Source organism: Glutamicibacter ardleyensis, assembly GCF_014644555.1.
In the GTDB taxonomy this organism is placed as follows: Bacteria; Actinomycetota; Actinomycetes; order Actinomycetales; family Micrococcaceae; genus Glutamicibacter; species Glutamicibacter bergerei.
Genome location: NZ_BMKX01000012.1, coordinates 1 through 57,230, shown reverse-complemented (window position 1 = coordinate 57,230; position 57,230 = coordinate 1). Strand labels below are relative to the sequence as shown.

The window sequence follows — 57,230 nt, the reverse complement described above, 5'->3', positions numbered from 1 at the left end:
TACTCGGTTCCATCGTCAGGTTCCTTTCGTGAGCGAAGACACAAGGCCGGTAGTCCCTCACGATAGCCAACTGTCTCTACCGAAGCAACGTTCAAATGCGAAACCTAGTCTTTGCGTTTCACGAAGGTGCGCAGCATATTCTGCACAATATCTTCGGGTAGTTGCGTGTGCCGCACGATAATCTCTGACATCCGTTCTAGATCAGTATCGGCGATAGCATCAAAGAGTGCTTCACGCTCCAGTTCGGGAAGATCTGCTGCGTCGAAGTGCACAGGACCTTCTGGGCCCTGACCTTCAAAACGGAAATCCGCAACGTTTCCGTGCGAACTTTGTCCCGCCATCGGCGAGGTCGAGATCATTCGTTCAAGGTCTTCGACGGGTAGTCCGGTGTGTCCATGAAGGATTTGCGCGGCACCGGAGAAATTCTCGTCGCGCAGCATCGAAAACAGTTGATCGTACTCGTTCGGAGGCAACTGTTCACTGGAGAACTCGTGCGATTCTCCCTCAACTTCAAATGCCATTTTAAAATGTGTGGCATTCTGTTCCTGCTCCGAGCCGAACTGGTTACTCCACTCTTCGGGCACCACCCAGAGGTCATCAGACTTTTCCAGGTCGACGTCCGGCGCTACAGCACCAGAAGTCGCTACCCCTGAGTCGTCGTCAGAATCGGTGATCTGCGCTTCGAGTTTGTCACGAAGCGCCTGAATCTCGGCTTCGTCTACCGGTAGTTCTTTGGCCGGAGCAGTCTGCGGGTAAGCGTCAAGGCTACGCACGGCAATCACACAGTTTTTGACGGTGTCACCGGTGACGGCACGGTAGTTCTGAACAGCACCCATTACGTCGCCTTTAGCGAGGTTGCGGTAAATCGCCTTGCGGGAGGTGTCATCCAACTTCGCATTTGCTTCCTGCGCCGCCTCGCGGTTAATGGCTTGTGAAATCTGTGCCGTATTTTTCTTCCGGACAGACTGAAGCCACACGTATCCGAGGGCAACAACAGCAATAGCAACAACGAGCCAGATGACGATCTCCATATCTCCAGACTACTTTGTTTAACTGTGCGATTATCCTGCTATGCCCAGAGTGAAAGGCAAAACACCCGGTGCCCCAGCAATCCGTACTGCCCGACCGGCCATTGCCAAGGACCAACGCGAGTCAGCCAAATCATCAACGAGCATCACCGGTCCCGGTGCTGTCGCCAGCATTTGATCGATTTGTGCAGGGATTTCAAATGCATCAGCCACCGCGGCAATGCGGAAGGCCGAATTGCCGCCAGGACCACCCTGTGGAGGTGCCCCACGGTACTCAAGCTGGCCCAAATAGCGAAGCTGACCAATCTGGGCCAGCCCCTGCGCTAGCGAAGTAATCAGCTGTGGGCGCTTGGTTGAAGGCATCGCCAAGACTGCTACTGGTCGTTGTTCCCAATTCCATTCGGCCAGCACCCTGGTGCAGGCTTCAAGCATCGCCGGGTCAACTGGATTATCCACCGGGTCAGCGAATAGTTGACGCAGTCTGTTGCCCCACCCCAAATCTGTCAGTCGCGCCAACGCACGTCCGGTGGATAATTGCTCATCTACCGGGATTTTCCCTTTTAGAGAATGTCCCAGGCGTTGTAGGCCAGACGGATAGAGCTTGCGAGGTTCAATTTGGACACCAGCCCGAACCAGAGCTGCTTGGGCGTTGTCTTTTGACTCGTCTGGAATGTGGTCATCGAACCATGTTCCGGCACAATTGTCGCAACGTCCGCAGGGCGCCGACTTTGGGTCATCCAGTGCCTTCGTAAGAAATTCCATGCGACAGCCACGAGTATTCTCATAATCGATCATCAGTGTCTGTTCGTGCACCCGACTCTGTGCCACACGCTTGTAGCGTTCTGCATCGTAGGCCCAAGGCATGTCGGTGCGCATCCAACCTCCGGCTACGCGTTCCAGCGCCCCGTCGACAGCCAGGACTTTCAGCAGCAGTTCTAACGGCGACCTGCGCAGGTTAACGGCACTTTCAAGTGCTGGAACGCTCATTGCTCCGTCGGTTTGCCCTAGAGCTTGCAGTACTTGATTCGCGCGTTGCTGATCGGGCATGGAACTGGTGGCGAAGTACTCCCAGATTTCGGAATCATCTTGTCCTGGTAGCAAGAGGACGTCGGCATCGATACTTCCACGACCTGCACGGCCCACCTGTTGGTAGTAGGCCACCGGTGAACTGGGCGCCCCGACATGGATAACAAATCCTAGGTCTGGCTTATCAAATCCCATTCCCAACGCACTAGTAGCGATCAAGGCTTTTACTTCATTGGCTTTCAGCGCTTGTTCTAGCTTTTCGCGTTCTTCTAGGTCGGTACGTCCGGTATAGGCGGCGACCGGATGACCGGCATCGCGTAGCAACCGTGCAATATCTTCCGCAGCCGAGACGGTCAGCGTGTAAATAATACCCGAACCGTGAAAATCATTGATGTGGCTGAGCAACCAAGCCAATTGCATACGTGGCGAGGGCAGACGCAGTACGCCTAACCGCAACGAGTCACGGGCCAGTGTGCCACGTAAGGTGAAGACTTCCTGAGTTCCGCCGGAGAGCTGCTCTGCGACGTCTTGCACTACGCGTGTGTTCGCAGTTGCGGTGGTAGCGAGCACCGGAAGTCCCTGTGGCAGACGATTTATCAAATCGCGGATGCGTCGGTAATCGGGGCGGAAGTCGTGACCCCAATCGGAGATGCAATGCGCTTCATCGATCACCAGAAGTCCCAGACGCTTCATCAGCATTGGAAGTTGGTGCTCACGGAAAGAGGGATTGTTCAGTCTTTCTGGGGATACCAGCAATACGTCAATTTCATCGCGTTCCAGCTTTGAAAGAATTTCGCGCCATTCAAGCACGTTGGCCGAGTTGATGGCAGCTGCCCGTACTCCGGCACGTTCGGCCGCGGCCACCTGGTCACGCATCAGAGCTAGCAACGGAGACACGATGAGGGTCGGTCCATAGCCTTGCTGACGGAGCAACAACGACGAAATGAAATAGACCGCGGATTTGCCCCAGCCGGTACGTTGCACCACCAGCGCCCGACGGCGTTCTTGGACCAGCGCGCTAATCGCTTCAAACTGGCCGTCGTGAAACTGCGCCTCTGGGTGCTGAACCAGGGCACGCAACTTCTGCAGCGCGAGATTCTTCAGATCGTTGTGCTCGTTGGCTTCCATGGTCATAGTATTTCAGTATCGGCCGACGTTTGGCTTGCCTCACGGCACGCATTGGGGACAACCGCGGGTAAGTGTAAGCCATTTCCCATGTACTAACTGGCCATTCGCCACCATCTCGTAGCAGCAAACCGGTAGTCTGAATGCTGTGAGTGAAGAAATTGACCTGAACCAAAGTTTCAAGGCCTATGACGTGCGTGGCGTAGTTGGCGAAAGCATCAACGCCGAAGCAGTCGAGGCCATTGGCGCCGCTTTTGTCGACGTGTTGTCCCTGGCTGGGAAGGACGTCCTAGTTGGTGGCGATATGCGCCCGACCAGCACGACCTTCGCGCAGGCGTTCGCCCGCGGCGCCACCTACCGTGGCGCGAACGTGGTGATGCTAGGACTAATTTCCACAGACGAACTTTATTTTGCTTCTGGCAAGCACAATGCTGCCGGGGTGGTGTTTACCGCCAGCCACAACCCGGCCCAGTACAACGGCATTAAGATGTCTAAGGCCGGCGCCCGTCCGGTCTCTTCGGACACCGGACTATTTGATATTCGCGATCTGGCTCAGCAGTACCTCGATGAGGGATTGCCGGTGTCGGGCGACGGTGAGCAGGGGCGCATCAGCGAGCGCGACGTCTTGGCAGATTATGCAGCGTACCTGCGTGAATTAGTTGACTTATCGACGATTCGTCCGCTGAAGCTTGTAGTGGATGCGGGCAACGGTATGGGTGGTTTGACCACTCCTGCGGTGCTTGGCGATACTGTTCTACCCGGATTACCGCTGGATATTGTGCCGTTGTATTTTGAACTTGATGGTACTTTCCCGAATCACCCGGCGAATCCGCTGGAACCGGAAAATCTCAAAGATTTGCAGGCCGCGGTGCTGGCTCATGGGGCGGATCTGGGTCTGGCATTTGATGGGGACGCGGATCGTTGCTTCGTGATCGATGAGCGTGGTTTGCCGTTGTCACCAAGTGCGATTACCGCATTGGTTGCGGTGCGTGAAATCGCTCGGGTACAGGCCGAGGGCGAGGAACATCCGGTGATCATTCACAACTTGATCACGTCCAAGGCCGTGCCTGAATTTGTTGAGAAGTCTGGTGGCGTGGCGGTGATGACCCGTGTGGGTCACTCATTTATCAAGGCTGAAATGGCTGCACAGGGTGCGGTGTTCGGTGGTGAGCATTCGGCACACTATTACTTCCGTGATTTTTACAATGCGGATACCGGCATTCTTGCCGCGATGCATGTGCTGGCCGCGCTGGGTGGTCAGGATCTTCCGTTGTCGGAACTGGGCCGAGAATTTGAGCCGTATGTTGCTACCGGTGAGATTAACTCCGAGGTTGAAGATAAGGCTGGGGCTGTTGCCCGCGTTGTCGAGCATTTTGCTGGTCAGCCGGTGGATGTCACGACGCTGGATGGCACCACGTTTACTGCCAAGGATGGTAGCTGGTGGATCAACTTGCGTCCGTCGAATACCGAACCTTTCCTGCGCTTTAACGGCGAAGGTGCCACGGCACAGATTATCGAACCAATTCGCGATACGGTTTTAGCAATCGTGCGTGAAGCACACATCACCAACTAAGGGGTTAGCACCGTGAATCTCGAAGATCTCGACGAGTCCGTTAAGGACGCATTGAACAAAGTTTTGGGCACCGCACTAGGTGTGGCCCGCGAACAGCTTGAGGAACAGGGTGTCTTCCTGCCTTTCGCCATCGCTTTGGAACCTAAGGAAGCCGATGGCGAGCCTGAACTGCGTTTGATCGCCGTTCCGCCCACGGACAATCCTGAAGATCCGGATGCTGACATTGATACCGAGGCGATGGCTGCGGATCTAGTACAGGTACTGAACGAGCAAGGAACTCACTTCGAAGCGATCGCTATCGCCTCGGATGTCTTGCTCGAAGCCGATGACCGCGACGCTATTCATGTGGTCGCTGAGCACAAGGTCGGTGCCGCACTAGCGATCGTCCAGCCATACTCGATGCCAGCCGAGCCTGGTGGCGATTGGACCTTCGAGGAGCCTTCGGCGGAGTCCGCCGAATCTATCTGGGCCAACACACAGCAGTAGACTGGGTTTATGAAACTCAGTGCCTTCGCCGACGTGTGCCTACGAACCGTGATGGTTCTAGGCGCACCCGGTGTCGGCCAATTGACCAGTCGTGAGATTTCCGAACTGGTCGGTGTCCCCTATAACCATGTGGCCAAGGCAGTCGTAGAATTACGTACTTTGGGACTCCTGGAGGTCACTCGCGGTCGCCATGGCGGTGCGCAAATCACCGAACGTGGTTTGGCCTATTCAGTCGGTACACTCTTGCGCTCGCTGGACTGGCGCGAAGATGTGGTCGACTGCACCACCCATGACGCAGTGGGAAATTGTCCGCTCTCGGCAGGGTGCCGTTTACGTTCGGCATTGAAGAGCGCCAGAGAGGCTTTTTACGCTTCACTAGACTCTTTAACGGTCACAGATATTTGTGAGAACTCTCCTGCGATCACGTTGTTGCCCTTCCCCACCGTGCGTCATAACGCGTAATCAACGCCTAAAATCCCGATAGCGGGACCTTCGATTTGCATTCTTCTTCTACGGGGCGTAGAACTTAACTCATAATCTTGCATTTTAAATACAAGATACATTTACCCTCTAAGGAGACAAGATGCTTTCAACCCAGTCCCGCCCAGTCATCGAAGCGACTCTGCCGATCATTGGCGCTCGCATCTCCAGCATTACCCCAAACTTCTATGACCGTCTCTTTGCCGCTCACCCACAGCTGCTCGACGGAATCTTCTCCCGCTCAAACCAGAAAAACGGAACCCAGCAGCAAGCACTGGCCGGCTCCATCGCGGTGTTCGCCACCCACCTGATCAATTCACCAGAAACTCTGCCAGAAACGATGTTGGCACGCATCGCCCACAAGCACACCTCACTGGGTGTCGTCGAAGAGCAGTACCCCATCGTGTACGAGCACCTCTTCGCCGCCATCGCCGAAGACCTAGGCGACGCGCTGACCCAAGAGATCGCAGATGCCTGGAGCGAGGTCTACTGGCTGATGGCTCACGCACTGATCAAGATCGAAAAGGGCCTCTACTCACAGCAGGCAAACGACGTCGTTTACAGCCAGTGGAAGCTCGCCGAGCGTACCGAAGAAGCCAACAACTCCGTCACCTTCAGCTTCGAACCAGCCGACGATATTGTCGCTTCGACCGCCAAGGCAGGACAGTTCGTTTCGGTTCGCATGCCGATGACCGATGGTTTGCGCCAGGTGCGCCAATACACCCTCAGCGGGGATGTCGAGAACACCGCACGCCGCACCGTAACCGTGAAGCTTGATGTGGATGGCGAGTTCACTCCGGTCATGCACAATTCGCTGAAAGTTGGCGACATCGTTGAACTTTCAAACCCCTACGGTGACCTGACCATCGATGAGTCCGGAGCACCACTGGTGATCGCTACCGCAGGTATTGGTTGCACCCCAAGTGCCGCAGCGCTGAGCACCCTGGCAGCACGTGGCTCCACCCGCAAACTCACCGTATTGCACGCCGACCAGGAATACACTGCCTGGCCACTACGTGAGCAAATGATCGAGTCGCTGAGCAAGCTGCCACAGGCCACGCTGAGCACCTGGTTCGAACGCGGCGAACTGCCAGAGCACATCGAAGCCAAGTCCGGTTACATGGATCTCAGCGATAGCTTGACCGCCGACAGCCACGTCTACCTGTGTGGCCCGCTGCCGTTCATGCACGCGGTACGCGGCCAGGCTCTAGCCGCCGGTGTCCCTGCCCAGCACATCCACTATGAGGTCTTCGGCCCAGATGTATGGCTAGCAGCCTAACCATAAACTAGCTAAGCGCGACGCAGATTCGAATTATGGGGGAATCTGCATCGCGCTTAGCTATATTTAAAGGCTATTTATTTTTGTTCGGCTTCGGTATTTCTGGCTTACGCTTGGGAACCGCAGGTTTAGGATCAACCTGGCGCGGCTGACTTTCAGCCGATTCTGGCTGTGCACCTGACAGCTTCGTCGGCTTAGCTGGCTTCTCCTGTTTTGCCGCCTGTGGGTCCACTAAAATCTGATGAATGCTCGCGTCGCTGATCCACCGCCGCACTACCGAGTTGAACAGTAGCGGGTTCTCAATATTCCACTGGTGGTGCATGCCTGGCACGACCCGAGTTACCGCCTGCGGAAGGCCATGGCGTAACGCTTCAAAAGACTTCTGCACATGCTTAGGTTCCTTGCCCCCTGCCAATGCCAGCACCGGCCCACGATAGTTTGCCAGCTTGTCGGGAAGTCCGCCGGGATCCAGATCATCCATGATGGCGCGTAAATTCTCTGACTTCAGCAGCACACCATGTTCTGCGAACAACTCCCGTTCGTCATCCACCATGCCATAGGCGCCGGCCTGGAAACGCCAGTACCATTCACTGCCAATCAGTTTCAGCGCCATCCGGTTCATTGCGCGTGCGGCTGCCGGCACGCCGGTGACCGGGGTACCTGTCAGCAGCAAGGAATCGACCAGTTCTGGATGTCGCGCAGCCACATGCAGGGCAATCACCCCGCCTAAGGAAATACCTACCAGGTGCACCCCACCTTCGGAGACCTCATCGGCGATAAGCGCCGCCACGTCATCGGCGGCCGAGTCTAAACCCTGCCAAGTCTCTTCGCTGCGCGCGCCGAAAGCGGGAAGATGCAAGGTCAGCACATTGAAGTCGCCAAAGGCTAGAACCTGCGGATCCCAGCTCCAATTACCAACATTTCCGCCATGTAAAAAAACCAGCGTTTGGGCGGGTTTATCTCTTCCGGACGCACGACGTGCTGGATGTAGTTCGGGATAGTCGGTTGCGTCCCTGCTGAACTTCTTCTCAGTGGAACCGGCGTCTTTGCCTGGTGTCATGGCAGATGCTCCATTACTGCGTCAAGCCATTCCAGCTCGGCGGCCTGCTGTCGAATTGCATGGTCCAAGGTGGCGGCCATGAGGAAGCTGCGGCGATCCGCCGCCGCTCGCATGTCGATGCCTTCACGTTGGGAGAGATAGTCATCTAAAACGGCCTGAGTTTTGACCCGACGTTCGGTCAGAAGCTGATCAATATCCTCACGGGGTAGCTCGGCCGCGAAAAATACCTGTCCCATGAAGGGGTCCCGCTCAGTGCCCTGGGCCGCTCCGTCGGAAAGCCATCCAACCAGGGCCTGCCGACCGGCATCGGTAATGTGATGCTCTTGGCGGTCAGGATAGTTTGACTGCGCCACAGTGGTCACCGTCGCGTAGCCCTTATCAACTAGCTGAGCCAACGTGCGGTAGATCTGCGCTTTATCTGCGTTCCAAAAGTGATTAATGGAGGAGTCAAAATGTTTCTTGAGCTCATAACCAGTCATCGGTGCCAAACAGAGCAACCCTAGGATCAATCGTGCCAAAACCATGGATTCATCTTTTCATATTTAGTTGATTTTGCACCCACTTACTTGGCCGTAGCCACGAACTGAACCCAGATTGTGACAATTTTCCGCCGTATTCTTGGCTAACTGACCTGCATACTCTTCAATCAGAGAGTTCCCCAAACTCAAAAAGGTCGCCTCACGCCATGAATTCTCAGCCCGCAAAACAAATTGCCAGCCTCCCACCAGCAGGTGGGCGAGCAGCATTATTTGTGCTGGTTGGTTCCATCGGGGTGCAAAGCTCTTCGGCAATCTCGGCTTCCATGTTTGCTTCTCTAGGCTCCCCCGCAGTCAGCTCGTTACGACTAGCTTTGGCTGCCGTAGTCTTATGGCTTTTCTTGCGGCCAACCTTGCGCGGAAGGAACCGCGCAAATTGGTCCGCAATCATTTTCTACGGCGTCGTGATGGCCGCGATGAATCTGCTGCTTTATAAGGCAATCGAACACCTGCCCCTAGGGATTGCCGTGACGCTGGACTTCCTGGGTCCGGCGGTAGTCGCTTTGGTGTTCTCTCGGCGCTTGCGTGAAGCCGCCTGGGCTTTGCTCGCCTTGGCTGGAGTGATTCTCATCGCCGGACCCGGAGGTCACTTTGATGCGGTGGGCTTTGCCTTTGGACTCGGTGCGGGCCTTTGCTTTGCGCTCTACACACTGCTGGCAGAAAAAGTAGGTAAAGCCGACGATTCTTCGGTCAGTTCCTTAGCATTGTCCGTGTCCATTGCCGCCCTCGTTTCACTACCTTTTGGTACCCCTAAAGTGGCCGAAGTTTCCGCGCCTCAATGGGGTTTATTGGCGCTGAGCGGCGTTATAGGTGTAGCAATCCCCTATCTGGTCGATACGTTGGCGGCCCGAATTTCCTCGGCTCGTGTGGTGGGCACCTTATTTGCCATCGATCCGGCGATGGGGACACTCATCGGATGGCTGATTCTTGGCGAACAGCTGGGCTGGTTGTCGTTGCTCGGTATTCTTTGCGTAGCGCTGGCCGGTGCCGGGGTGACCTGGTTTGCGGCCAAACCAGCGGGACCGTTACAAGAGGTGTCCGACGATAATCAGGTGACACCCCCGGAGAGCTAAGAATACTTGTCAGACTCATAGACTAGTTTCATGCCTTCAGCACCCGAACGTTCGCGGCTAACTCCGCCGCTCTTTGCGCTCCTGATCATTCTTGGCACCACCGGCCCGCTAGCCACGGATATGTATCTTCCATCATTTCCAGAAATGACGGCGGAATTCTCCGCCTCTGCCTCCGCCATCCAACTCACGCTGACTTTCTTCTTAGTCGGTATGGGTATGGGACAGTTCTTATGGGGTGCCCTCTCGGATCGTTTAGGTCGGGCTCGGCCTTTGCGATGGGGAACGATATTATTTGTGCTTGCCTCGGTGGCCGCCGCGCTCGCTCCGACGTTGGAAACACTGAGTATTGCACGAGCATTGCAGGGGTTTGGTGGGGCAGCCGGAGTGGTGATTTCTAAGGCGATCGTTGCCGATACGACCAAGGGCGTGCAGACCGCAAGAATCTTCAGCATCCTCATGACCATCGGCGCGGTGGCCCCTGCCGTGGCACCGCTTCTAGGAGCGAATTTGGGCGCACTGGGAGGATTCCGCCTGGTGTTATGGGTGTTGGCCGTCGCAGCACTGCTGATGGTTGTTGGTGCGTTAGTTATCTATCGCGAAACACACGCTATATCGGCGCGCTCCACCGGTAACTTTTTTGCGCCACTGAAGGTAGCTCTGGGTCGCCGTCGTTTTGTCGGTTATTTGGTCCAGTTCGGCTTCACATTTGGTGCCATGATGGCCTACGTTTCCGCTTCGCCTTTCCTTTATCAGACGGTGATGGGGTTGAGCGCCCAAGACTACGCGCTGTGCTTTGGCATCAACGCGGTGGGCCTAATACTCTCCGGGCTGGTCTCCGCACGGCTGGTGGGCCGTGTTCCGTTGCGCCGGACCATTACGGTGGCCTTGAGCGTACTGCTCAGCTCGGCTGTCCTGCTGTTAGTACTGGCGCTGCTACAGGTGAGCAGTCTGCTTCTCGCCGCGGTGATTTTTGTGTTCGTCTCTGCCACCGGTTTCACCATGGGTAATACCACCGGGCTGGCGCTAAATGAGGTCCGCGAAGTTTCTGGCTCTGGCTCTGCCCTGCTAGGCGCCGCGCAGTTTCTCATTGGCGCTTTAGCCACGCCGTTAGTGGGCCTGTCCGGGGCGGATTCGGCGCTAGCCTTTGCACTGACCGCGCTGGTCAGCGCTTTGCTCGCATTTGGCGCACTGATTTACACTTCGGATCGATTCCATCCCGGCAGCACAGCATCTGTTTAGTGCTGAACGACAAAAAGATCCTTTGGGAACCGAAAGTGCGGTTCCCAAAGGATCTTTAGTGAGTCAGACTTAGGCGTTCAGGCGAGCCTTCAAGCCATCAAGCTCTGCACGCAGCGAGACTGGCAGCGCGTCACCGAAGTTTGCGTACCATTCTTCGATGCCTTCGACCTCGGTGGCCCATTCGTCCTTGTTGACCGCTACCGCGGCTTCAACGTCTGCCGGGGTGAAGTTCTCCAGACCACTGATGTCCAGGGCTTCACCGGTCGGCACGTTGCCGATGATGGTTTCCTTGGCATCTGCGGTGCCTTCAATACGCTCGATGGCCCACTTGAGTACGCGCGAGTTATCGCCGAACCCTGGCCATGCGAATCCGCCTTCTGCGTTGCGACGGAACCAGTTGACCAAGAAGATTTTTGGCATTTGCTCTGGGTTGAGCTTCGCCGAAATCTTGTCCCAGTGGTTGAGGTAATCGCCAGCGTTGTAACCGATGAATGGCAACATTGCCATTGGGTCGCGGCGGATCACACCGGTGGCACCGGAGGCAGCAGCGGTGGTCTCCGAGGACAGAGTTGAGCCCATGAAGATACCGTTGGTCCAGCTGCGCGCCTCGGTGACCAATGGAATGGTGGTCTTGCGGCGTCCGCCGAAGAGGATCGCGTCGATCTTCACACCGTTAGGCGAGAAGTAATCCTCGGAGAGCATGTCAACCTGGTCGATTGGAGTGCAGAAGCGCGAGTTAGGGTGCGCTGCCGGACGGCCGGACTCAGGAGTCCAGTCATTGCCCAACCAGTCGATCAGGTGTGCCGGAGTTTCATCGGTCATACCTTCCCACCACACGCCACCTTCGTCGGTCAACGCAACGTTGGTGAAGATTGAGTTGCCCTTGGTGATCGCGCGCATGGCGTTCGGGTTGGTGGACCAACCGGTGCCAGGTGCAACACCGAATAGGCCGTACTCCGGGTTCACACCGCGCAGCTCGCCGTCCTTGCCAATACGCATCCAGTTGATGTCATCGCCCAGGGTTTCGGTCTTCCAGCCTTCAATGGTTGGATCCAGCAGAGCCAGGTTGGTCTTACCGCAAGCCGATGGGAAGGCCGCAGCAATATGGTAGGCCTTATTCTGTGGGCTGATCAGCTTCAAAATGAGCATGTGCTCGGCAAGCCAGCCTTCGTCACGAGCCATCACAGAGGCGATACGTAGCGAGTAGCACTTTTTACCCAGTAGTGCGTTGCCGCCGTAGCCCGAACCGTAGGACATGATGGCGCGCTCTTCAGGGAAGTGTACGATCCACTTGTCTTCGTTGCATGGCCAGGTAACATCTTCCTGCCCTGGCTCAAGCGGTGCACCGACCGAGTGCAATGCTGGAACGAAGAACGCTTCTTCGGCTTCCATCTTGCGCAGCACTTCGTTACCGATCTTGGCCATGATGCGCATCGAGGCGACAACGTAAGCCGAGTCGCTGATTTCGACACCGTAGGCCGGCTCATCGGCGTTCAATGGGCCCATGACGAATGGGATGACGTACATGGTGCGTCCGCGCATCGAACCGTCAAACAGCCCGTTGAGCATCGACTTCATCTTTTCTGGGTCTTCCCAGTTATTAGTGAAGCCTGCGTCTTCTTCCTTCTTCGAGCAGATGAAGGTGCGCTCTTCGACTCGGGCCACATCTTTGGGATCCGAAGCGCCAGCGTAAGAATTTGGGAAGTTCGGGTCGGTCAATTTGACCAGCGTGCCTGCCTCAACCAGTTCGGCGGTCAGACGGTCGTTCTCTTCAACGGACCCGTCGACCCAATAAACACGATCGGGCTTCGTCAGCGCGGCAACTTCTTCAACCCAGGCTGCCAACTTTGCGTGCGTGGTTGGTGCTGCGTTGATAACGTTCTGATCGGAGCTCGTGCTCATTATCCATTCCCTCCATTGGGCTGAATTTGTCAATAAATCAAGGCTAGGGGTTGAGAACCAATCAATTTGTGTGATCCAATCCTCAGCAAGGACTAAATGCTAGAATTGGTAAGATAAATTTCCCGAAATTTCGGGGGTTTTAGTATGAACAATACCCTTTTTCTGTGATCAAGGTCACGTATACCGGTACCCTTTTGAATTCTTCACATAACCTTCTGTTCATCTACCTCCGATAGGTTCCGGTGTCGATTTGTCGGGATTCAAATTCCTCTGTATAGTTATTTGAGGTTCGTGAGAGCGAAACAAACTAACTAAATATGCGCCCATAGCTCAGCTGGATAGAGCGCCTGTCTACGGAACAGGAGGCCGGGGGTTCGAATCCCTCTGGGCGCACAAAAATCAAAGGCTCCACTTCGGTGGGGCCTTTGCTCGTTAACTTTCTCGCTCCTGGGTATGCACTTTGACGGCCTGCACCAATCCACCCAATGATGACTAGCAGTTGACCAAAAGTCACCGCTTCACGTTTCTCCCTTTGCCGGTCAGCCTCCGCCTAAAGGGCCAGCGGGACGTTTTTGTGAATCACCGCACTTTACTATCAAATGGTTTTTTCTGGCAGAAAATCTGGTGTAAAGTTACTGGAGTCGTCAAGGCGACAAGTAATTGAATATGCGCCCATAGCTCAGCTGGATAGAGCGCCTGTCTACGGAACAGGAGGCCGGGGGTTCGAATCCCTCTGGGCGCACCAAAGAAAATTCCCACTCAATCGAGTGGGAATTTTTGTTTAAGTACGTGAACTTATTTAGACACCGTGGGATCCACGCAAAATAAGTTTCGTGGGCATGATAATTCGCTCGGGCACAGATTCCCCATTGATTCGTTGGACAACTACCTCTGCCATTTTCGCTCCCTGCTCCTCTGCATTCTGCGCCACGGTGGTCAGTGCAGGCGAAGCATTTCGCGCAAATGAGTCATCATCGATGGTGGCAATAGCAATGTCACTCGGCACCATCAGCCCGGCATCAGCGATCACTTTCATCGCACCAAAGGCCATCTGCGCGCTGGCAGCAAATAGCGAATCGATTTTTGCTCCGCTTGCCAACAATTCGCGCATGGCACTTTCTCCACTATCGGGGGTGAAATCACCGACTGCTACTGGGCCAGCAGGCAAACCCGCTTCATGAACCGCTTGCTCAAAACCTCGTTGGCGATCAATGGCGGCGCCCATATTTTGTGGTCCGGAAATCGTAACTGGATGTTTGCGCCCGGTTTTTAACATCGCCTCGGTTGCCTTGCGGGCAGCTGCAGCATTATCCACGTCCACAACGAAGACGTTTCCATTTTCGTTACTCATCGGGCGGCCACCAAAAACCAGCGGCAATGAGCCGGCCAATTCGCTATAGGAACTATCGTCGGCATGATGCGAAAGTATCAACGCACCATCAACATTTCCGCCACGCAAATACCGGCTGGTTTTTGTCGGATCTGACTCCGTGGCAATGAGCAAAGAAAGCGTGAATTCTGTAGTGCTCAGGTACATTGCAGCACCTTGGATCACCGAGGCGAAATATGGGTCTGCGAAAAATTTGGCTGTGCTCTCCGGGATCACCAAAGCAATGGAATTAGTCCGTCCCTGTGCCAAAGAACGAGCCGCCCTGTTGGGAACGTAGTTTAGTTCCGCGATGGCTTTCTCTACGGCGCGCACGACATCTGCTTTGACCTTGTCAGAACCGTTGACCACGCGTGAAACGGTTGCTCGTGAAACTCCTGCGCGTTCTGCGACGAGTTCCAGCGTTGGCTGTTGTTTACGTGGTTCGGGCATCGTGACTTCTTCGCGGTAGCTGGGTTATTCCTTATTACTTGTGTGTGGCGCGTGGCGCTTGAGTAAACGCCACGCACCGATGCTATGCCATTGTACGGTTGGCTGCGATCAGTCCTGCGTAGGCCCGACCACTGTCCTTAATAATGCGCTCCTGCGTTTCATAATCCACATAGATAATGCCAAATCTCTTCTGATATCCCCAAGCCCATTCGAAGTTATCTAACAAGGACCATACGAAATACCCACGAACGCTCACGCCGTCTTCGATAGCACCAGCGACGGCGTCGAGATGGTCAAAGATGTACTCGCTGCGTTCCGTGTCTGCCACTGTTCCATCCGGCGACAACTCATCGGTGTAAGAAGCTCCGTTTTCGGTGATATATAGCGCTGGAAGATCCGAATAATCTGCCTTCAACCGGTTCAGCAGCACCCGCAGGCCCTGCGGGTTTACCTCCCAGCCCATAGCTGTACGCGGTAAGTCCCGGCTCGGGAACGTGACGTATTCACTGCCAACAAAGGGTGAGGATTTAGGAGCGTCGGTGGGCACGACAGCTTCAGGTCCATCGCCTGCCAATGGATGTCCCGAGACATTGTCATCGTGATAGTGGTTCACACCCAAAAAATCGATGGGCTGGTGGATGATTTCCAAGTCACCTGGCTGAATAACTTCGGCCAGTCCCAGCCCGGAGACATCTTGTAAAAGATCCTCAGGATATGAACCACGGAGCAACGGATCTAAGAACATCCGATTCCATAGTGCGTCAATCCGACGTGCCGCTTCTAAATCCACGGGATCAGTAGGATCGTTGGGCACCGCGTTGGTGAGGTTCAAGGTGATACCAAGTTCTTGAGCACCAAGTTCACGCAATCGCTGCGTCGCTAGCCCATGGCCCAGATGCTGATGATGCACCGCTGCCAGGGCCGCCGCCGGTTCTTGGCGTCCAGGTGCGTGCTCGCCTGCAGCGTATCCAATGAGCGAAGAACATAAAGGTTCATTAAACGTCGTCCAGTGGTTCACCCGGTCACCGAGCTTTGCATAGATCGCTTCCGCATACTCGACAAACTTATAGGCGGTATCTCGGTTGGTCCAACCACCTTGGTCTTCAAGTGCTTGTGGCATATCCCAGTGGTAAAGGGTCAGCCACGGCAGGATCCCGTTCTCCAACAGTTCGTCTACTAACCTTGAATAGAAATCGAGACCTTCCCTGTTAACGCTTCGCCCTCCTGGAACGACTCGGGCCCAGCTGGTAGAGAATCGGTAGGAGTCTAGACCGAGTTCACGCATCAGCCCCACGTCTTCTTGATACCGGTGGTAATGATCCACTGCTACTTTGAGATTGTCCCCTCCTGCGATCACCCCTTCTTTACGTGCGAATGCATCCCAGACGGAGTCTTCCTTACCGTAGCTGTGACTCGCTCCCTCAATTTGCGCGGCCGCGGTGGCCGAGCCCCAAAGAAATTCTTTAGGCCAAGCAAAGTTTTCAGATAGATGTTTCGTCATTAGCCCTTTACAGCTCCTGCCATAATTCCAGATACAAGTTGTTTGCCCGCCACTACGAATAGCAATAACAGCGGGATGGTGGCCATCAAGGCCCCGGACATCACAATCGTGTAGTCCACATACTTTGCGGATTGCAGTTGGCTCAGTGCCACCTGCAAGGTGGGGTTTTGCGGTGCTACAAGCATTGGCCAGAGATAGTCGGTCCATGCGGTCATGAAAGTGAAGAGAGCCAGAATAGCCATTGCTGGGCGCGCTGCCGGCACGCCTACATGCCAGAAGGTTCCGATCATGCTCGCCCCATCAATACGGGCAGCCTCGATCAATTCATCGGGCACTACATCCACCAAATATTGGCGCATGAAGAACACTCCGAAAGCGGTAACCAAGGTGGGCACCATGACTGCCCCCAGGGAGCCGGTCCAACCGAATTCCTTCATGACCATGAACAGCGGAATAATACCCAGCTGCGTTGGTACAGCCAGAGTCGCGATCACGAAGACTAGTAGTCCCTGACGCCCACGGAAGCGTAGCTTAGCGAACGCGTATCCGGCCAAGGTGGAAAACGTGACCACCGAAAGCGTGATGACCGAGGAAACGAGGACGCTATTTGCTAGAGCACCCCAGAAATCAATGGTGTTAAAAACCTCGGCAACATTCGTCCAGAAAGCGCCGCCAGGTAGTAGCGGTGGGTAGGTGGAGGCGAACACCGCTCCTGTATTTGAACCGATCAACAGCGAATACCACAACGGGTAGGTGCTGCCCAGGAAAAATGCGATCAATAATCCATAAGTAAGAAATCCAGGACGGCGATCCATCGAGAAATTTTTACCTTTGGCACCAGATTTTTTAGCTGCCGTAGTTTTAGCTAACGTTGCGCTACTCATGGGATTCTCCGCCCTTTTCGCCGGCCGTTACATTCGAGCCGGACATACGGTTTGAAGCAATCTTTGACTGAGCCATTTGCACCGCATGTTTGTGCGCTCTGCGTTGCTGGCGACGGTTTTTACGACTTCCCCCTTCGGAAGATGAAGCAATTGAACCCGACAGGAAGAAGTTGATCAGTCCGATCAGGATGATGATCAAGAACAACATCCACGCGACCGCAGAGGCACGGCCAAAGTCGCCACGGTTGAATGCCAGATCCCACAGGTAGAGCACCGTGGTCTGGTATTCGCGTTCGGGGCCACCAGGCACCGAACTACTGGGGTTGAATAGTTTTGGTTCGGTAAAAATTTGTAGTCCACCGATGGTTGCGGTGATGACGACAAAGATCATTGTGGGTCTGATACTTGGCAAAGTAATTGCAAAGAATCTGCGCAGTGAACCGGCCCCGTCGATAGCTGCCGATTCGTGCAGTTCGCGGGGAACTGCCTGCATGGCTGCCAAAAGAATCAGAGCGTTATAGCCGGTCCAACGCCAGTTCACCATGGTCGCGATGGCTAGATGGGAGGGAATTACTTCACTTTTCCAGGCCACCGGATCAATATTGATGGTTTGGAGCAGGTTGTTGATTAGCCCGTATTTCTCATCAAAAGCAGAGGAGAAGATGAGCGTGACTGCAACAGGGGTGACCACGTAGGGAATCAGCACGCTCATTCGCCAGAATGTTTTCGCCCGGATGTTCTGGTCCAGAATGGCCGCGATGAAGGTTGCTACGAGCAACTGCGGAATCGCCGAGAGCAGGAAGATGCTGAACGTATTGAACAGCGAGTTCCAAAAGAGCGGAGAGCTGATTTCGGCCACGTAGTTATCTAGGCCCACCCATTCGCCGGCTCCTCCGAGCAGATCCCAGTCATTGATGGAAACTACGAAGGTGTAGATCAGCGGAAAGAGTCCGACCAGTGCGAACAGAATAAAGAACGGCGAGACATAGAGATAAGGCGAGTATTTGAAATCAAACTGTCCCCAGCGGTGCCGGCGACGCATTTTCTTCTCCTGCACCGGATCACCGGCGCGATAAGTCGCGTCTGGGGTTGGCTCCCCCGGTGGCACAGTATCTCCTGTGGCATCCGAAGCATTGTTGGTCATGATGCTCATTATCGATTTCTCTTTCCCAGAAGGCCGGCCGATGATTCAGCCGGCCTACCGGCGGTGATTACTTGATGTCCAAGTTCTTCATGGTCGACATAGCTTCATCCCATGCGGCTTGTCCATCCTTGCCACCATCCAAAGCGATCGTCGCTGGACCAAAAACCTGCTCTTGGATGACCGAATCATCGGCCCCCTTGAACTGTGCTTTCACACCTTCTGCACGTTCTGCCAGTAGTTGACCAATCGGAGCATCGTTGAAAAATTTGGTCAGTTCGTTGCTTCCAAGGACCTGTTCGGAGCTCTGCGCTTCAAGGTTGCTTGGGAAAGTTCCGGCTGCTTCGAATGCTGCCGCCTGAGACTGTGCGTTGGTCAGCCACGTAGCGAGTTTGGCTGCTTCGACTGGATTCTTCGAGGTTGTTGGAATGGTGAGGAAGGTTCCTCCCCAGTTCGCTGGTCCACCAGGGAAGACCCCGGCGAAGTCCCAACCCGATGTTGCGTCGCCGCCTGCACCTTCAACTTGACCCTTGACGTTACCTAGCATCCACCCCGGGCAAGGCATGGTAGCGAAAGAACCATCCAAGAAGGCTTGCCCTTTACCCCAGTCCCATTGAGTCTGTCCGGACGACAACCCTGCTTCAGTAGCATCTGCCAACATCTTCCAGCGGTTGCTAAGTTCGGCGTTGCCGTCAATATTCAACGATCCGTCCTTTTTGTAATACCCTTCGTCGAGTTGGTTGACCATGGCGTTCCAGACAAAACCGGACTGATCAAACCAAGCCTTTCCGGTTTTTTCCTCGTATTTTTTACCAGCGGCGAAGTAGTCTTCCCAAGTGGAATCCTGTCCACCGATGAATTCAGCAAATTCGCTACGCTCTGAAGGCATACCGGCTTTTTCAAGGAGCTTCGAGTTAAAGCAAATTCCTTCCGGGCCAATATCGGTACCGTAGCCAATGATGCGTCCGTCTTTGTCAGTTGCCTGCTCAACTTTCCAGTCGACCCACTGGGACTTGAGATCTTCTATTCCGTAGTCACGCAGATCGCTAAAGGAATCAGAGACGGCCATAACCTGTCCTAGCCAACCCTCTTCGACTGCCTGGATGTCAGGAAGACCTGCGCCTGAAGCCTGCTTGGTTTTCCAATCGACCAGCGCATTGCCACCGGTGTCGATGTTGGTTGCCTCAATAGTGACGCCCGGATTTTCCTTTTCATACTTTTCGTACAAGTCATCTAGACCCATGGCGCCGAAAGTCGTGACCGTCAGGGTGACCGGATTGTCTGCGGAGGCCGGGTCCGCCTTCGCGGCATCGTCCGCGTTGCTGCAACCTGTCGCTAGCAAGGCAAGAGTGCCTAGCAGTGCGACCGATTGCGCGAGCTTTGTTTTGCTCGAGGTTTTCATCTTGTCTCCAGTGTGAGTGCGGGTATGAGAGGTCGAGAGGCTCCGTCACATCCAAAATGAGAGCGCTCTCAGGGTAGAACAGGTATCCACCTTTCGGGTTTCTACCGGACTATGAAGCATAAAAGCGCCTAAAATAAACACCGTGTGAGCGCTCTCACAAATCATCTTTCCCATATTCTGCCCGATCACAAACCGTTGTCAAGGCCGAGCCCCAGAACGATGCGCAAACGAATACTTTTTGGAGATTCTTTATTTTCAGCTAACGACTAAAAGAAGACAGGTCAAATTGTTCATTCAATCTCGGTCTTCGAATGTTGTCGGTAAACTTTTTTCTCCAAAGAGAATCCGGCGAATCAACTTCGATCCGCCGGATTCACCACGTCTACTTCTTGTTCAGCTGAAGCCCAACAAGCACCGGATCATGATCCGAGGAGCGGAACTGGTCAGGGGAGAACAGCTGAGCCACGTTGTTGTTGTAACGGCTGTACTCATAAGCGACGGACTCCGTCGCGTTGATATTCCAGATTGTTTCACCGGTCACCGTCGATGCAATTTCCGCCGATCCAAGTACATGATCCAGCGACCCGGTTCGACCTCCAAAGAGGTAGCTGTGAGTACTCGCCTCGGCACCCAAATCAACATAACCAGCCCGAGTCATCACCTTGATAGGATCCTCTGCCGAATAGGAATTGAAGTCACCGGCCAATAGCACCTTATTAGTGTTTCGTTTCTTCTTCAGTCCTTCGGCGAAATCTACTAAGGCTTCGGCTTGTTCGACGCGTGCGGCGTTCCATGCCCCTGCGCCATCACCCTGATCTGCGTTCTCGGAGCCATCTTTAGGGTCAGAGCCTTTGGACTTGAAGTGATTAGCCACCACAAGGAAACGAGTCTTAGAGTTGCCACCTACGCGTTGGAACGCCTGTGCTAGCGGGTCACGCGCATTATCAAAGGCAGCGTCATCAAGCACTACCGATTCATCAATGAGCTTCACCGCATCACGCTGGTAAATCATGGCAGTACGAATGACATCTTCGTCAGCCGGAATTTCCTCTGGGCTCGGGGCGAAGCTCCAGCGCTTTTCGCCAGCAGCCTTGTTCAACGCATCCACTAAGATTTGCAGGGCTGCGTCTCGGTCTTGACCGAGACGAGCCGAATTTTCAATTTCTTCAAGAACCACCACGTCTGCATCAAATTTGTTCAATGCCGTAACGATCTTGGACTGCTGACGCGCGAGGTTGTCGGCATTTGCAGCACCACGAGCATCACAACCACTGCGTACCGAAATCGGGTTGCCTTCACGATCGGTGTAGTAGGTGCAACCCTGAAGCTGGTCTCCGGTGGTGGTGAAGAAATTCAGCACGTTGAAGCTACCCACACTTACGTTTCCGCCAACTTCAGCCGGGGCTTCGTTCATGACTTGCTCAAAGCTCACCGGAATGTCGGAATCCTGAGCACCTACTACCTGCCCCTGTGGCTGCAGTCGCCACAGGTCGTAGCGGTAATCCATGATGACCGGAGCGGTAAAGGTAGCCCTTTTGCCTACTGTGACATGCTCGGACGCCGAAATATACGGTACTTCAACGAGCTTGTTCGCCGCGGCACCCAAGAAATTCAAAGTGGCACCGTCATCTAGAACCAGTGCGCGAGATTCGTTTTCGGCCTCCAAGGCCTTGGCTTCATCGCTTCCAGGCGTGAAAACGTCGGTGGCCTGGCGCAGGGTGCGCTCTTCGTCGAGTATCGAGCTGGTGCCTTCAGCCAAGGTAATTTCGCCGTACTGATTCAAACTGTAGTTATCAGCAACGGTCCATTGCCCCTGTGGGTCAATCAGCATTCCTTCAAATCGTTCACGTGCAGCATCAGTGTCAGGAATATCGATAGCCAGCGGCTTGATCGCTTCCGCCGGCTCAGTGAGCACTTCAACACCCTTTGCCGTAGCGCTAATTTGAGTCATTCCGTAGTATTCATCAACTTCACCAGAGACCTGAACATGATCACCTACCGCCACCTTTGCGACACCAGCCGAATACACAAAAATCGCTGAGCTGCCGGTCGGAGAGATCTCGCTTCCCGAACCAGCCGTCTGGACGTAGAAACCTCGGATTCCACCTTCTGCGTATGCCCCGGTGACTATTCCTCGAACACTTACCTGTGTGCCGGCCATTTCTGTGGCGCTTCCGGTGCCCTGAATTTCTTCGATCTCGGTCAGCTCATTCCCGGTTCCGGCCGCTGAGGCGGGCGCCATCATTCCAGCAACCAATGCGGTTCCTAGACAGGTAGCCGCAAAGGCTGTCGTGGTGCGTTTCTTCATGGAAAGTCCTAGTTCGTTGTCAGTACCGCAGCGCGGTAGCGCTCGGTTGGCCCGCAATCGATTCAATCAGCCAATAATGAATTCATGATGAATCATCAGATGGTTTCCGGTTGTTGGTCCATGAACCATCCAAGACCATGACGCACGTCACGTCTACTGGTGAGTAAATAAACTTCCGCACTAATTGAACTGACCGGTCAGTTCAATTAGTGTTAAGGGGTGTTAATTGCTAATTCATTGAGCTTCAAAGGGCGCCACGGCCAACTCGTCGACGAGACCTCTCTGGCAGTCGAGCGCGGAGCGCTATTGCTTGTAGTTGCCGATGCGCAGCTTGAGCGCACCGCTCTCGCCCTGATGCTTTCTGGGCGCATGAGCCCCAGCTCGGGGACGGTCCATTGGTCTACAGCGCCTGGCATTAAAACGCTACGCACACACAGCGCGATCGTTGACTCTCCGCAAGTCAATGAACCCGAGGCTCACCTGAAGGTTCGAGACGTAGTCAGCGAGGACCTATCTCTTATACCCGGGCCTTTCTGGCGCCGACCGCAAAGTAAAAAATGGTTAGCCAGACATGGTTTTGACCACCTCGCCGGAGACTGGATCGACACTATCGACCCACAGATCCGTCTAGACCTTCTCACTCGGCTTGCCTTGGAAAACCACGACACCGATTGCCTAGTTTTTGATTCTCCGGATCGCCACGGCATCGATGAACCAACATGGCTGGAATTGTTGGAAGAACTAACCCATACCCGTCGCCAGCTCACCGTCATCGCCGTCGTTTCTAGAGTCCCCGATAGCTGGGAGGGGCCGGTCGTCTTCGCAGGACAAACAGTCACCACCGAAGATTCGGCACCACGGACCGAGGCCGTCCCGCAGATCGAAAACGGTCCGGATGCCCTCGAAGTCGATGTCGAGAACGAGCCAGCCCAGGAACTGCCGGCGAACGAACCCACTAACACCGAGATCGTAGAAACACCTAGCTCAGCGGAGTCTGTGGCGGTGGAAGCTTATACCCCTCCAACGGATACCACCTCTGAAATCGCGAAAGAACCCGAGCCGCCCAATCCTGCCGAGCTCGTGGAACCGTCATCGATCCACCACGAAGCACCTGAAGCTCCCGAACTACCTGAAGCTCCCGAACTACCTGAACCTCCTGCGCAAGACGAAGCCGAGCTTGCAGCAAAATCATCCACCCCAAAGGACTAACTCATGACGACTCTGGGCCTTGCTCTCTCCGAGCTCAAGCGCATGACCCGTGGAACCTTGCCCAAATTGGCACTGATCGCCGTAACCTGTGTACCGCTGCTCTACGGGGCTCTTTACCTCTATGGCAACTGGGATCCGCAATCAAACCTCAGTGGCATCAAAACCGCGTTGGTGAACCTCGATGACGGGGCCGAACGAGACGGGAAAGCCACGAAGGTTGGTGACGAGGTAGTCGATTCCCTCTTGGAAGACTCAACTTTCGATTGGGAAATAGTTGACTCACAGCAAGCTGCCGCTGAGGGTGTTGCCCATGGCGATTATGCCTTCGCCATGACCATCCCCCAAGATTTCTCTGCGTCCCTCACTTCCCCCGCCGAGATGAAAAAAGCCAATGCAGCAAACCTCGAGCTGACCACAAATGATGCCAATAATTTCATGGCCAGTAACTTCGCCAAGACTCTGGCCACCGAGGTGCGAGATTCGGTGTCAAAAGAAGTTGGCACAGAAACTGCCGAAGGCATGATTGCGGGATTTGTCGACATCCACAAATCAATGGGTGAAGCTGCCGATGGGGCCAAGAAACTCTACGACGGCACCATTACACTCTCCGATGGTGTGGTCACAGTACAAGATGGCACCGCGCAATTAGTCACCGGCGGAGCCAAACTTGAAGATGGCGCACGCGCACTCCATGAAGGTACCGGCAGCCTGTCCAGTGGCTTAGGAAAGTTGACCGACGGACAAGACAAGCTTGTCGATGGAACCCAGGAGCTGTCCAAGGGCAGCACCGAGCTAAATTCGGGAGCCCAGACACTGAGCAAGGGTCTAAACACCTTGGAATCAAAAACATCTACCCTACCCAGCTCGGTATCCAAGCTTAACGACGGAACCCAGAAGGCAGCCTCCTCGGCTGACCAATTAGCCACAGGCTCACGGCAGGTAGCCGACGGGAACGCGAAGCTCAGCGCCACCGCAAACGACGCTATAAGCGTGATCCAAGATTTGCAGACCGATGCCGAAACACGACTGGATCAAGTAGAAAAAGACACCGCTGATTTCCTGAATGCTCAAGTCACAGCCGGCACCCTGACTCAAGAACAGGCAGATCAGATCTCCGCGAAGCTGAAATCCACCGTAAAAAATTCTACGGTTACCCAGCAGCTTGATAGCAAGGTCAAGGATGTCAACGCAAAACTTAGCTCCACACAAGAGGACCTGAACCAGCTCGCCGAGGGGTCCGAGAAAGTTGCCGACGGCAATAAACAGTTAGCAAGCGGATTACACACCCTCGCGCAGGGCACCAAAAAATTGGATGGCTCCGTGCCAGCTCTTGTAGACGGAATCTCCTCCGCAGCAAGCGGTGGTAGCCAGCTTGCCGATGGCTCGCAAAAACTAGCCGCTGGAACCTCGACCCTAGAAGAAGGGCAAAAATCCGCTCTGTCTGGAACCAAAGAAGCCGCAAAAGGTAGCAATAAACTTGATGCAGGTGCCCAGGAACTCGCGACGGGAACAGGTACCTTGCATGACTCGTTGATCAGCCTTGATGAAGGTGTTGGCAAGCTCGGCGACGGCGCTCACGAGCTTACGGATGGCTCCGGCGACCTGTCCAAGGGACTAGACAGCGGCGTGGACCAGGTACCAAATCCTGATTCGACTGCTTCTGATCAATTAGCAAACGTGATTGGCGACCCGCTTCGGGTGAACTCGAACGCCCAGACCAAAGCAGGAGCATACGGCGCAGGGCTGGCACCGTTCTTCATGACCCTAGCCACCTGGATTGGCACATTCATCCTCACCCAGGTCATGCGCCCGGTCAATAATCGTGCGTTGGCATCTAATGGTAAAAGTTGGAAAATCGCCCTCGGGGCGTGGCTTCCCTTTGCTTTCATCTCCCTCATTCAGTGCACAGCCTTGTATGCGGTGGTAGTTTTCGCTGTCGGTTTGGATCCGGTACACCCGTGGCTGACATGGGCTCTGCTGCTGCTAGCTTCGCTTTGCTTCAGTGCATTGATTCAAGGCATCTGCGCCCTATTAGGTGCAGCAGGTAAATTTGTGGTGCTGCTGCTGATGGTTCTCCAGTTGGTGACTGCCGGAGGCACGTTCCCGTGGGAAACACTTCCGACCCCCTTGCAGTTCTTGCACCAGATCCTGCCGATGAGCAATGTGGTGACGGCGTTAAGGCATGTGATCTACGGTGCTGATCTGAGCATGCTTGTTAGTACTATCCTCCCGGTGATCGGATACATGGTTCTGGGGCTATTGTTGAGTTTCTTGGCAGTGCGCAAGCACAAGACCTGGACGCTGAAGACGCTACAACCGGAGCTGACGGTATGACCACCTCACCTAACTCGCGCCCCCGTACCCGGGCTACTGCTTCCAAGAAGCGACTATTTGCGGCATCAATGCAGCTACTCGGGGCACGCGGCCCCAACGCAGTTTCGGTAGACGAGATCGCACAAATTGCTGGTGTCTCCAAGGGAACCGTGTATTACAACTTTGGCTCCAAAGACAAGATGATTGGTCAAGTTTTGGAGTTCGGTGCTGACATGCTGGTTGCCGAGCTAGTCGAGGCATCCACGCTCTCCGAGCCTCGGGATGCCTTACGCACCATGGCAAGCATTGCCATTGATTTTGTCGAGAAATATCCTTCATTTGCACAAATCTGGATCAGTGAACAGCTACGCCCCGAAAGCGACTGGGGAGATCAAATCACCCCGGTCTATACCCGGGTGACCTCAACAATTATTGAAGTTATAGACCGGATAGTTGTTTTGGCCCAAGAAGAAAAACAACCGGTGGCTACCGCAATATTTGGTGCGGCGCTATTCTCAGCGCGGCTACGTGCCGCCTCGGCCAACCCAGAGAACCGCGAAACTATCTTGAACTCCGTACTGTTCATTGTTGACGGGCTGATAGCCACTCACGAACCGGTGACGGATCACTAGCCAGCCTTTGAATTGTTCTCATCGGTTCTACTCTTCGTCAACCCCGGCCGACTCCAATACTGCGACGTCTGCTGCCGCTGTTGGCTCCCACGTGCGGGTGGCTTTGATCCCGGTCATTTCACCGTGGAAAATTATCACGCCGGGGTAATCGTTGAGCCGCGCAGCCAATCTGCTTTGGGCTTCGTGCGGTAACCGGTTAATGAGCGAATCGACAATGAGAACTGCTGGTTGCCGCAACAGGGCACGCGCCATGATCAACGAGGCTCGCTGAGCGGAGTCCAAAGGTTCTCCTCCACGACGCAACATGGTGCTCTCGCCCTCCGGAAGACTAGTCACCTCAAGACCGCACTCATTGGCCATACGTAGCGCCCGTTTGGCCGAGGAGCCGGGGTGTCGATAAGTCAGTGCGCGAAGTACTGTGCCGCGTTCTAGGACCATCGTGTTCAAGGCCGCGCCTAACAGTTTGCGCCGTTCGGTAGCCGGCAAATCCTCGCTTCGACCTTCAGCAATCCATAGCCCACCTAACCGCTGAATATCAGTTCCGACCCGGCCGGTCGCTAACGCCTCAAGCAGGGCATGAGCTTGTGCCCCAGTGCCCAGAACCTGAATTCGCGCTCCTCCCTGTGCCCGCAGGGAGGGCCAGTTTTCTAGACCTTCGGCCGTGGGGCGAATCCGCACCGCCAACGTCTCGAGGTTCAAATCTTTGGCCACTCGGGTAGAGGTTAGTTGCTGTTCGGCTTCACGCCAAGATTTTTCCTGCTCAAGCAGTGGGGCAATAATCCGCCGGCCAGCTCGATAGTTTTGCCGATATTCAACAATCCGGCCCCACTCCCCCATAGTTCCAGCACAGATCCCCATCAGCGTTAATGCGCTGGCTAAGAGACCCGGACCTAATCCTGCCCATGAGCCAGCGGCTACGACAAGTGCGGTGCCCACCAGCGGTACAGTCAATGCGCCGGCTCGCAGCGCTCCGGCATATTTTGCCCGGTGCACTGAGGCATGCACAACCTTTTGCGCGCTCTGATCCACACGTTGCACCTCGCGGTGTACCCCGCCGGCCGCGCTAATGGTGGTGGACGCTGACACCGTGTCTGCGATGCGCGCCGCAAGATTGCCCCGGTGCCGACGTAGTACTCGTGCGGTGCGCAAGGCGCCTCGGGCCAGGCCGGCGAGCAAACTTATCTCCAACAGCACTGGAATCACTAGGGCTACGGCCAAGAGCGGAGATAAGAGCCCCAACCCGAAGGCACCAAAAATAATCAGCGGGATTCCCGCAATTAATGGCACGATTCCCTGAGTGACCCAGTTCCGGATGGAGGACAAGTCATTGCTGGAGCGAGCTACGGTAATTCCTACCGATGGTCCCCGGCTCGTCTTAAGCGCGTGGGATATCAAGGACACCCGTAGCTGAGCCACATAGTGCTGACCGAGTTTTTCTGCCTGCACCCGCTCGGCAAATTTTCCACCGAAAAAAACCGCCGACAACACGATCACCCAAAGCAGCGACCCCAGTGAGAAAGCTGCCGCGAGTTGCCCTACCTGCCATGCAATGATCACCGAGAGCACACCGACGGCCAAGGCCAGTAGCAATAGCGTCGCTAGCAGCATGCGCCGCCCGGGTGCTATCAGCGCTGGTAGCGCGGGTTCACGCTCCACTTGGTGTTCGGAATACGTGCCGGACATGGATGCTCCTAACGAGTTGGCAACAGTGCGCTAGCCACCTGGGGGTCACACAGGTCGAAGGTGTCGATGATTTCGCTCTCCATATGTGCACGAGCTTCCGCGGCAGCCAACGGGGATGCTGTGAGCACACCGGAAACTGCGGCGAGGTCAAGGCCTGCGTCAAGAAGAATTTTCTCTCCTGCTTTGGCGCCTAGCGCGTCTTGAGCGCTGAATAGTACCCGGTCAACGTGTTCCTTGAAGATTGGGTCGCATAAGAGACGTGAGGTTTCACCTTGGAAAAGTCCATCGGCGATCTCGATGATTACCGCGTCGGCACCGGTGGCACTTTGCTCTTGGATCATGCTGACTAGTAGCTCGCGCACCGTGTCATAGTCCAGTCGATAGGTGGTTGGGTAACCGAAGTCGGTGAAGTCGCAGACGCTGAAGGCTCCGGCATCGGTGAACAGGTTTGGGTCGTTCCCGGCTCCGGTACCGGTGGCTTTACCGGCAGCAACACGCAGCCCCGCGTTACTCAGACCATTAACCAGGCAGCCTAGAGTCGTTGATTTTCCGGAGTTCATGGAGGTTCCGAGGACCGCGATCACCGGTACACGATGCCCCTGGACTTGGGCGCTGGCATTGACCGAGGGATTGTCTATGCTCAGTGGGGCAAAGTCACTGAGGGTCACGACTTTGCCTCCGCGCATTAGCAGTCCAACTGGCTCCAGCTCGGTGGCCCGATCGATGGACGCGTGCTGCTGCTCGACCAGCGAGGCGACGCCGCCGCCGGCCACCAACTGGCATGGCCCGAGGTTCGCTGGAACGTGTGCCAGGAACTGATCCGGGGCATACCGATCCCCGTACGCGACCATGACTTCTTGACCAACGAAAAGCTTCTGACGCCGCGAGTGTGGTGACTGTAACGCCGTGTGCTTGCCGATTTCGGTGACCTTCGCGATGACCACGTCACCGGCGCGGGGAGCCATGGTTGAGCTGGCCACGATATTGAAGTCCTGGGGGTTGCGGTTTAGCTCGGCCGAAACAAAGCGAGTGGTGTAGGCCGCCTTGATGGTTGTGGCACGCAAAGAGTCGAGAGTCAGCCGGGTATCGCCGACGGTGTAGCTCTCGGTGTTTTCATTAGAGATGATCTGTGTGTCAATGCCCATGGTCTTAACCTTTCTCGCAACGGTTCCCCCGAGAGGAAACTGTGATCTTCATTCGGCCCTGTGCCGCGATGAATCTCAGTCAAGCGAGTGAAGATGAACCAAAGATGAACCGTTCCTAAGCCAATGAGGAGAATTTGATGAGGAGACTCTCATCAACAATTCATAAGGCCAGACCATCGTGGATTATCCACTTGACTTGGATCTTTGAAAATACTTGATGAGAATGTTCTCATGCTTAGCGCGGGACATTAAAATGTGTGACCCGCGCATCACGTGCGTCCAAATGCGAGTAAGAATTCTCGGTCTCTAACACCGTGGTACCCAAGGTGGGATAGTTCATGGCCAATTCATACACTGCTTCCTCGTCGGATTGCGCCGAAGCTAAACGCAGGGCAAGTTCTTGCAAAATTGGTTGATGCCCAATGACTAGCAATGTCGAGACGGTATCTGGCACCTCGTTGACGATGGAACATAGCGCCGACACTCCAGCTCCATAAACTCGTGAGTCGACATATGGGGTGGGCCCCTTTTCCCCCAGCTCCGACAGCACCCAGGCGCAGGTCGAGCGGGCACGCAAGGCGTCTGAACAAATAATGTAATCAGGAATCAGGTCGTTTTCCACCAACCAGGCTCCAGCCAACGGTGCTTCCCGGTGACCGCGAGCCGCCAGCGGTCGGTCATGATCACTGATACCTAAAGGGTAATCAGACTTTCCGTGACGCATGAGTATCAGTCGACGCCGTTGCACAGTATTCATAGCTCAAGCTTAGACGTGTTGCGGTTAAACGACCGAGGCGAGTAAACCTTGCGGTTCACTCGCCTCGGCGATAAAAGATCTACTTAGATGGAGTATTCCGGGGCTGCCCAGACGACAACCTCTGGGTGCTCGTAGAAACGGTAACCCTGGCCGCGTACGGTGCGCACGGTGTTAGCCAGACGGCCCAACTTCGAACGCAGACGGCGGATGTGCACGTCAATGGTTCGCTCGTTTGGGATCTCCTCGGCATTGCGCCACAGGTTTTCCAGCAGTTCTTCACGTCCCACGGTGCGGGTCCCGTTTTCCACCAAGAAGTTCAGTAGTTCAAATTCCTTGAAGGTCAGGTTCAGCGTTTCACCGTCAAGGTAAACCTCGCGACGGGACAGGTCGATCAGTACGCCAGATGGACGAGGTGCGCTTGGGCGCGCTTCGGCACGAGGGCGGCGCGACAAAGTCGGATCACCCAGTGCTTGACGAACTACGTCAATTGGCTCACCCTGTGCACTGGTCGGTGCCAGCGCTACTGCCGCATGGGTCTGCGCCTGTGGAGACAGGGTAGCTAAGAATGCGCGAACCTGAGTTGCGAGCTTGCCTAGTGAAGTACCCTGTGCCTGAGCTGCAGCCTCGTCTAGTCCGACGTAAAGGACAAAGCCGCGAGCGCTGGTGTCTACGCTTGGCGTACCCGCGGTCTGCACTGGCGCACTGGAGGCCTGATGCATCGGTTCACGTGTCTCATGAACGTTGTTGACCGCGCGCAGTGGACGGTAGCCCGCAGGGGCATAGCTTCCGCTACCGGCGGCTGCGCGTTGCGCCGCCGCAGCTCGATTCTGAGCGTTGCGAATTGAAACGTGTACGTATCCGGATCCAGCCGACATGATGACTTCCTTTTTGTGCGAAGGCCAAGTGATTTGGCGTTAATGCTTCGGGTTTTGCTTGCGCCGCCCATGACCTTCATTCACGAACAGCAGTTGGGTTTCCCGTCGATGCCTCTGAGTTAGACAGCTTTTTTTCTTTAGCTTTCCCACTCAACTTCACCGACGCCGAGCATTCGACAACAGCACGCAAGCGTACCGTCAGGGCCTTGACTCTGACTGCTGTTGTTGATCTGCGCCGTACTCACACAACAAGTATTCCCCGTAACATTCGAAACTTGCAAGTAACAAAGGTCGCCGCTGTTCACTATGTGAGACGAATGTGTCCAAAAGTGACGGAGCGCACTTTAGTCATTTCTCGGAAATCTAAGCGCTTAACTAAGCGTATTGATCAACTCCAACACAGGAAGTTGGCAGTTTGACTATGTCATTCATGGCTGTGAATAATCATTCAGCCGGTACGGCGGTCCACGGTTCAAACATTCGCAGAAGTTGCCCCTTGACCAAATTATCCGTTTACTGAATGGGTTTTTCCTGCATAAACTCGACTTGGAAGCATAGGATTTGCACAGCTAAAACATAAAGAAGCCCTATGGCAATAGGAGAAGCTGGTTAACATGAACGATTCACGATTTTCTCCCGCCCAACTACCTCGACTCACCCACCCAGATGGCACTCCCATCAAAGTCCTCGTGGTGGACGATGAACCGTCATTGGCGGAACTAGTTGCTATGGGAACCCGCATGCTCGGCTGGGAAGCAACGATGGCGCATGATGGCCCCGAAGCTGTGGCTACCGCGCGTTCGCTATCCCCCGACGTGTTGGTCTTAGACTGGATGCTCCCGGGCTACGACGGACCGGAGGTGCTGCGTAAGGTACGCACCTATCTCCCCGAGGTTCCAGTCTTATTCCTTACCGCCAAAGATGCTGTAGAAGATCGCATTGAAGGCCTTGGCGCCGGTGCCGACGACTACGTGGCTAAACCCTTCAGCCTCGAAGAAGTTCTGATCCGTCTTCACCGTCTGGTGGAGCGCTCTGGCGCTTCGACCGCTGACTCTGCAGAACTGGTAGTAGGAGATCTGGTGCTAAACCTTGACTCACACGATGTCTCGCGCGCCGGGCGTTCCATCTCGCTCACCGCCACGGAGTTTGATCTACTGAGCTACCTCATGAATAACGCTCGCCGAGTCGTTTCCAAGTCGCAGATTTTAGATAATGTCTGGCATTACGATTTTGACGGCCAAGCAAATATCGTCGAGCTGTACATCTCCTACCTGCGCAAGAAGATCGATGTTGATGCCGAATCGATGATCCACACGGTGCGTGGCGTGGGCTACGTCCTCAAGCCTGCTGCATGAGTTCGTTTCACACCGGCCTAAGGCCCAGCTCACCCCACGCATTACAGCGAAAGCTGCTGATTATTCTGCTCGGTTCGCTGACTGCCGTCTGCGTGCTACTCGGCTTGCTCTACAACGCCGGCATGCGCCAAACGCTCATGGACCAGCTGCATGAACAACTCAACGCCTCCGTCGAACGCGCCAGCAGCTACTCGGTCGGCCTAGCTCGGCCCGATCAACGCCTGTATGCCCCCGGCCAAGCCGCGGGTACGCTCACCGCCCGATTTGTGGACCGCTATGTTTTCTCCGGCGATGTGCTCGATCAACACGGCGAACGAGTGATGCTCACCCAGGATGATGCGATCCATCTCGTGACCATCGACGTGAACTCTGAGCCCGTGCGACGTTCCTTGTCCGTGGGAGACTATCTACTCTCGGCTGTTCCCGATCCTGGTTCCGGCGGCGTGCTCATCGTTGGCCTACCACTGGACTCCACCGATCGCACTCTGCTTGAAATGGCCTGGCTGACGTTGTTCATCGCGATTAGCTTAGTGCTTGGTACAGGCTTGGTAGGAACCTGGCTAATTAGCCGCTCCTTGGCACCATTAAAACGTGTAGCCGCGGTAGCGTCCTCCGTGGCCGCCGAAGAACTTGATTCAGGCAAAGTGGAGCTGACTCAGCGTGTGGCCATAGCCGATGCGGTGCCAGGCACCGAGGTCGGGAATGTGGGACGTGCGCTCAATGCCATGCTCGACAACGTGTCGACCGCACTGACCGCACGCGAAAAATCCCAAGATCAAATGCGCCAATTTGTGGCCGATGCATCCCACGAGCTGCGTACCCCCCTGTCAGCAATTCGTGGATACACCGAGTTGCTCTCCGCCACCGAACATTTCTCGCCGGACGGTCGTCGCTCCGTGGACCGGGTACTGCAACAAAGCCACCGCATGGGTTCCTTAGTGGAAAACCTATTGCTGTTGGCCCGTTTAGATGAAGAAAACTCGTTCACTATGAAACGTTTAGATCTCTGCGTACTGACTGCGGACATCACCGAGGACTTTAAAGCCACCTCGGATGATCATCAATGGGAATTTGAGTGCCAGGCGCCGGGAACGTTTGTTGACGCCGACTCGTCGTCGCTACGTAGGGTGATTACAAACCTGCTGGCCAACGCCCGCAAACACACTTCGGCGGGTAACAGTGTGACCGTTAGTGTGGGTCAAGACCCGGAAAATAACGAAGCTGTCTTGCAAGTACATGACACCGGTGAGGGGATCTCTGAAGACTTCTTACCCAAGGTGTTTGAACGGTTTACCCGCGCAGATAAGGCGCGTTCGGGCTCCGACGGCACCACCGGTCTGGGTTTGCCGATTGCTAAAAGTATTGTCGAAGCGCACCACGGCACCATTACGGTGACTTCTCAGCCCGGTAATACGCTCTTCGAGGTGCGGTTGCCGCTGGCCGACGAAATGCCAGCCAGCGACAAACCAGAAACCCTCGGATAAGTGGATTTAGCTTAGGCGATGGGTGCGGTGACACCGTAGAGGCGGTCACCAGCATCTCCCAGACCCGGGATGATGTAAGACTTCTCGTCGAGCTTCTCGTCCATGGCTGCCAGCACGATGTGAACGCGATCGTCGCCGCCGTGGATTTCCTTCAGACGTTCAACGCCTTCCGGAGCTGCGATCAGGCAGATGCAGGTCACCGATTCGGCGCCTCGGGCGAAGATGAACTTAATTGCCTCGGCCAGGGTGCCGCCGGTGGCCAGCATCGGATCCAGCACAAAGACCTGACGACCGGTCAGGTCATTCGGGACGCGGTCTGCGTAGGTGATGATATCCAGGGTTTCTTCGTTACGGGCCATGCCCAAGAAACCAACCTCGGCGGTAGGTACCAAACGGGTCATGCCTTCGAGCATGCCCAAACCCGCACGCAGGATTGGAACCACCAATGGGGTGGGCTTAGCAAAAGTAATACCCGTAGTGGTGGCTACCGGGGTGACGACCTGAACTTCCTCGGTCTTCACCTCACGGGTTGCTTCATAGGCCAGCAGGGTGACCAGTTCGTCGGTCAGCTGACGAAAAATCGGGGACGGAGTGTTTTTGTCTCGAAGAACTGAAACCTTGTGTGCCACCAATGGGTGGTCGACTACCTGTACGCGCATAGGTAGAAATCTATCAGCCCACCGGGCCCGCAAACGAGAGAAAAGCCCGAAATTCCGGCGGAAAAACTCGTTGATGTGCCCAAGTAAACAGGAATCAGCGAATATTTGCTTGCTGGAACTACTCTGCCGGCACATTTTCTTCGTCGCGATCTAGCGAAGTGGTTCCTGCTCCGGCCAGATCACGTAAAGTAAAAGCACTATGGAGCACGTACATAACAGTTGGATGGATCTGGCCTTGGCGGAGGCACGAGCCGCATTAAAGACCGACGATGTCCCTATCGGCGCGATCATCATCTCCCCCGAAGGCAAGCTGCTCTCCACCGGCCGCAACGAACGCGAAGCCGGCTCAGATCCCACGGCGCATGCCGAGGTCCTGGCCATCCGAAATGCGGTAAAGGCGCTACAGGCAGAAGGCAACGCTGACGGGTGGCGACTGGAAGACTGCACCCTCGTAGTCACTTTAGAACCCTGTGCCATGTGTGCCGGGGCAATTGTGCTCGCACGCATCCCGCGTTTGGTCTTCGGAGCCTGGGATGCGAAAGCCGGGGCATGCGGTTCCGTCTTTGACATCGTGAGAGAACCACGACTGAACCACTGGGTTGAGGTCTATCCCCAGGTGAAAGAAGAAGAATGCGCACAACTATTGCGCGATTTTTTCCTTTCCAAACGCACCTAATCCCAACCTACAATGTGTTTCGAACCACTAACTGCGCATTGGACCCCTTTCGTTTTGGTGTTCTCTAAAGGTTCGTTATAGAGTTATCAGGTCTGGTGACGTGTCCGAGCGGCCGAAGGTGCAACACTCGAAATGTTGTGTACGGTAACCCCGTACCGTGGGTTCAAATCCCACCGTCACCGCCACTAAGAAATACCCCGGTTCCCCTTAGAAATAAAAGGAACCGGGGTTTTTTCGTTCAAAACCACTCAGTGAATTCGCCGGAGGACTTAGAGGCTGGAGGCGCGTTTCGCTGCCCGGAGCAGGCACCGAAACGGAACGCTCCACCGGTACTTAGCCGATCTGGTGCTGGTGAATCTCAGTCTCAAGATTCGTGTCGTTGATTTCAAGATAGATCTGCCCTTCGGTGACCGAGACTGACATGGTATTGCGCCGAGTCAGCTCCTTGGCAGCAGAGTCAATGAAGCGCGGGTCAAAGGAGCGAACCACAATGTCCTGCGCTTGGTAGATCGTCTTTCCTTTCCACGAGGCCAACAACTTTGCTGGTTCGCGGTGGGTATATACGGCGGTCCGGTCGGCTTTTTTACTTCCTAAATGCAGACGAGCGGCATCCGGTGCACCGACCTCAATCCAGGCCAAAATGTCTCCGGTTAGATCCTTAATCATCACCGCTGGTTCTTCGCCGGTAGAGACTCCACCTGCGGAGAAGATGATGCCCTCTTCAAACTCCAGCGCGTAGGCCAGAACACGGGTGATCAGATAGGCGTCGGTTTCCGAGGGGTGCTGTGCCACCCGCAATGAAAGATCCTCGTAAACACCGCGATCCACATCAGCCAGTTGGACTTCAAAAGTTTGTATTGTCGCGCCGATAGCCATAGTTCACGAGTTTACCGTGAACGGGTTGGGCCTCCTGACCCCTAGTTGCTCGCACAAGCCTTGGCTGCGCGGCGGATACCAACAGCGAAAATCAACCCGCCGATGCCCAAGTAGATGCCGGCGACGATCAGCAGCGCGAAACTTCCAAGGCTTCCGGCGAGCGCCACCAGCAATACCGCCGGCACCGTAGCCAGGAGCATTACGGTGAACATCCTCCGAGCACCGAACCTGTCGGTCAGTGCACCGGTGAAGATACGCCCGATGGCGCCCACCAGCACCGCAGTGGCCAGCATCAAGGAGACTTGCCCCTCGCTGAGGTCCATTCCTTCGGCGTGAAAACGCTGAATTGGGGAAATAAGCATCCATGCCCAGAAACCCACGGCGCTGGCAAGGGTGGGCCCCACTAATTGGAACAATCCCCCGCGAAGGTCAAATGCCTGCATGTCAGTCGCTGCTGTGGTTCTTGTACTCATTGAAACCCTCCATGGCCAATCGACCTTTCAAATCGCAGTCCATTCCTCTCCCCGGTAGAAATGGAAGTGACTTGGCAGTAGGTTATGGCTCTGATTTTTCAAAAACGGTCACCAGCCAGTCAGATCTTGTAATCAAACACCCGTGAACCGATATGCGCTTCAAACGCCGCAACCGTAGAATCAAAAACATCACGCTGCACATTACTGATCGCGTTCTTCGCATCATTCCACACATGCTCAATCGGGTTATGATCCGGAGCATAGGGCGGGAAATTGATCAAATGAACATCCTGCAAACTCTGCCCCGAGGCCAGTTCTGCCTGGATCAACTTGTTCTTATGCCACGAAGCGTTATCCCACACAATGACGATTTTCTTCCCCGGATTCAGGCCCACCAGCATTTGCACCGCTTCTAGGATGGTGGTGCTGTTCTGCCAATCTAAACGCAGGGTGGTGCAGTCACCGGTGTTCTGATTCAGGAACCCGATAAACGACTGGGAAGCCGTCTTCCGGTCCACTTTAAACACAGTTTTAGTGTTCTTCTTGTACCAGGCCTTGCGCACCACTGCTTCCTGATCGATACGCACCTCATCCGCCGCGAACACCAGCGTGTTCTCTTCAGCCAACGGACCAGTGAGTTCTTCGCGGATTTCTTTCACCCGAAGGTCAATAGCTTTTTCGTCGGCACGCCGCCGGTCAAACTTCTCCGGCTTGTGAAACGAGAGTCCAGCCATGCGCAGCAGGAAATGGTACGAGGAATTGGAGGCGTACTCGATGTTGAACGTGGTCGATAACCAGTGATCCAGTTTCGGAACATCCCAGAACTGCGCCGGAAGATACTCGTCTCCTGGCGGTTGGGAGAGGACCACTGTGACAGCTTCTCGTTGGCCTTCGGTGAGGAAGCTGCGGTTCAGGTTTCCGGCGTGTCCTGTATAGAGGGAAGCCATGCGTTGCTGGTGCCAATCTATCACCCAGTCATGCAAAGTTGAGGGTTCTCGGTCCACGAATTCAGCAACGATTTCTGGGGCAACGTCCCGAGAAAGCAAGAGTAACGCTTCGGCCTTTTTCACTACGAGTTTGTGCGGTGCATTGGCTTTGTAGTCTTTGAGTAGCCGGCGTTCTTCGTCTGTGAGTTGTGGGGTGCGCATGCTTCCAAAATTAACATTCTGGCAGTGCTGGCACGGGTTTAACGCGCCGGGGTCAATGCTTTTTCAGAACCGTTTTTGAACTGTGACCGCCATATCTACGTTGTGACTGGGAAAGATATTAAGAATAATTTTGAGAAACAGTCTTGAAACCTGCGACCCAAAGGACGAAGCTTGGAAGACTAACCACTGTTAGAAAGAGCCAGCAATGAGCGATCGGCCCAACCACACACAACCGGCAACCGACGGACCGCTAGCTGATTCACTGCTCGCGATGGGAAAGTTCCTTCGCCGCGGTGAAACCAGTGAAGATTTGCGAGCAATGTTTCTCTCCGGCGGACGCACGGGCGATGTCTTCTATCGCGACCGGTGGTCGCACGACAAGGTGGTGCGTTCAACTCACGGGGTGAACTGCACCGGCTCTTGCTCGTGGAAGGTCTACGTCAAAGACGGCATCATCACCTGGGAAACCCAGCAGACCGATTATCCTTCCGTGGGACCTGACTCTCCGGAATACGAACCGCGCGGCTGCCCGCGCGGAGCGGCGTTCAGCTGGTACACCTACTCCCCAACGCGCGTGCGTTTCCCCTACATCCGCGACGTGCTGGCTGACCTGTACCGCACAGCCAAGAAAGAGCATCCGGATCCCGTAGATGCCTGGGCATCGATCGTCGAGGATCCATCCAAGGCCAAGCGCTACAAGAAAGCCCGCGGCAAGGGTGGGCTGATCCGCACCACCTGGGACGAAGCACTGGAAATATCCACGGCAGCCCAGGTCTACTCGGTGAAGAAGTACGGTCCGGACCGCATTGCCGGGTTCTCCCCGATCCCTGCCATGTCTATGGTTTCGCACGGCGCGGGTTCGCGATACATGAATCTCATCGGTGGCACCATGCTCTCCTTCTACGACTGGTATGCCGACCTGCCGGTGGCCAGCCCGCAGGTCTTCGGCGACCAGACCGACGTGCCCGAATCCGCTGACTGGTGGAACTCGCAGTACCTGATCATGTGGGGCTCCAACGTCCCGGTCACACGCACCCCTGACACGCACTTCATGGCCGAGGCGCGCTACAAGGGCACCAAGGTCGTCACGGTCTCCCCCGATTACACCGATAACACCAAATTCGCCGACGAGTGGGTGGCTTTGCAGCCAGGCACCGATGCGGCCCTGGGCCTGTCCATGGGGCATGTGATCCTCAAGGAACACTACGTCGACAAGCGCACCAAGCCTTTCGAGGACTACATGCGCAGCTATACCGACTCCCCCTTCCTGGTGGAGATCGATACGGCTACCGGCACCCTGGTGCCCGGCAAGTTCCTCACCGCGGAAGATCTGGGGCTGTCGGCCGAAGACAATGCCGATTTCAAGCCCGCCTTACTGGACATCAGTGGCACCGCCCGCGTCCCCCGCGGCACCCTGGGACACCGTTACTCTGAGAAGGACAAGGGCCAATGGAACCTTGATCTGGGAGACATCACCCCTGCCTTATCTGTCATGGATCTGGAAAACTGGGACGGCGCAGCAGCCGAAATCAGCCTTCCACGCTTCGATTTAACTCCCGAGCCGGGCCAGGAGCACGCCGGCGGCTCGGGCGTGGTGCAGCGCGGAGTGCCGGTAGTGCAGCTCGCCGGCAAGACGCTGACCACGGTCTTCGACCTGATGCTCGCCCAATACGGCGTGGGCCGCGAGCCTCTGCCCGGCCAGTGGCCGGCGGACTTCATGGATGCCAGCACCCCGGGCACCCCGGGCTGGCAGGAAGAGCACACCGGTGTCCCTCCGGAGCAGGCCATCCGTATTGCCCGCGAATTCGCCGACACAGCGGAGAAATCCGGCGGCCGCTCGATGATCCTGATGGGGGCCGGCACCAACCACTGGTTCCACTCCGACACCATCTACCGCACCTTTCTGGCGCTGACCATGATGACCGGTTGCCAAGGCGTGAATGGCGGGGGCTGGGCCCACTATGTGGGTCAGGAAAAGGTCCGTCCGCTCACCGGCTACCAGCAATATGCCTCGGCCGGTGACTGGAACCGTCCGCCACGCCACACCATCGGCACCGCCTTCTGGTACCTGTCCACCGATCAGTGGCGCTACGACGGGCTGCCGGCCAACCAGCTGGCATCCCCGCTGGCCAAGGGTCAATTCGACGGGCGTACCACCGCGGACTGCCTGGTTGATTCGATCAAGCGCGGATGGATGCCGGACTACCCGACATTCAACCGTAACCCGCTGGATCTGGTGGACGAGGCCGAGGCGACCGGCAAGGACCCGGTGCAGCATGTGGTGGATTCGCTGAAAGACAAGACGCTGGCCTACGCCTGCGAGGACCCGGATTCACCGGAGAACTTCCCACGCGTGGCGCTGATCTGGCGCGCGAACATCCTCGGTTCCTCCGGCAAGGGCAATGAGTACTTCCTCAAGCACCTTTTGGGCACCGACGCGTCGGTGCGCGCCCCGGAAGCCGCCGAAGGCCACCGCCCGGTGGACATGGTCTGGCATGATGAAGCCCCGGAAGGAAAGCTGGACTTGCTGGCCACCGCGGATTTCCGCATGACCAGCACCACCTTGTTCTCCGACCTGGTCTTCCCGGCCGCCACCTGGTATGAGAAGTACGATTTATCCTCCACGGACATGCACCCGTTCATCAACTCTTTCAACCCTGCCATCGCCCCGCCGTGGCAGACCAAGACCGACTTCGAGCTGTTCGGGCAGATGGCCAAGCGCTTCGGGCAGTACGCCGCCAAGCATTTGGGCAAGCGCAAGGACATGGTCGCTACCCCGCTTCAGCATGACACCCCCGATGCCATGGCCACCGTCAAGGGCCAGGTTGCCAGCGGCGCACCATTGGTGCCGGGGCTGACCATGGCCAAGCTGAAGGTCGTGGAGCGCGACTATCCGAACCTCTATGCGCAGTGGAGCACTCTGGGTCCCTTGACCGAAAAGCTGGGCATGGTCACCAAGGGCATCAACTACCAGGTGGCCCCGGAGATCGAAACGCTCAAGCATGTCAACGGCGTCTCTTCCACCGGCGCGGTGCTGCTGGATACCGACAAGAAGGCCTGCGAGATGATCCTTGCCTTCTCGGGCACCTCCAATGGGCGTTTGGCGACCGCTGGCTTCCGCCAGCTCGAAGAGCACACCGGGCAGAAGATGGCTTTCCTCTCCGAGGAGCATGAGGGTTCGCGGATCTCCTTCCATGATGTGCAGGTTCAGCCGCGCAGCGTAATCACCTCCCCGGAGTGGTCCGGCTCCGAGCACGGCGGGCGGCGCTATACCGCGTTCGCCATCAACGTGGAGCATCTGAAGCCATTCCACACGCTGACCGGGCGCATGCACTTCTACCTGGATCATGACTGGATGTTGGAGCTGGGTGAGAACCTGCCGATCTACCGTCCGCCGCTGGATATGCACCGGTTGTTCAACGACGCGAAGCTGGGCACCACCAGCATGCACGAGTCTGGCAATGCCGAAGTGGCGGTGCGCTATCTGACCCCGCACTCCAAGTGGTCCATCCACTCCGAGTACCAGGACAACCTGTTCATGCTCTCGCTTTCCCGTGGCGGCCCCACCATCTGGATGTCGCCGCAGGACGCGGAGAAGATTGGGGTGCGCGATAACGAGTGGATCGAGTCCTACAACCGCAACGGCGTAGTGGTAGCCCGCGCCATCGTCTCGCACCGCATGCCCGAGGGCACGGTGTACATGTACCACGCCAAGGACCGTACCGTGGACGTGCCGCTGGCCGAAACCAGCGGCAAGCGCGGCGGCATCCACAACTCGCTCACGCGCATCCTGATGAAACCAAGCCATCTGATCGGAGGCTACGGCCAGCTGGCCTGGGCCTTCAATTACCTCGGCCCCACCGGAAACCAGCGCGATGAGGTCACCACGATCCGCCGCCGCAACCAGGAGGTACAGTACCGATGAAGGTCATGGCCCAGATGTCCATGGTGATGAACCTGGACAAGTGCATCGGCTGCCACACCTGCTCGGTGACGTGCAAGCAGGCGTGGACCAACCGCACCGGCGTGGAATACGTGTGGTTCAACAATGTCGAAACCCGTCCCGGGGTCGGCTACCCGCGCACCTACGAAGACCAGGAGAAGTGGCGCGGCGGCTGGACGCTGAACAAGCGCGGGCGGCTGAAGCTGCGCGATGGCGGCCGCTTCAAGAAGCTCAGCCGCATCTTCTCCAACCCGAAGCTGCCCGAGATCCACGACTACTACGAGCCGTGGACCTACGACTACGACATGCTGCTGAACTCGCCCTCTGGCGAGCACACCCCGGTGGCAACCCCGAAGTCGCTGCTCACCGGCAAGGACATGAAGATCGGCTGGTCCGCCAACTGGGATGACAACCTGGGCGGTTCGCTGGAGACCATGGACCAGGATCCGTTGCTGGCCAAGATGAGCGAAGAGGTGAAGGCCGAGTACGAGAAAGCCTTCATGTTCTACCTGCCGCGCATCTGCGAGCACTGCCTGAACCCTTCCTGCGTGGCTTCCTGCCCTTCGGGTGCAATGTACAAGCGCGCCGAGGACGGTATCGTGCTGGTGGACCAGGATGCCTGCCGCGGCTGGCGCATGTGCGTTTCGGGCTGCCCCTACAAGAAGGTGTACTTCAACCACCGCACGGGCAAGGCCGAGAAGTGTACGTTCTGCTACCCGCGCATCGAGGTGGGGCTGCCCACGGTCTGCGCCGAAACCTGCGTGGGACGCCTGCGCTACCTCGGCCTGGTGCTCTACGATGCCGACGCGGTGGCCGCGGCTGCCAGCGTCGAAGACGAGCACGATCTGCTCGACGCCCAGCGCGGCGTGCTGCTTGACCCGCACGACCCTGCGGTGATTGAGGCTGCACGGGCCGGCGGCATTCCCGAGGACTGGATCGAGTCGGCCCAGGCCAGCCCCATCTGGAAGCTGATCCGCGACTACGAGATCGCATTGCCGCTGCACCCCGAGTACCGCACCATGCCGATGGTCTGGTACATCCCGCCGCTATCCCCTGTGGTGGACGTGGTCACCAATACCGGAAATGACGGCGAAGATGCGGATAACCTCTTTGCCGCCATCGACAAGCTACGCATCCCGATTGGTTACTTAGCCGAGCTGTTCTCCGCAGGAGACCCCGCCCCGGTGGATCTTTCGCTGCGCAAGCTGGCCGCCATGCGCTCCTACATGCGCGGGGTGTCCATGTCCGATCACCGCGACGAGTCGATCACCGAAGCGGTGGGCATGAGCGGGCCGCAGATGGAAGAGATGTACCGGTTGCTGGCCATCGCCAAGTACGAGGAACGCTATGTTATTCCGCCGGCCCACGCCGAGCAGGCACACGACCTTGAGGAAATGGGCTGCTCACTGGACTTCGAGGGCGGTCCTGGCATGGGCGGGGCCGGTCCGTTCGGCTCCTCCTCGGGCGAGTCGGTTCCGGTGGCGGTGGAGAACTTCCATTCGCTGAAGAACCGCCAGACCTCGGACCGTCCGTCCAGCCCGGGCCGGGTCAACCTGCTGAACTGGGATGGCAATGGCACCCCTGAAGGCCTGTTCCCACCAGAGGATGGCAAATGATCCCGCGATTGTTCAACCGTGCCACCCCGCGCCGCAGGCTTGCCGGCACCCTGGAGCCGGTGGCCATGAAGCGCGCCGAGCGTGCCCGGGTGCACATGCTCGTCTCGCTGCTGCTCGATTATCCCGACCAGCAGTGGTTCGCGCGGCTCGATGAACTCGAAACCCACCTGGGCAGTGTTCCGGCGCCTATTGCGCAGCTGCTGGGCGACTTCATCGAAGCAGCCCGGTCGCTGGGATCCACCGAGGTGCAGCGCCTGTACGTGCAGACCTTCGACTTGAAGCGCAAGTGCAGCCTGTACCTGAGCTACTTCGCCACCGGTGACACTCGAAAGCGCGGCACGGCCTTGGTCACCTTCTTGGAGGCCTACCGGGCCACCGGTTGGGAATTCAATGCCGATGAATTGCCGGACTACTTGCCGGCGGTGCTGGAGTTCTCGGCGCGCTGCGATGACCCGATTGCCGAGGCTCTGCTGTCTTCTCATATCGAGGGCATCGAGGTGCTGCGCACGGCCCTTGAATCCATGGGCAGCCACTGGGCTGGATTGATCCGCAGCATCACGCTGTCGCTGCCGCAAGTGGACCTGGAAACCCAGGAGCGGGTACTGGCCTTGGTCAGCGAGGGGCCGCCCACTGAAACGGTCGGTTTGTCATTCCTGGGAAATCTTCCGCCATTCAGCCCGAGGGGGAACGGATGAGTACTTCAGCGATTCTGCTGTGGGTGGTGCTTCCATATGCGGCGGCGGCGGTGTTCATTGTCGGACATATCTTGCGCTACCGCTACGACAAGTTCGGCTGGACCACCCGGTCGAGCCAGACCTATGAGAACCGCCTGCTGCGCTGGGGGTCGCCGATGTTCCACTTCGGCATCCTGATGGTGATTGCCGGACATGTGGTGGGCCTGCTGATTCCCCGCCAATGGTTGTATGCCATTGGCATCAATGAGCACATCTACCACCTCGGGGCTACGTGGATGGGCACGGCAGCGGCGATTCTGACCGTAGCGGGCTTGATCATCCTGATCTACCGCCGCCGTACCGTCGGCCCCGTCTTCTTGGCCACGACGGCCATGGACAAGGTCATGTACGTCTTCCTCGGAGCCACCTTGGGCTTCGGCACGCTGGCCACGCTGGTCTACCAGGTCTTCGGGCCGGGCTATTCCTACCGCGAATCCATTTCGCCGTGGATCCGCCAGATGATCATCTTCCAGCCCCATCCGGAAATGATGGTGGAGGTCCCGCTGTTCTTCCAGCTGCATGTGGCTACCGCGTGTGCGCTGTTTGCCTTGTGGCCCTTCACCCGCCTGGTCCACGTGTTCTCCGCGCCGATCCCGTACTTCTTCCGCCCGTATATCGTCTACCGCTCGCGTGATGAATCGCGCGGCGCCGGCTCGCGTCCGGTGCGCCGCGGCTGGGATCCGGTTGCCGCTCCGCAGCCGCGAGGCAAGCGCGGCTCCAACCGCTAATGCGCCTGAAGAAAGCGGCACTGCGGTGCACAAGGGCCTCGGCTCATATCCGTGGTTTTGGAATAGGCCTTGCCTGGTTGCCTGCAGCGGCAATGCTGGCGCCGGGGCTATAGGCCTATTCCAGGTTTGCCGGGAAACAGGCCCATGGCGAAAGCTTGGCGTTGCGGCACCAATTAGATGGTGCGCGAACTGGCTATGGCGATGCCAACTAGTTTTTCAGCGGCCCCGGTCAGCTGCCGAGGTCCGGTCCATACCGCTCTGAGCCGGCGTTGGAGCTGAACCCCGTCAATGGGCAGCTCGACAAGCGTGCCTGCTGCCACCGCATCGCTTACCGCAAAGCGGCTTAGCACAGCCGGACCGGCTCCCGAAAGCACGGCAACTCGCACCGCGGCATTGCTTTCCAACACAATGCGCGGGACAACCGGTGCCTTCAGCGCCTCGTCCAGGACTTTCCGGGTCCCCGAGCCTGATTCCCTGGCAATGAGGCAGGAATCCATGATTTCTTTAGGCTGGACCGAGTCCCTGTCCGCCCACGGATGCGAGGAAGCCACCACGAGCACCAGCCGGTCTTCTCCCACAAATGCCGAATGCGTTGATTCTTTGGCAACCGGGCCTTCGACAAATCCGAGACCGCATACGCCTGTGTGCAATTCGTTCAGGACATCGGTTGTGTTGCTTATCCGCAAACTGATCTGAGTATTCGGCAGGGCAACACGCAATGATGAAAGCCACCGTGGCAGCAAATGCTCGGCAATGGTCTGGCTGGCAGAAATTTTCAACTCGCCAAAGTTGTCATTGCCCAAAGCCCGCGCGTTGCGCATCAGCGAGTCCGCAGAGCTAAGCAATTCACGCGCCCACTCGACAAATTGCAAACCCTCAGGCGTCAAGCGCGAGCCCGTAGTCGAGCGACGCAGCAATGCCAGGTTCAGCCGCCGTTCAAGACGTGAGATGGAACGGCTGACATTGGGTTGCTCCATGTGCAGCTCGCGCGCAGCAGCGGACAAGCTTCCATGCTCAGCAACTGCCACTAGCACTTCAAGGGAACTGAGCTCAGGCCAATCCGACATATCCACAGCATATGCCATCCTGCAAGATTGGCGTCTACCGGGATGTTATTGGCCGGAGAATACTGGGAAACATGAACCCCACGATAGAAGAAACAAAGCTCATTGTTCCCACAACCAACCCTTCGCCACGCTTCCCTTTGGGACCTGCCTGGTGGGGAGCGGTCATGGGCACGGGAATTGCCAGCACGCTAACCCAGCTGCATGCCGGCCAAACAACTCTCGGCGCCGATCTGGCCCGTTTTTTTCTCGTGGCAGGCTGGGCGTTTGCGGTAATTTTCACGATCGGCTTCGCCATCCGCTGCTTGCGCACCACCGGCGCATGGGCAGCTTCGATGCATGGTGTGGGAGCTTCCGCGTGGGGCATGGTTTCGATGGGCATCCTCTCCATTGGATCCGCCACCGCCACGGTGCTTGCTGACTGGGCACCACAGTTCACCACCGTCTCATGGGGAGTCGACGGCGCGCTTTGGGTTATCGGTACGGCCCTTGGCCTAATCACCACCTTCGGTTTCAGCTTGGCGCTGATACGGCGCCGGAATGCTGAGCCGCGCCCGGCGTGGGGCCTGGCAGTTGTTCCGCTCATGGTCTCGGCTACCTGTGGCGCACCGTTTATTGCAAAGCTCGACTCGCCGGTTCTCGCAGCAACTCTGCTGGCCGTCCTGATCTTCTGCTTCGTAACTTCCCTGATGCTCGGGATCATCATTTTCGCCGCGGCCTACTGCCACCATGCACGCGTGGATCGCATTCCCGCCGCGTTGTCAGCGTCTTCTTGGATTCCGCTGGGAGTAGTCGGCCAGTCCACCGCAGCAGCGCAAGCAATTAGCTCGCAGATGCACCGATTCATCCTGCCAGAAGCAATGCCTGGCATCCAGGCAGTCGCCAACGTCTACGGCATCGTGATGCTCTGCGCAGCGATCCCAGTAGTAATCTTCGCCGTCTCCACAACAACTTTCGGGATAGCCAACAAGATGTCGTTCTCCCCTGGATGGTGGGCTCTTACCTTCCCAGTGGGAACCTTGTCCCTTGGCGCGCTGAACCTCGGACACAGCCTGCAGAGCAACGGATACTCGGCAGTAGGAATTGGAGCCTGGATTCTGCTGCTCTCAACTTGGACCGTCTGCGCCATCGCCTCGTTGCGCCACCCATTCCTTGCGAAATCACCAGCACCGGCTAACTGAATCCCCTGCTGGCACTAGCGCTGATCCGGAGCCAAGGCTCCGGATGCGTGGTCCCGGCAAAGACCGGGTTCCTGGCAGGGCCATTTCATATGAAAATCCTGTACGGGAAAAGCCCGTTCCGCCGCGATCCACCGCCGAGGCCAGTTCCACTGAGACCTCATGTAAAACACATAGAACCAACATATACAATGATCGTCAACTGGGCATTAAGTTCTATGAAAACGCCCATCACCAATAGCTATTAAATGTGCAATCAAGACCAATTGCCGGTTCAAAGAAGATTGCGGCAGGCGCAGGCTCCGCAGAGTCTGGACACCAGGGAGAACACATGGAGAACAGCAGCACAGCGAAGCCGAAACGGCGTTGGATCGGCTTGGCCATGGCCTTGGCGGCCATCGCCGCACTGGTATTTGTTGCCTTGAACCTGGGCGATATCAACTCCGATGGGCCGGCCACGCCGAAGGACCAGCCAATCAGCCAGCAGACTGAAACCCCGGCGGACGCTACGGAGCAAGCCCCTGATCTTTCTCAGTTCGAGCTGCGCTCACCCGATGATTTGCTGGCCGCCGGTCCGGTTGATGCACCAGTGGGAGTCGTGGTCTTCTCTGACTACCAGTGCAAGTTCTGCGCAAAGTGGTCTAGCGAAACCCTGCCACTGATTCTTGACTACGCCAAAGAAGGCAAGGTCCGAGTAGAATGGCGCGATGTGAACATCTTCGGCGATGATTCGGAGCGGGCCGCGCTGGCTTCCTACGCGGCGGCAAAGCAAGGCAAGTTCTGGGAATACCATGACGAGCTCTTTGCCGACGGCAAAAGCCGCAAGGGTTCGGGCTTGAGCGAAAAATCGCTGGCCAAGCTCGCTGCCGATCTCGGTTTGGATACCAAGCAGTTCACCACCGACGTGAAGTCCGAGGAAGCCGCAAAGATGATCGATTCCAATGCGCAGCTCGGCCTGCAGCTGGGAGTCTATTCGACCCCGGCATTCCTGGTTGATGGCGAACCTGTGATGGGCGCCCAGCCCAAGAGCGTATTCATCGACAAGATCGAGGCCGCCTTGGCTGCCAAGGACGCAAGCTAATGGATATCGGCCTGCTCTCAGCGTTCCTCGGAGGCATGCTGGCGCTGCTCAGCCCGTGCAGTGCGCTGCTGCTGCCGGCATTCTTCGCCTCCACTGTGGGAAGTGGGCCCCGCCTGTATCTCCACGGGCTGGTTTTCTACCTCGGCCTCGCCCTGGTCCTGGTGCCGGCAGGCTTGGGCGTGGGAGCAGTGGGGCTGTTCCTTGCTACCGAGCGGGAGCTGATCGTCTTGATCGCTTCGCTGATGCTCATTGCCATGGGCATCATATACTTCGCTGGATTCGGATTCGACCTTTCGCGTTGGATTCCCGGATTCTCCAAGCTGCAACATCGCGCCAGCGGAGGCAAGGGCCTGCTCAAGACCTTGGCTTTGGGTGCTGTCGGCGGCGTCTCGGGCTTCTGTGCTGGACCGATCCTCGGCGCAATGCTCACCTTGGCCGCTGTCCAGGGCGACGCGGTGTCCGGGGGCGTGCTGCTGGCTGTATACGGCGCTGGCATGGTGGTGCCGATGTTCGTCCTGGCGCGCATCTGGAATCGACTCGGCGCGAACGGCCGCAGCAACCTGCGCGGCCGCACCACGAAGGTTTTCGGCCGCGAGCTGCACGTCGTTTCAATACTCACCGGCAGCTTGCTCATCGTGGTTGGCGTGATCTTCTGGCTGACCAACGGCCTGATTTCAGCACCGCAGCTGGTGCCAATTGGAGTGCAGGATTGGCTGCAGCGAAACAGCGCTGCGCTATCGAGCCCCATGGTTGATGTTGCAGCGCTTGTAGTTCTCGCCGTGATCGTGTTCTGGGGCTGGATGCGGCGCGGCAGAAAATCCGCGCAAAAGCCAACCATGCCCGAAGAATTGGCCCCTGGCCAGGCTCAGTCCAAGGACGAAGACCGCCAGGAATCCTAGCCGGGAATGCGGCCGCTATCGCGCCGGCATCGTTGCAACCAGTTGCAGACAGCTTTCAAAGCTGCACTTGGATAACCTGGAGCGTGACTTAGGCAATGCCTTCAGGATGCTCGTCCGCCCAGCGGTGGGCTCGCGAGACCAGCTGCTGCGAGAGCCCGTCCAGGTCGCCCTTGCCGTTGCCCATGGCCAGCCCAAGCAGGAAGGTGCTTAACGGCGCAGCAGGGCGGGCAACCTCATGGGCTACATGTTTAGCAACATCCAGCACGGTGGCGATATCTACGCCACCGGCATCTAGGCCCAGTTCTTTGGCTGCGGCTTCCAGCCATTCGTTCAATGCTTCGGGTGGCAGGTGCTGTGCCATGCGCGTCCTTTCGTTGCGGCGGGCACTTTCCAGCGCCTGCGGGGTATCAATATCACTGCTGGTTTCATCATCCACCGGAACTTGTGCCAGGTGAAGCTGGTTCAATGCGCGCCGTACCGGCGCGTCGACGAGGTTCTCGCCGAGTGCTTCGCATGCCAAAGCCAAAGCCGCGGTTCGGTAGATGCCAGCCAACCATTGGGTATGGCCTTGGGCGTCAACCAGTAGCAGGCCGTCAGTGTCCCGCTGCTCGAAGTTCTTCGTCAATGCGGTGGCGACCGCGACCGGGCGTTGCAAATCGCAGGCCAGGACCATGGTCCATTCGCTCGCGGTTTCACCGCTTAGTTCCTTCAACCCCGCGGCAATGCCTGCCAAGGGGCCGGCAAACGGCGGGTCTTCACGCACCACCGCATCGGCCTTGGTCCCGGCAGTGTCTGGACCAACAACGACTACTCGGGCGACTCCGGCCTTGCGGGTCGCTGCCACCACACGGTCAACCAGACGCTGGCCATGCAATGGCAGTTCTGCCTTGCCCGCACCGCCCAACCGGGAGCCTCGGCCCCCGGCAAGAATCAGGGCGTTGAAGCCGATCACTTTCGAAGTACTCATGGAACCATCCTCAGGACTTCAACCTCATCGCCGGGATTGACCTGGGTAATTCCAGCCGGAACCAGGGCGTAGCCCTGGGCCGCGCCGAAACCGCCTACCGAGTGGGAAATACTCTGCGCTTGGACCGCGGGGGCACACCGCAACTGCGCACCATGCTCGAAAACGACCGGGATGACCTGAACGCGTCCTGCGGCGGCGCGCCAACCTACCGCGGCAACCGCACGCAGGGTGGGTCGCAGCACTTCGCGGTGGCCCTGCATGGAACGCAGGCACGGACGGACGAACAGTTCGAAACTCACCGCGGCGCTGACCGGGTTGCCCGGCAGGGCGAAGACCATTGCCCCGGCTGCCAGCCGTCCGGCGCACTGCGGCTGGCCCGGACGGATCTTCACCCGCACCGCCTGCACTTCGGGTTCTGATTCCAGCGCTTGACGCATCACGTCGTAAGCTCCCGGCCCCACGCCCCCGGTACTCAGCACGGCATCGTGGGTCGCGCCAAGGATCGCCAGCTGCTCGCGCACAGCTTCAATATCATCGACACAGTGCACCACGGTAGCTGCCTGGATTCCTGACTCTGCCAGCAGCCCCGCCATCAGTAAGGAGTTGGTTTCCGGGACCTGCCCGCGGGACAGCGGTAGCCCGGGGGTACGCAATTCCGCTCCCGTGATCAGCACCGCCACCTTGGGCATAGCGCGCACCTCCAGCGTGCTGGATCCGGCTGCTGCCAACGCTGAAAGCCGGGCCGCGGTCAGTTCCTCGCCGGCATAGGCCATCGGTTCCCCAGCTTTCTTGTCTTCCCCGCTGCGGCGGATATTCCTGCCGGCAGACACCTGCACATTGACCTGCACGGTCTTCACATCCCAGCCTTCAACCGCGGCCGAGGTATCTTCGATGCGCACCACGGCATCAGCATCCGATGGGATCGGGGCGCCGGTCATGATCTTCACGCACTGGCCTGGACCCAGTACCGGGTCCCATCCGCTTCCGGCCGGCACCTCACCGATAACGTCCAGCGTTACCGGCGCAGCGGCGACATCTGCCGAACGCACCGCATAGCCATCCATGGCCGAGTTATCCCACAACGGCAGCGGGTGCGCGGAAGCAACATCCCGGGCCAGCACCGCCCCATGCAATGCGGTGAAACCGCCAGCCACCGCAATACGCTGCGGGGTCACCGGCACCACCTGCGAGAGTAGCCGCGTACGGTGTACTTCGAGTTCTAAGGGTTCATTGGCGGTGCTCATGGTTGCTCTTCCTGAATGCTTATCGGGTGCGCGGGCAGCGTAGCCACCACAGCGCGTACAAAGCGGTTGGCCGGGTCGGCAAAGACCTCGGCCACGGTGCCCCGCTGGATGATCTTGCCTCGTTCAAGCACCAGCAGATCATCGGCGAGCGCCAAGGTGTCGGCAGCCGAATGCGAGACCACGATGGCGCTGGTGGCGGTCCGAGCCAGCTCTTCGCGCACCAAAGAGCGCATGTCCATAGCCGCCTCAACATCTAGTGAAGCGAAGGGCTCGTCGATGAGCAGGATCTTCGGTCTGGCGGCCAGTGCGCGGGCCAGTGCGATGCGTTGGCGTTGACCGCCGGAAAGAGCTTCGGGGCGGTGTGTGGCAATTTCTTGAAGTCCCAGCCGTTCAATCCACTCGCTGGCGGCGACCTTGGCCACGGACTTATCCATTCCCCCGGCCCAGGCACCAAAAGCAATGTTCTTCAAGGCGTCCAAGTGCGGGAACAGGTGTGGGTCCTGTCCCAGCAGGCCAACTTCGCGCAGGTGCGGTGGACGGTGCGCCACGGCATCGGCTAGGACATTTCCGGAGAGTTCAATTCTCCCGGCGGTAATTTCCTGGATCCCTGCAATGGCATGGACAATCGTAGATTTACCTGATCCGCTCGGGCCAATAATCGCCAGCGTGCGGCCGGCGGGAACCTCGAATTTAACGTCCACGTCGAATCCGGTGCGCGGCACGCGCAGCTGGACCTTGAGCGTCATTTCAGCGCCCCCGGACGCCAAGCACGCACCAGCAGCAGTACCACCACTGCGGTAGCCAGCAAGAGCAGAGACAGTGCGACAGCCGAGTCGCGCCCGGTGCCGGCACCATTAAACGCGGTGTAGATGGCCAGCGGCATCGTTTGGGTGACACCGGGCGCATTGCCGGCAAACAGTGCGGTCGCACCGAACTCGCCAATGGCCCGGGCGAAGCACAAGATGATACCGGCGACCAAGCCCGGTGCGGCCAGCGGCAAGGTGATCTTGGTGAGCACCATCCAGCGTCCGGCGCCCAGGGTGGCGGCGGCCTGCTCATAGCCGTTGCCAGCTGCGCGTAGCGAGCCTTCCACGGAGAGCACGAGAAATGGCAGTGCAACAAAGCTTTGGGCAATGACCACCGCGGCGGTAGAGAAGGGCAGGGTGATTCCCCACAGCGAATCGATCACTTGGCCGATAGGGCTGGTGCGCCCAAATAAGAAGAGCAGCGCAACACCGCCAACCATCGGCGGAAGCACCAACGGCACTGCAATCAGCGCGCGGAGCAGCTGAGCCACCCGGGCTGAACTGCGGGCCATTAGCACCGCCAGCGGCACACCGAGCAATACGCACAGCGCGGTAGCAGCCACCCCGGTGCGCAAGCTCAGCCAGAGTGCGGAAAGCGCTACCTCGCTGGTGGCATCGGCGATGAGTGTGGACCAGCTGGCGCGTCCCACCAAAGCCAGCAGCGGCAGTACCAAGAGAGCCACACCTAACAGTGCCGGGGCGATAGCAAACCCGGGAACTCGCACGCCGGTATCGCTAGCCATGTGCCTGACCGGTGCCGAAGCCGTGTTCGGCCATAATCGCTTGGCCGCGCTCGCCGACCACGAAGTCGACGAATGTCTGCGCCTCGGGGTTGTCCCCCAGCGTAGTAATTGGGTAGCTATTGACGATGTCCTCTGCCCCCTGCGGCACTATCGCTGCGACTCTTTGATCTTGCCCCACGTCGGTGGCGTAGACCAGTCCGGCATCTGCCTCACCCGCTGCTACCTTCTGCAGCACCGCAGTGACATTCTGTTCTTGGCTGGCCGGGGTGAGATCCACGCCGCTGGCCTTGAGCAATCGTTGCGAAGCCGCTCCGCATGGTACCTGTGGTGCGCAAAGCACGGTGGTGGCGTTGGCAAGGTCAGCGAGGGATTCAATGTTCCCCGGATTCTCTTGTGGCACCGCGATTACCAGGGTGTTGCTGGCGAAGATGACCGGATCTTTGCCGAGGCCGGCCTTCGTCACCTCGGACATATTTCGTTCGTCAGCCGAGGCAAAGACATCCACATTGGCGCCTTCAAGAATTTGTGTGGCCAGCGTCGAGGAACCGTCGTAGTTGATGCTGGTGATCTGCACTTCCGGGTGTACTGCAGCGAATTCTTCGGAGATCTGCTCGAAGGCACCCTGCAGAGAGGCCGCTGCGGCAATGGTGATGGAATCTCCGGCTGCCTTATTGCTCGCCGAACAGCCGGTCAGGGCCAGCGAGGTCGCGGTGACGAGCACCGTGCATCGGAGGGCCAACGGCCAACGTACGCGCATGAATTCTCCAGAAATTGTGCTTTGAGCCCATGCTACAACCGTCCACCGTGCTCCCGGCTAATTTTACTTGCTGATTTGCACTTTCAGACGACTGCCTATCGTTTAAGACCCTAACCGGGTTAAGCTGTGAAGTATGAAATCTCTATTAGCAGGGGACATCCTCGATGCCCGTTCACGCCCCCTGCATGACTTGCGGATTTCGGTTACGGATCGTTGCAATTTCCGGTGCGTGTACTGCATGCCCAAGGAAATTTTCGGCCGTGACTTCCAATTCCGTGAGCGCTCGGAGCTGCTGAGCTTCGAAGAGATTGAACGTCTGGCTCGCATTTCGGTTTCCCTTGGCGTGACCAAGCTGCGCCTGACCGGTGGAGAGCCATTGCTGCGCCGTGGCATCGTGGATCTGGTGGCAATGCTCTCCAAGCTGCGCACCCCGGAGGGTCAGAGCGTTGATCTAGCGATGACTACCAATGGCTCAGCTTTGCCGGTGCTCGCACCTGCTCTGAAAGAGGCCGGGCTCGACCGTGTCACCATCTCCTTGGACTCGCTGGATGATGAAAAGTTCAAGGCCATTAATGATGTGAACTTCCCCGTCTCCAAGGTGCTGGAAGCTATCGAGGTGGCTCGCGATGTCGGTCTGGGACCGGTAAAGATCAACACCGTCATCAAGCGCGGCGTCAATGATAGCGAGATCCTTTCCCTCGCCGAGCATTTCCGTGGCACCGGGAACATCCTGCGCTTCATTGAATTCATGGATGTGGGCACCACCAATGGCTGGAAGCTTGACGAGGTGCTCCCCTCTGCTGAAGTGGTCTCCATGATCAACAAGCGGTGGGCGTTGGAACCAGTCACCAAAACCGAACCGGGCGAGACAGCCAACCGTTGGCGCTATGCCGACGGAGCCGGTGAAATCGGGGTAATTTCCAGTGTCACCAATGCCTTCTGCGGCAATTGCTCGCGGGCCCGAGTCTCGGCCGAAGGTCAGCTGTACACCTGCCTGTTCGCCGGCTCAGGCTATGATTTGCGCCAGCTGATGCGTGACGGGATCAGCGATGAGGACTTGGCCAAGGCGTTGACCGGCCACTGGCGCAAACGCGATGACAATTACTCGGAGCTGCGCGCGGCGCTGACCCCGGGCAATCGCAAGCGTATCGAAATGTCCTACATCGGCGGTTAGAAGTTTTTGCTGGCCTTGAAACGTCGCGCTGCACTTAGGGCTTCTGCTGCGACGATCTCGTAATTGGCCCGTCCCTGGGATAGAGGGATCGAATCTTCTCCGTACTTTTCGTAGGCGAGGTCGAGTATTTCGCTTGGGTCGTTGAGTCCCAAAGCGTTGACTAAATGTCCTAAGTCAAGAATGTCTTTGTCACGTTCAGCTGCCAGCTTCATGGCGGTCAATGTTGGTAAATCTGCCAACTTGACGTGGGCAAGAACCGAATCTGGAGCAGCTGTCCAGCCGGCATTGTCGGGGATAAACGCAGCTGCACTCGAGTTCAGCCATTTCTTAGGCAGCCCGAACTCCTTAGCCATTGCTCCGATGATTTCTTCCACTTCGGCTTGGTGCGAATAGTAGGCGTCGATATCTTCCGTAGCACGATCAATTAGACCGTGAAGAAGCAGTGCTGAGCCCCCGACGACTCTAATACTCAAAGTGAGTTCACGTTCATTCATGCGCTTGTCGAGTTCTACAAGCAACTCAACGACTTGGAATCTTCTTATCCCTGCTCCACTCATGTTGTTCCTAAGCTTCGTTCGCGTATCCAAACGTTCAGCTCTTGAAGTTCTCTAGGAGTTTCAGCGCGGATAACCTCCTTCATCTTTTCCCCTACTGGATACAACTTTTCCAATAGGAAAACAGGCTCCGCTGGACGCGTGATGTCTGCGGCCCACTGCGGGATTGGAGTCCGAGTTTTATTCGCAATCCACTGAGTTAGTGCTGCCAGCGTCACCTGGTACTGAGCGTCTTCCAAGGCCGGCGACTTGTCCAAAAGTGGATGGCCTTGTTCTATGGACTCCGCGCAATACTCACTCACAAGACGTAGCGCATATTCGTAGTCCTGTGCATGGAGAGTCTGCTGGAAGTCGCGCGCTATTTCAGCACCCCGGTCGCGTATCAAGCGCAGTCCGGGCTCCTCGAAACCAAGCGTCTCCAGGACTTTGAGAACCAGCCCCAGAGCCACCGTCTCTTTTCCAGATTCCAGGTCAACGATGAACTTGCGCGAAACACCCACCGAACTGGCCAATGCAGCTTGAGTCAGGCCGAGAGCACCGCGCTGGGTGCGGATCTTGTCTGCCAAGCTGGCGGCTGTGAACGATGGGCTTTTCATATTCAAATCATGTCACCGTACGGTGACATTGTCGATAGGTCGAGGTGAGGTGGTATCCCGTGCTAGCCCATCGTTTTCTGCCCGTCCAATGATTCGCGGATGATGTCCGCATGCCCACAATGCTGGGTGGTTTCGGAGATGATGTGCAGCAAGGTGCGGCGTACCGACCAGTGGGTGTCGACGAACCACGGAGCCGACGGAAGCTCATGCACGGTGTCCAGGTCTACCTGAGCAAGCAGTGCATCGGTGCGGTCGGCAATCTGCGCATAGTTTTCCAGCAGCGCATCCAAGGTTTCACCGGACTGCATGTGGAATTCGTTGTGGAAGGCTTCGAATGCTTCTGGTGGCATCTGGCTGAAATCCGCTCCGTCCCAGGCCATGGCGGCTCGGCCCTTGACGATGAATTTCTGCCACTGCTCTTCCACGGCATTCACATGCTTGATCAATCCGCCAAGGGTCAGCTCGCTGGCCGTAGTGCGCTGCACAGCTTGCTCGTCGGTCAAACCTTGGACAGTGAACCGCAGGAAATGCCGGGCATTGGCCAGGGCCTGGAACAGGTCGGCGCGCTCGCCGCTCAGGGTGGTGCTGGTGATGGCCATGGTGCTCATAATTGCCTCCTGGCATAAGCTGCAGCCGGTATTTCCAGCTGGTAATACCCAGAATATGAGTGATAAGTGCCAGTTTTTGTCCTAAATCAAGGCAGACTTACTGCATGAGTACCAGCACCAGATTTTTGCGTTTGCTCTCCTTGCTGCAGACCCATCGTTATTGGTCCGGAGACGAGCTCGCCGAACGCCTGGGTGTCAGTTTGCGCACCGTTCGCCGGGACATTGGCCGGCTGCGCGAACTGGGATATCCGGTGCAGGCTGATCGTGGCGTCGGCGGTGGCTACCAGTTGGTTTCCGGCACCGCGCTTCCACCGTTGGTGCTTGACGACGAGGAAGCCGTGGCACTGGTAGTCGCGCTGCAGTCCACCGTTCATGCAGGATCTTCCACGCTAGCCGAGGCCGCGTTGCGGGCAATGGGAAAAATCGTGCCGGTACTTCCAGCCAGGTTGCGGCAGCGGGCGCAGGCACTGACCACGAGCACCGTCCCGCTCAATTCCCAATCCTCCGCACCGGATCCGGTGGATCCGGCGGTACTGGTGGCTTTGGCCCAGGCCTGCCGCGATCATGAGCGAATCGCATTCGACTACAAGGATGCCAAGGGAGCAGCAAGTTCACGCCGAGTAGAACCGGCCCAGCTGGTGAACGTGGGCAACCGCTACTACCTGGTGGCCTTTGATCTGGATCGCGATGATTGGCGCAGCTTTCGAGTGGACCGTGCGCAGAACCCCTCACCAAGGGCGTTGCGGTTTACGCCCAAACAAGTGCCCGGTGGTGATGCGGCTGGTTTTGTACGAGCTGGACTGCGCCGGAGCGGCCATCCCGGGGTTAGCGCTCGGATTCACGCCAGCGTCGAAAAACTGGAGCCATTGATCGGCCGCTGGTTTCAGATCCAGCAGACCGACGCGGACAGTTGCCTCGTGAGCACCGAGAATATGGATCTGCGCTGGGCTGCGTTCGGACTGGCGATGAGTGAGTCGAGGGTCAGCGAGGTTCAGCCAAAGGAACTCCGAAAACTGCTCGATTCGTGGTCAAAGAATTTGGTACAGGGCTCCGAAGAGTAACGGTGGATTGCAATGCTCAAAGTTGTTGAAGATGAGCAAATCCGCCATTCGCGGATCAACAAGCCCTCGCCCTGTTGCGTCTAGCGATTTCGGTGCGCAACTACGTTCACCCCTCGTAGATTGAGAGCCGATATTTTTGATTATGTCAAGTAGAAAAGGCCTTATTTGCTTCCACCGCACATAACGAACTTTCGGGTAATGCCCCGCTTTGATCCTCCGACTCCCTGTCAGTCAGGCTGGCACCTAGTTAAACGAGAGGAACCCCTAGCGTTTGAACTGCTCCCCAAATGTTGGACTGAGAAATCAGTAACCACATCTGGGGAGCTTTTC

50 protein-coding genes and 3 tRNA genes (1 of these 53 running past the window's edge) are annotated in these 57,230 nt (G+C 57.1%); 24 read left to right on the top strand and 29 right to left on the bottom strand.

The genetic code is table 11. The features are described from left to right. From IEX04_RS17155 to IEX04_RS17145, 3 genes are all read right to left on the bottom strand, one after another. Positions 1–13: the start of a hypothetical protein gene (locus IEX04_RS17155; protein ID WP_188687321.1), read on the bottom strand. The gene continues 146 nt to the left of window position 1, outside the view; 13 of the gene's 159 nt are visible here — the first part of the coding sequence; its start codon is at positions 11–13; its stop codon lies off the left edge, out of view. Between the two features lie 91 nt (positions 14–104). Next, complete coding sequence (locus IEX04_RS17150) at positions 105–1,031, bottom strand: hypothetical protein (protein ID WP_096256209.1); 927 nt, start codon at positions 1,029–1,031, stop codon at positions 105–107. A gap of 30 nt (positions 1,032–1,061) precedes the next feature. Continuing rightward, positions 1,062–3,182, bottom strand: a complete 2,121-nt coding sequence (locus IEX04_RS17145; protein WP_188687346.1) for a RecQ family ATP-dependent DNA helicase — start codon at positions 3,180–3,182, stop codon at positions 1,062–1,064. A 145-nt stretch (positions 3,183–3,327) separates the two neighbouring features. Here IEX04_RS17145 and IEX04_RS17140 point away from each other — a divergent pair, with 145 nt between their 5' ends. The 4 genes from IEX04_RS17140 to IEX04_RS17125 all read left to right on the top strand — a co-directional run bounded on the left by IEX04_RS17140 (position 3,328) and on the right by IEX04_RS17125 (position 6,997). Next, the gene (locus tag IEX04_RS17140) at positions 3,328–4,752 is read left to right on the top strand and encodes a phosphomannomutase/phosphoglucomutase (protein ID WP_188687320.1); all 1,425 of its coding nucleotides are present in this window, start codon (positions 3,328–3,330) and stop codon (positions 4,750–4,752) included. Positions 4,753–4,764: 12 nt separating this feature from the next. After that, complete coding sequence (locus IEX04_RS17135) at positions 4,765–5,238, top strand: hypothetical protein (protein ID WP_096256211.1); 474 nt, start codon at positions 4,765–4,767, stop codon at positions 5,236–5,238. A 9-nt stretch (positions 5,239–5,247) separates the two neighbouring features. Continuing rightward, entirely contained in the window at positions 5,248–5,700 is a 453-nt protein-coding gene (locus IEX04_RS17130; protein ID WP_096256212.1) for an RrF2 family transcriptional regulator, read from the top strand. A gap of 121 nt (positions 5,701–5,821) precedes the next feature. After that, entirely contained in the window at positions 5,822–6,997 is a 1,176-nt protein-coding gene (locus IEX04_RS17125) for a globin domain-containing protein (RefSeq protein ID WP_188687319.1), read from the top strand. A 73-nt stretch (positions 6,998–7,070) separates the two neighbouring features. Here IEX04_RS17125 and IEX04_RS17120 read toward each other — a convergent pair whose 3' ends face one another. Then, positions 7,071–8,057, bottom strand: coding sequence for an alpha/beta fold hydrolase (locus IEX04_RS17120; protein ID WP_096256214.1), 987 nt, complete (start codon positions 8,055–8,057; stop codon positions 7,071–7,073). Beyond that, positions 8,054–8,581: a PadR family transcriptional regulator gene (locus tag IEX04_RS17115; protein WP_096256215.1), complete on the bottom strand. Its 528-nt coding sequence runs from the start codon at positions 8,579–8,581 to the stop codon at positions 8,054–8,056. The genes IEX04_RS17120 and IEX04_RS17115 overlap by 4 nt, the downstream gene beginning before the upstream one ends. A 161-nt stretch (positions 8,582–8,742) precedes the next feature. On the opposite strand from IEX04_RS17115, the gene IEX04_RS17110 reads away from it, so the two are divergent. Beyond that, a complete protein-coding gene (locus tag IEX04_RS17110) occupies positions 8,743–9,666 on the top strand; it encodes an EamA family transporter (RefSeq protein ID WP_188687318.1) in 924 nt (307 codons plus the stop codon). A gap of 30 nt (positions 9,667–9,696) precedes the next feature. After that, the gene (locus IEX04_RS17105; protein WP_188687317.1) at positions 9,697–10,905 is read left to right on the top strand and encodes a multidrug effflux MFS transporter; all 1,209 of its coding nucleotides are present in this window, start codon (positions 9,697–9,699) and stop codon (positions 10,903–10,905) included. Positions 10,906–10,974: 69 nt separating this feature from the next. Here IEX04_RS17105 and IEX04_RS17100 read toward each other — a convergent pair whose 3' ends face one another. Then, positions 10,975–12,807, bottom strand: coding sequence for a phosphoenolpyruvate carboxykinase (GTP) (locus IEX04_RS17100; RefSeq protein ID WP_096254175.1), 1,833 nt, complete (start codon positions 12,805–12,807; stop codon positions 10,975–10,977). A 319-nt stretch (positions 12,808–13,126) separates the two neighbouring features. On the opposite strand from IEX04_RS17100, the gene IEX04_RS17095 reads away from it, so the two are divergent. Both IEX04_RS17095 and IEX04_RS17090 read left to right on the top strand, forming a co-directional pair. After that, positions 13,127–13,200: transfer RNA gene (locus IEX04_RS17095), tRNA-Arg, on the top strand. A 275-nt stretch (positions 13,201–13,475) separates the two neighbouring features. Then, positions 13,476–13,552, top strand: a tRNA-Arg gene (locus IEX04_RS17090). A 54-nt stretch (positions 13,553–13,606) separates the two neighbouring features. Here IEX04_RS17090 and IEX04_RS17085 read toward each other — a convergent pair. The 6 genes from IEX04_RS17085 to IEX04_RS17060 form a co-directional block, all read right to left on the bottom strand. Further along, on the bottom strand, positions 13,607–14,626 hold the full coding sequence (locus IEX04_RS17085) for a LacI family DNA-binding transcriptional regulator (protein WP_096254173.1): 1,020 nt from the start codon (positions 14,624–14,626) through the stop codon (positions 13,607–13,609). An 82-nt stretch (positions 14,627–14,708) separates the two neighbouring features. Continuing rightward, positions 14,709–16,127 carry a GH1 family beta-glucosidase gene (locus IEX04_RS17080; RefSeq protein ID WP_188687316.1) on the bottom strand — a complete coding sequence of 473 codons (1,419 nt, stop codon included), beginning with the start codon at positions 16,125–16,127 and terminating at the stop codon, positions 14,709–14,711. Beyond that, on the bottom strand, positions 16,127–16,942 hold the full coding sequence (locus IEX04_RS17075; RefSeq protein ID WP_229677221.1) for a carbohydrate ABC transporter permease: 816 nt from the start codon (positions 16,940–16,942) through the stop codon (positions 16,127–16,129). The genes IEX04_RS17080 and IEX04_RS17075 overlap by 1 nt, the downstream gene beginning before the upstream one ends. Before the next feature lie 61 nt (positions 16,943–17,003). Continuing rightward, positions 17,004–18,053, bottom strand: coding sequence for a carbohydrate ABC transporter permease (locus IEX04_RS17070; protein ID WP_096254184.1), 1,050 nt, complete (start codon positions 18,051–18,053; stop codon positions 17,004–17,006). Between the two features lie 169 nt (positions 18,054–18,222). Then, positions 18,223–19,554, bottom strand: coding sequence for an ABC transporter substrate-binding protein (locus tag IEX04_RS17065; protein ID WP_096254167.1), 1,332 nt, complete (start codon positions 19,552–19,554; stop codon positions 18,223–18,225). Positions 19,555–19,936: 382 nt separating this feature from the next. Then, positions 19,937–21,862: an ExeM/NucH family extracellular endonuclease gene (locus tag IEX04_RS17060; RefSeq protein ID WP_188687315.1), complete on the bottom strand. Its 1,926-nt coding sequence runs from the start codon at positions 21,860–21,862 to the stop codon at positions 19,937–19,939. 219 nt (positions 21,863–22,081) lie between these two features. On the opposite strand from IEX04_RS17060, the gene IEX04_RS17055 reads away from it, so the two are divergent. From IEX04_RS17055 to IEX04_RS17045, 3 genes are read left to right on the top strand one after another with little or no spacing between them, the layout of a single operon-like run. Further along, positions 22,082–23,071: an ABC transporter ATP-binding protein gene (locus IEX04_RS17055; protein WP_194446478.1), complete on the top strand. Its 990-nt coding sequence runs from the start codon at positions 22,082–22,084 to the stop codon at positions 23,069–23,071. Between the two features lie 3 nt (positions 23,072–23,074). Then, positions 23,075–25,405, top strand: a complete 2,331-nt coding sequence (locus IEX04_RS17050; protein WP_188687313.1) for a YhgE/Pip domain-containing protein — start codon at positions 23,075–23,077, stop codon at positions 25,403–25,405. Then, positions 25,402–26,016, top strand: coding sequence for a TetR/AcrR family transcriptional regulator (locus IEX04_RS17045; protein WP_188687312.1), 615 nt, complete (start codon positions 25,402–25,404; stop codon positions 26,014–26,016). Before IEX04_RS17050 ends, IEX04_RS17045 begins: the two co-directional genes overlap by 4 nt. A 27-nt stretch (positions 26,017–26,043) precedes the next feature. Here IEX04_RS17045 and IEX04_RS17040 read toward each other — a convergent pair whose 3' ends face one another. The 4 genes from IEX04_RS17040 to IEX04_RS17025 form a co-directional block, all read right to left on the bottom strand. After that, a complete protein-coding gene (locus IEX04_RS17040) occupies positions 26,044–27,699 on the bottom strand; it encodes an ABC transporter transmembrane domain-containing protein (protein ID WP_188687311.1) in 1,656 nt (551 codons plus the stop codon). Positions 27,700–27,707: 8 nt separating this feature from the next. Then, positions 27,708–28,844 (bottom strand): P-loop NTPase family protein, encoded by a 1,137-nt coding sequence (locus IEX04_RS17035; protein WP_229677218.1) that lies wholly within the window; start codon positions 28,842–28,844, stop codon positions 27,708–27,710. Between the two features lie 235 nt (positions 28,845–29,079). Then, on the bottom strand, positions 29,080–29,601 hold the full coding sequence (locus IEX04_RS17030; protein WP_096254157.1) for a SixA phosphatase family protein: 522 nt from the start codon (positions 29,599–29,601) through the stop codon (positions 29,080–29,082). Between the two features lie 83 nt (positions 29,602–29,684). Beyond that, on the bottom strand, positions 29,685–30,476 hold the full coding sequence (locus IEX04_RS17025; RefSeq protein ID WP_096254155.1) for a winged helix-turn-helix domain-containing protein: 792 nt from the start codon (positions 30,474–30,476) through the stop codon (positions 29,685–29,687). 614 nt (positions 30,477–31,090) lie between these two features. Between IEX04_RS17025 and IEX04_RS17020 the strand changes: the two genes are divergently transcribed. Next, positions 31,091–31,831: a response regulator transcription factor gene (locus tag IEX04_RS17020; protein WP_096254153.1), complete on the top strand. Its 741-nt coding sequence runs from the start codon at positions 31,091–31,093 to the stop codon at positions 31,829–31,831. After that, entirely contained in the window at positions 31,828–33,315 is a 1,488-nt protein-coding gene (locus IEX04_RS17015; RefSeq protein ID WP_188687310.1) for a sensor histidine kinase, read from the top strand. The genes IEX04_RS17020 and IEX04_RS17015 overlap by 4 nt, the downstream gene beginning before the upstream one ends. An 11-nt stretch (positions 33,316–33,326) precedes the next feature. Here IEX04_RS17015 and upp read toward each other — a convergent pair whose 3' ends face one another. After that, positions 33,327–33,974, bottom strand: coding sequence for a uracil phosphoribosyltransferase (gene upp, locus IEX04_RS17010; protein ID WP_096254149.1), 648 nt, complete (start codon positions 33,972–33,974; stop codon positions 33,327–33,329). Positions 33,975–34,173: 199 nt separating this feature from the next. Between upp and IEX04_RS17005 the strand changes: the two genes are divergently transcribed. Continuing rightward, entirely contained in the window at positions 34,174–34,650 is a 477-nt protein-coding gene (locus tag IEX04_RS17005) for a nucleoside deaminase (protein ID WP_096254147.1), read from the top strand. 94 nt (positions 34,651–34,744) lie between these two features. Further along, a tRNA-Ser gene (locus IEX04_RS17000) sits at positions 34,745–34,835 on the top strand. A 148-nt stretch (positions 34,836–34,983) separates the two neighbouring features. Here the strand turns inward: IEX04_RS17000 and IEX04_RS16995 are convergent. The 3 genes from IEX04_RS16995 to IEX04_RS16985 all read right to left on the bottom strand — a co-directional run bounded on the left by IEX04_RS16995 (position 34,984) and on the right by IEX04_RS16985 (position 37,147). Continuing rightward, the gene (locus tag IEX04_RS16995) at positions 34,984–35,526 is read right to left on the bottom strand and encodes a YaeQ family protein (RefSeq protein ID WP_188687309.1); all 543 of its coding nucleotides are present in this window, start codon (positions 35,524–35,526) and stop codon (positions 34,984–34,986) included. Between the two features lie 41 nt (positions 35,527–35,567). Then, positions 35,568–35,999 carry an MFS transporter gene (locus IEX04_RS16990; protein WP_188687308.1) on the bottom strand — a complete coding sequence of 144 codons (432 nt, stop codon included), beginning with the start codon at positions 35,997–35,999 and terminating at the stop codon, positions 35,568–35,570. A 119-nt stretch (positions 36,000–36,118) separates the two neighbouring features. Next, positions 36,119–37,147 carry an IS630 family transposase gene (locus IEX04_RS16985; protein WP_188687307.1) on the bottom strand — a complete coding sequence of 343 codons (1,029 nt, stop codon included), beginning with the start codon at positions 37,145–37,147 and terminating at the stop codon, positions 36,119–36,121. A gap of 205 nt (positions 37,148–37,352) precedes the next feature. Between IEX04_RS16985 and IEX04_RS16980 the strand changes: the two genes are divergently transcribed. The 4 genes from IEX04_RS16980 to narI are packed head-to-tail and all read left to right on the top strand — an operon-like array spanning position 37,353 to position 44,168. After that, complete coding sequence (locus tag IEX04_RS16980; protein ID WP_188687306.1) at positions 37,353–41,072, top strand: nitrate reductase subunit alpha; 3,720 nt, start codon at positions 37,353–37,355, stop codon at positions 41,070–41,072. Beyond that, entirely contained in the window at positions 41,069–42,706 is a 1,638-nt protein-coding gene (gene narH / locus IEX04_RS16975) for a nitrate reductase subunit beta (protein WP_188687305.1), read from the top strand. The genes IEX04_RS16980 and narH overlap by 4 nt, the downstream gene beginning before the upstream one ends. Next, positions 42,703–43,401 (top strand): nitrate reductase molybdenum cofactor assembly chaperone, encoded by a 699-nt coding sequence (gene narJ / locus IEX04_RS16970; RefSeq protein ID WP_188687304.1) that lies wholly within the window; start codon positions 42,703–42,705, stop codon positions 43,399–43,401. The genes narH and narJ overlap by 4 nt, the downstream gene beginning before the upstream one ends. Then, the gene (gene narI / locus IEX04_RS16965) at positions 43,398–44,168 is read left to right on the top strand and encodes a respiratory nitrate reductase subunit gamma (RefSeq protein WP_188687303.1); all 771 of its coding nucleotides are present in this window, start codon (positions 43,398–43,400) and stop codon (positions 44,166–44,168) included. Before narJ ends, narI begins: the two co-directional genes overlap by 4 nt. Positions 44,169–44,341: 173 nt before the next feature. On the opposite strand, the gene IEX04_RS16960 is transcribed toward narI, so the two are convergent. Then, complete coding sequence (locus IEX04_RS16960) at positions 44,342–45,235, bottom strand: LysR substrate-binding domain-containing protein (protein WP_188687302.1); 894 nt, start codon at positions 45,233–45,235, stop codon at positions 44,342–44,344. Between the two features lie 71 nt (positions 45,236–45,306). On the opposite strand from IEX04_RS16960, the gene IEX04_RS16955 reads away from it, so the two are divergent. From IEX04_RS16955 to IEX04_RS16945, 3 genes are all read left to right on the top strand, one after another. Continuing rightward, positions 45,307–46,413, top strand: coding sequence for a TDT family transporter (locus IEX04_RS16955; RefSeq protein WP_188687301.1), 1,107 nt, complete (start codon positions 45,307–45,309; stop codon positions 46,411–46,413). A 328-nt stretch (positions 46,414–46,741) separates the two neighbouring features. Next, positions 46,742–47,491, top strand: a complete 750-nt coding sequence (locus tag IEX04_RS16950) for a DsbA family protein (protein WP_013347854.1) — start codon at positions 46,742–46,744, stop codon at positions 47,489–47,491. Continuing rightward, complete coding sequence (locus IEX04_RS16945; RefSeq protein WP_013347853.1) at positions 47,491–48,390, top strand: cytochrome c biogenesis CcdA family protein; 900 nt, start codon at positions 47,491–47,493, stop codon at positions 48,388–48,390. Before IEX04_RS16950 ends, IEX04_RS16945 begins: the two co-directional genes overlap by 1 nt. Positions 48,391–48,478: 88 nt before the next feature. Here the strand turns inward: IEX04_RS16945 and IEX04_RS16940 are convergent, their stop codons facing one another. From IEX04_RS16940 to modA, 5 genes are read right to left on the bottom strand one after another with little or no spacing between them, the layout of a single operon-like run. Next, complete coding sequence (locus tag IEX04_RS16940; RefSeq protein ID WP_188687300.1) at positions 48,479–49,357, bottom strand: NTP transferase domain-containing protein; 879 nt, start codon at positions 49,355–49,357, stop codon at positions 48,479–48,481. Next, complete coding sequence (locus tag IEX04_RS16935; RefSeq protein ID WP_188687299.1) at positions 49,354–50,601, bottom strand: molybdopterin molybdotransferase MoeA; 1,248 nt, start codon at positions 50,599–50,601, stop codon at positions 49,354–49,356. Before IEX04_RS16935 ends, IEX04_RS16940 begins: the two co-directional genes overlap by 4 nt. Beyond that, positions 50,598–51,347, bottom strand: coding sequence for an ATP-binding cassette domain-containing protein (locus IEX04_RS16930; RefSeq protein ID WP_188687298.1), 750 nt, complete (start codon positions 51,345–51,347; stop codon positions 50,598–50,600). The genes IEX04_RS16935 and IEX04_RS16930 overlap by 4 nt, the downstream gene beginning before the upstream one ends. Further along, positions 51,344–52,150, bottom strand: coding sequence for an ABC transporter permease (locus tag IEX04_RS16925; protein WP_105677926.1), 807 nt, complete (start codon positions 52,148–52,150; stop codon positions 51,344–51,346). Before IEX04_RS16925 ends, IEX04_RS16930 begins: the two co-directional genes overlap by 4 nt. Next, positions 52,143–52,907 (bottom strand): molybdate ABC transporter substrate-binding protein, encoded by a 765-nt coding sequence (gene modA / locus IEX04_RS16920; protein ID WP_188687297.1) that lies wholly within the window; start codon positions 52,905–52,907, stop codon positions 52,143–52,145. The genes IEX04_RS16925 and modA overlap by 8 nt, the downstream gene beginning before the upstream one ends. A gap of 133 nt (positions 52,908–53,040) precedes the next feature. Between modA and moaA the strand changes: the two genes are divergently transcribed. Then, complete coding sequence (gene moaA / locus IEX04_RS16915) at positions 53,041–54,081, top strand: GTP 3',8-cyclase MoaA (protein ID WP_188687296.1); 1,041 nt, start codon at positions 53,041–53,043, stop codon at positions 54,079–54,081. Here moaA and IEX04_RS16910 read toward each other — a convergent pair. The 3 genes from IEX04_RS16910 to IEX04_RS16900 all read right to left on the bottom strand — a co-directional run bounded on the left by IEX04_RS16910 (position 54,078) and on the right by IEX04_RS16900 (position 55,839). Further along, positions 54,078–54,638 (bottom strand): DUF6036 family nucleotidyltransferase, encoded by a 561-nt coding sequence (locus tag IEX04_RS16910; RefSeq protein ID WP_188687295.1) that lies wholly within the window; start codon positions 54,636–54,638, stop codon positions 54,078–54,080. The two genes, moaA and IEX04_RS16910, sit on opposite strands and share 4 nt — an antisense overlap. Then, positions 54,635–55,231: a helix-turn-helix domain-containing protein gene (locus IEX04_RS16905; protein WP_188687294.1), complete on the bottom strand. Its 597-nt coding sequence runs from the start codon at positions 55,229–55,231 to the stop codon at positions 54,635–54,637. The genes IEX04_RS16910 and IEX04_RS16905 overlap by 4 nt, the downstream gene beginning before the upstream one ends. Before the next feature lie 62 nt (positions 55,232–55,293). Next, positions 55,294–55,839, bottom strand: coding sequence for a DinB family protein (locus tag IEX04_RS16900; RefSeq protein ID WP_188687293.1), 546 nt, complete (start codon positions 55,837–55,839; stop codon positions 55,294–55,296). Positions 55,840–55,943: 104 nt separating this feature from the next. Here IEX04_RS16900 and IEX04_RS16895 point away from each other — a divergent pair, with 104 nt between their 5' ends. Continuing rightward, a complete protein-coding gene (locus tag IEX04_RS16895) occupies positions 55,944–56,900 on the top strand; it encodes a helix-turn-helix transcriptional regulator (protein ID WP_188687292.1) in 957 nt (318 codons plus the stop codon). Positions 56,901–57,230: the final 330 nt, after the last annotated feature.

Bases quoted from the DNA above. Each gene is read 5' to 3' on its own strand.
- IEX04_RS17150 (WP_096256209.1), bottom strand. From the start codon at position 1,031: ATGGAGATCGTCATCTGGCTCGTTGTTGCTATTGCTGTTGTTGCCCTC.
- IEX04_RS17145 (WP_188687346.1), bottom strand. From the start codon at position 3,182: ATGGAAGCCAACGAGCACAACGATCTGAAGAATCTCGCGCTGCAGAAG.
- IEX04_RS17130 (WP_096256212.1), top strand. From the start codon at position 5,248: ATGAAACTCAGTGCCTTCGCCGACGTGTGCCTACGAACCGTGATGGTT.
- IEX04_RS17125 (WP_188687319.1), top strand. From the start codon at position 5,822: ATGCTTTCAACCCAGTCCCGCCCAGTCATCGAAGCGACTCTGCCGATC.
- IEX04_RS17120 (WP_096256214.1), bottom strand. From the start codon at position 8,057: ATGACACCAGGCAAAGACGCCGGTTCCACTGAGAAGAAGTTCAGCAGG.
- IEX04_RS17115 (WP_096256215.1), bottom strand. From the start codon at position 8,581: ATGGTTTTGGCACGATTGATCCTAGGGTTGCTCTGTTTGGCACCGATG.
- IEX04_RS17110 (WP_188687318.1), top strand. From the start codon at position 8,743: ATGAATTCTCAGCCCGCAAAACAAATTGCCAGCCTCCCACCAGCAGGT.
- IEX04_RS17105 (WP_188687317.1), top strand. From the start codon at position 9,697: ATGCCTTCAGCACCCGAACGTTCGCGGCTAACTCCGCCGCTCTTTGCG.
- IEX04_RS17100 (WP_096254175.1), bottom strand. From the start codon at position 12,807: ATGAGCACGAGCTCCGATCAGAACGTTATCAACGCAGCACCAACCACG.
- IEX04_RS17085 (WP_096254173.1), bottom strand. From the start codon at position 14,626: ATGCCCGAACCACGTAAACAACAGCCAACGCTGGAACTCGTCGCAGAA.
- IEX04_RS17080 (WP_188687316.1), bottom strand. From the start codon at position 16,127: ATGACGAAACATCTATCTGAAAACTTTGCTTGGCCTAAAGAATTTCTT.
- IEX04_RS17075 (WP_229677221.1), bottom strand. From the start codon at position 16,942: ATGGATCGCCGTCCTGGATTTCTTACTTATGGATTATTGATCGCATTT.
- IEX04_RS17070 (WP_096254184.1), bottom strand. From the start codon at position 18,053: ATGCGTCGCCGGCACCGCTGGGGACAGTTTGATTTCAAATACTCGCCT.
- IEX04_RS17065 (WP_096254167.1), bottom strand. From the start codon at position 19,554: ATGAAAACCTCGAGCAAAACAAAGCTCGCGCAATCGGTCGCACTGCTA.
- IEX04_RS17060 (WP_188687315.1), bottom strand. From the start codon at position 21,862: ATGAAGAAACGCACCACGACAGCCTTTGCGGCTACCTGTCTAGGAACC.
- IEX04_RS17050 (WP_188687313.1), top strand. From the start codon at position 23,075: ATGACGACTCTGGGCCTTGCTCTCTCCGAGCTCAAGCGCATGACCCGT.
- IEX04_RS17045 (WP_188687312.1), top strand. From the start codon at position 25,402: ATGACCACCTCACCTAACTCGCGCCCCCGTACCCGGGCTACTGCTTCC.
- IEX04_RS17040 (WP_188687311.1), bottom strand. From the start codon at position 27,699: ATGTCCGGCACGTATTCCGAACACCAAGTGGAGCGTGAACCCGCGCTA.
- IEX04_RS17035 (WP_229677218.1), bottom strand. From the start codon at position 28,844: ATGGGCATTGACACACAGATCATCTCTAATGAAAACACCGAGAGCTAC.
- IEX04_RS17030 (WP_096254157.1), bottom strand. From the start codon at position 29,601: ATGAATACTGTGCAACGGCGTCGACTGATACTCATGCGTCACGGAAAG.
- IEX04_RS17025 (WP_096254155.1), bottom strand. From the start codon at position 30,476: ATGTCGGCTGGATCCGGATACGTACACGTTTCAATTCGCAACGCTCAG.
- IEX04_RS17020 (WP_096254153.1), top strand. From the start codon at position 31,091: ATGAACGATTCACGATTTTCTCCCGCCCAACTACCTCGACTCACCCAC.
- IEX04_RS17015 (WP_188687310.1), top strand. From the start codon at position 31,828: ATGAGTTCGTTTCACACCGGCCTAAGGCCCAGCTCACCCCACGCATTA.
- upp (WP_096254149.1), bottom strand. From the start codon at position 33,974: ATGCGCGTACAGGTAGTCGACCACCCATTGGTGGCACACAAGGTTTCA.
- IEX04_RS17005 (WP_096254147.1), top strand. From the start codon at position 34,174: ATGGAGCACGTACATAACAGTTGGATGGATCTGGCCTTGGCGGAGGCA.
- IEX04_RS16995 (WP_188687309.1), bottom strand. From the start codon at position 35,526: ATGGCTATCGGCGCGACAATACAAACTTTTGAAGTCCAACTGGCTGAT.
- IEX04_RS16990 (WP_188687308.1), bottom strand. From the start codon at position 35,999: ATGAGTACAAGAACCACAGCAGCGACTGACATGCAGGCATTTGACCTT.
- IEX04_RS16985 (WP_188687307.1), bottom strand. From the start codon at position 37,147: ATGCGCACCCCACAACTCACAGACGAAGAACGCCGGCTACTCAAAGAC.
- IEX04_RS16980 (WP_188687306.1), top strand. From the start codon at position 37,353: ATGAGCGATCGGCCCAACCACACACAACCGGCAACCGACGGACCGCTA.
- narH (WP_188687305.1), top strand. From the start codon at position 41,069: ATGAAGGTCATGGCCCAGATGTCCATGGTGATGAACCTGGACAAGTGC.
- narJ (WP_188687304.1), top strand. From the start codon at position 42,703: ATGATCCCGCGATTGTTCAACCGTGCCACCCCGCGCCGCAGGCTTGCC.
- narI (WP_188687303.1), top strand. From the start codon at position 43,398: ATGAGTACTTCAGCGATTCTGCTGTGGGTGGTGCTTCCATATGCGGCG.
- IEX04_RS16960 (WP_188687302.1), bottom strand. From the start codon at position 45,235: ATGTCGGATTGGCCTGAGCTCAGTTCCCTTGAAGTGCTAGTGGCAGTT.
- IEX04_RS16955 (WP_188687301.1), top strand. From the start codon at position 45,307: ATGAACCCCACGATAGAAGAAACAAAGCTCATTGTTCCCACAACCAAC.
- IEX04_RS16950 (WP_013347854.1), top strand. From the start codon at position 46,742: ATGGAGAACAGCAGCACAGCGAAGCCGAAACGGCGTTGGATCGGCTTG.
- IEX04_RS16945 (WP_013347853.1), top strand. From the start codon at position 47,491: ATGGATATCGGCCTGCTCTCAGCGTTCCTCGGAGGCATGCTGGCGCTG.
- IEX04_RS16940 (WP_188687300.1), bottom strand. From the start codon at position 49,357: ATGAGTACTTCGAAAGTGATCGGCTTCAACGCCCTGATTCTTGCCGGG.
- IEX04_RS16935 (WP_188687299.1), bottom strand. From the start codon at position 50,601: ATGAGCACCGCCAATGAACCCTTAGAACTCGAAGTACACCGTACGCGG.
- IEX04_RS16930 (WP_188687298.1), bottom strand. From the start codon at position 51,347: ATGACGCTCAAGGTCCAGCTGCGCGTGCCGCGCACCGGATTCGACGTG.
- IEX04_RS16925 (WP_105677926.1), bottom strand. From the start codon at position 52,150: ATGGCTAGCGATACCGGCGTGCGAGTTCCCGGGTTTGCTATCGCCCCG.
- modA (WP_188687297.1), bottom strand. From the start codon at position 52,907: ATGCGCGTACGTTGGCCGTTGGCCCTCCGATGCACGGTGCTCGTCACC.
- moaA (WP_188687296.1), top strand. From the start codon at position 53,041: ATGAAATCTCTATTAGCAGGGGACATCCTCGATGCCCGTTCACGCCCC.
- IEX04_RS16910 (WP_188687295.1), bottom strand. From the start codon at position 54,638: ATGAGTGGAGCAGGGATAAGAAGATTCCAAGTCGTTGAGTTGCTTGTA.
- IEX04_RS16905 (WP_188687294.1), bottom strand. From the start codon at position 55,231: ATGAAAAGCCCATCGTTCACAGCCGCCAGCTTGGCAGACAAGATCCGC.
- IEX04_RS16900 (WP_188687293.1), bottom strand. From the start codon at position 55,839: ATGAGCACCATGGCCATCACCAGCACCACCCTGAGCGGCGAGCGCGCC.
- IEX04_RS16895 (WP_188687292.1), top strand. From the start codon at position 55,944: ATGAGTACCAGCACCAGATTTTTGCGTTTGCTCTCCTTGCTGCAGACC.